Origin of the sequence: Mycobacterium sp. (genome assembly GCF_004298145.1) — a bacterium.
GTDB lineage: Bacteria > Actinomycetota > Actinomycetes > Mycobacteriales > Mycobacteriaceae > Mycobacterium.
The window spans coordinates 56097-113767 of sequence record NZ_SCRH01000011.1; the positions used below are offsets into that span (position 1 = coordinate 56097).

The 57671-nt window shown below is 65.7% G+C and carries 48 protein-coding genes, 2 tRNA genes and 3 pseudogenes (2 of these 53 cut by a window edge); 25 read left to right on the forward strand and 28 right to left on the reverse strand.

Annotation, left to right across the window (positions count from 1 at the left end; translation table 11 throughout):
* Window positions 1–136: the 3' portion of a bifunctional aminoglycoside phosphotransferase/ATP-binding protein gene (locus tag EPN51_RS03770; RefSeq protein ID WP_293037334.1), read on the forward strand. Its footprint begins 1466 nt before the window's first position; the window shows 136 of its 1602 coding nt (coding positions 1467–1602); the start codon falls outside the window, past its left edge; its stop codon occupies window positions 134–136.
* Here the strand turns inward: EPN51_RS03770 and EPN51_RS03775 are convergent.
* Complete coding sequence (locus EPN51_RS03775) at window positions 127–1041, reverse strand: YgcG family protein (protein WP_293037336.1); 915 nt, start codon at window positions 1039–1041, stop codon at window positions 127–129. The genes EPN51_RS03770 and EPN51_RS03775 overlap by 10 nt on opposite strands.
* A gap of 209 nt (window positions 1042–1250) precedes the next feature.
* Between EPN51_RS03775 and EPN51_RS03780 the strand changes: the two genes are divergently transcribed.
* Window positions 1251–2657, forward strand: coding sequence for an aldehyde dehydrogenase family protein (locus tag EPN51_RS03780; protein WP_293037338.1), 1407 nt, complete (start codon window positions 1251–1253; stop codon window positions 2655–2657).
* 268 nt (window positions 2658–2925) lie between these two features.
* The gene (locus tag EPN51_RS03785; RefSeq protein ID WP_293037340.1) at window positions 2926–4077 is read left to right on the forward strand and encodes an alpha/beta hydrolase; all 1152 of its coding nucleotides are present in this window, start codon (window positions 2926–2928) and stop codon (window positions 4075–4077) included.
* Window positions 4078–4240: 163 nt separating this feature from the next.
* Here EPN51_RS03785 and EPN51_RS03790 read toward each other — a convergent pair whose 3' ends face one another.
* Genes EPN51_RS03790 through EPN51_RS03805 form a run of 4 tightly spaced genes read right to left on the reverse strand, consistent with a single transcriptional unit; the run spans window position 4241 to window position 9473 of the window.
* Window positions 4241–5413: a CaiB/BaiF CoA-transferase family protein gene (locus EPN51_RS03790; protein WP_293037343.1), complete on the reverse strand. Its 1173-nt coding sequence runs from the start codon at window positions 5411–5413 to the stop codon at window positions 4241–4243.
* Between the two features lie 38 nt (window positions 5414–5451).
* On the reverse strand, window positions 5452–6975 hold the full coding sequence (locus tag EPN51_RS03795) for an aldehyde dehydrogenase family protein (RefSeq protein WP_293037344.1): 1524 nt from the start codon (window positions 6973–6975) through the stop codon (window positions 5452–5454).
* Between the two features lie 22 nt (window positions 6976–6997).
* On the reverse strand, window positions 6998–8203 hold the full coding sequence (locus tag EPN51_RS03800; RefSeq protein WP_293037346.1) for an amidohydrolase family protein: 1206 nt from the start codon (window positions 8201–8203) through the stop codon (window positions 6998–7000).
* A gap of 43 nt (window positions 8204–8246) precedes the next feature.
* Window positions 8247–9473, reverse strand: a complete 1227-nt coding sequence (locus EPN51_RS03805) for a cytochrome P450 (protein ID WP_293037347.1) — start codon at window positions 9471–9473, stop codon at window positions 8247–8249.
* A gap of 367 nt (window positions 9474–9840) precedes the next feature.
* Here EPN51_RS03805 and EPN51_RS03810 point away from each other — a divergent pair, with 367 nt between their 5' ends.
* From EPN51_RS03810 to EPN51_RS03835, 6 genes are all read left to right on the forward strand, one after another.
* A complete protein-coding gene (locus EPN51_RS03810; RefSeq protein ID WP_293037350.1) occupies window positions 9841–10530 on the forward strand; it encodes a TetR/AcrR family transcriptional regulator in 690 nt (229 codons plus the stop codon).
* Between the two features lie 215 nt (window positions 10531–10745).
* Window positions 10746–13094 (forward strand): CoA transferase, encoded by a 2349-nt coding sequence (locus EPN51_RS03815; protein ID WP_293037353.1) that lies wholly within the window; start codon window positions 10746–10748, stop codon window positions 13092–13094.
* A gap of 52 nt (window positions 13095–13146) precedes the next feature.
* Window positions 13147–13347 (forward strand): ferredoxin, encoded by a 201-nt coding sequence (locus EPN51_RS03820; RefSeq protein ID WP_293037355.1) that lies wholly within the window; start codon window positions 13147–13149, stop codon window positions 13345–13347.
* A complete protein-coding gene (locus tag EPN51_RS03825; RefSeq protein WP_293037358.1) occupies window positions 13344–14459 on the forward strand; it encodes an NDMA-dependent alcohol dehydrogenase in 1116 nt (371 codons plus the stop codon). The genes EPN51_RS03820 and EPN51_RS03825 overlap by 4 nt, the downstream gene beginning before the upstream one ends.
* 81 nt (window positions 14460–14540) lie before the next feature.
* Entirely contained in the window at window positions 14541–14954 is a 414-nt protein-coding gene (locus tag EPN51_RS03830; protein WP_293037360.1) for a limonene-1,2-epoxide hydrolase family protein, read from the forward strand.
* Window positions 14951–15868 carry an SAM-dependent methyltransferase gene (locus EPN51_RS03835; protein WP_293037363.1) on the forward strand — a complete coding sequence of 306 codons (918 nt, stop codon included), beginning with the start codon at window positions 14951–14953 and terminating at the stop codon, window positions 15866–15868. The genes EPN51_RS03830 and EPN51_RS03835 overlap by 4 nt, the downstream gene beginning before the upstream one ends.
* 432 nt (window positions 15869–16300) lie before the next feature.
* On the opposite strand, the gene EPN51_RS03840 is transcribed toward EPN51_RS03835, so the two are convergent.
* The gene (locus tag EPN51_RS03840; protein ID WP_366509373.1) at window positions 16301–17323 is read right to left on the reverse strand and encodes an ABC transporter substrate-binding protein; all 1023 of its coding nucleotides are present in this window, start codon (window positions 17321–17323) and stop codon (window positions 16301–16303) included.
* Between the two features lie 206 nt (window positions 17324–17529).
* On the opposite strand from EPN51_RS03840, the gene EPN51_RS03845 reads away from it, so the two are divergent.
* Window positions 17530–17778 (forward strand): DUF1918 domain-containing protein, encoded by a 249-nt coding sequence (locus EPN51_RS03845; RefSeq protein WP_293037368.1) that lies wholly within the window; start codon window positions 17530–17532, stop codon window positions 17776–17778.
* 429 nt (window positions 17779–18207) lie between these two features.
* Window positions 18208–18891, forward strand: a pseudogene (locus tag EPN51_RS03850) (hypothetical protein).
* A gap of 37 nt (window positions 18892–18928) precedes the next feature.
* Here EPN51_RS03850 and EPN51_RS03855 read toward each other — a convergent pair.
* From EPN51_RS03855 to EPN51_RS03875, 5 genes and pseudogenes are all read right to left on the reverse strand, one after another.
* Window positions 18929–19129 carry a hypothetical protein gene (locus EPN51_RS03855; protein WP_293037370.1) on the reverse strand — a complete coding sequence of 67 codons (201 nt, stop codon included), beginning with the start codon at window positions 19127–19129 and terminating at the stop codon, window positions 18929–18931.
* 253 nt (window positions 19130–19382) lie between these two features.
* Window positions 19383–19570: pseudogene (locus tag EPN51_RS03860) on the reverse strand (IS481 family transposase); the annotation flags it as partial.
* A 311-nt stretch (window positions 19571–19881) separates the two neighbouring features.
* Entirely contained in the window at window positions 19882–20124 is a 243-nt protein-coding gene (locus tag EPN51_RS03865) for a hypothetical protein (protein WP_293037373.1), read from the reverse strand.
* Between the two features lie 610 nt (window positions 20125–20734).
* Window positions 20735–20808 (reverse strand) — tRNA-Ile (locus EPN51_RS03870).
* 139 nt (window positions 20809–20947) lie between these two features.
* On the reverse strand, window positions 20948–21160 hold the full coding sequence (locus EPN51_RS03875; RefSeq protein WP_293037375.1) for a hypothetical protein: 213 nt from the start codon (window positions 21158–21160) through the stop codon (window positions 20948–20950).
* On the opposite strand from EPN51_RS03875, the gene EPN51_RS03880 reads away from it, so the two are divergent.
* Window positions 21159–21431, forward strand: a complete 273-nt coding sequence (locus tag EPN51_RS03880) for a hypothetical protein (protein ID WP_293037378.1) — start codon at window positions 21159–21161, stop codon at window positions 21429–21431. The genes EPN51_RS03875 and EPN51_RS03880 overlap by 2 nt on opposite strands.
* 114 nt (window positions 21432–21545) lie before the next feature.
* Here EPN51_RS03880 and EPN51_RS03885 read toward each other — a convergent pair whose 3' ends face one another.
* The 4 genes from EPN51_RS03885 to EPN51_RS03900 all read right to left on the reverse strand — a co-directional run bounded on the left by EPN51_RS03885 (window position 21546) and on the right by EPN51_RS03900 (window position 26279).
* Window positions 21546–21941 (reverse strand): hypothetical protein, encoded by a 396-nt coding sequence (locus tag EPN51_RS03885; RefSeq protein WP_293037690.1) that lies wholly within the window; start codon window positions 21939–21941, stop codon window positions 21546–21548.
* A gap of 436 nt (window positions 21942–22377) precedes the next feature.
* Complete coding sequence (locus tag EPN51_RS03890) at window positions 22378–23244, reverse strand: carboxymuconolactone decarboxylase family protein (protein WP_293037381.1); 867 nt, start codon at window positions 23242–23244, stop codon at window positions 22378–22380.
* 41 nt (window positions 23245–23285) lie between these two features.
* Entirely contained in the window at window positions 23286–24659 is a 1374-nt protein-coding gene (locus EPN51_RS03895) for a TldD/PmbA family protein (protein WP_293037384.1), read from the reverse strand.
* Between the two features lie 102 nt (window positions 24660–24761).
* Complete coding sequence (locus EPN51_RS03900; protein ID WP_293037387.1) at window positions 24762–26279, reverse strand: TldD/PmbA family protein; 1518 nt, start codon at window positions 26277–26279, stop codon at window positions 24762–24764.
* Window positions 26280–26337: 58 nt separating this feature from the next.
* Between EPN51_RS03900 and EPN51_RS03905 the strand changes: the two genes are divergently transcribed.
* From EPN51_RS03905 to EPN51_RS03915, 3 genes are read left to right on the forward strand one after another with little or no spacing between them, the layout of a single operon-like run.
* Window positions 26338–27222, forward strand: coding sequence for a sugar ABC transporter permease (locus tag EPN51_RS03905; RefSeq protein ID WP_293037390.1), 885 nt, complete (start codon window positions 26338–26340; stop codon window positions 27220–27222).
* Window positions 27209–28030 (forward strand): carbohydrate ABC transporter permease, encoded by an 822-nt coding sequence (locus tag EPN51_RS03910; protein ID WP_293037393.1) that lies wholly within the window; start codon window positions 27209–27211, stop codon window positions 28028–28030. The genes EPN51_RS03905 and EPN51_RS03910 overlap by 14 nt, the downstream gene beginning before the upstream one ends.
* Entirely contained in the window at window positions 28027–29367 is a 1341-nt protein-coding gene (locus tag EPN51_RS03915; protein ID WP_293037396.1) for an extracellular solute-binding protein, read from the forward strand. The genes EPN51_RS03910 and EPN51_RS03915 overlap by 4 nt, the downstream gene beginning before the upstream one ends.
* Window positions 29368–29375: 8 nt before the next feature.
* Here EPN51_RS03915 and EPN51_RS03920 read toward each other — a convergent pair whose 3' ends face one another.
* The 5 genes from EPN51_RS03920 to EPN51_RS03940 are packed head-to-tail and all read right to left on the reverse strand — an operon-like array spanning window position 29376 to window position 35957.
* Entirely contained in the window at window positions 29376–30830 is a 1455-nt protein-coding gene (locus EPN51_RS03920; protein WP_293037399.1) for an amino acid permease, read from the reverse strand.
* Between the two features lie 27 nt (window positions 30831–30857).
* Window positions 30858–32645: a sulfatase-like hydrolase/transferase gene (locus EPN51_RS03925; RefSeq protein ID WP_293037402.1), complete on the reverse strand. Its 1788-nt coding sequence runs from the start codon at window positions 32643–32645 to the stop codon at window positions 30858–30860.
* Entirely contained in the window at window positions 32638–33099 is a 462-nt protein-coding gene (locus EPN51_RS03930) for an SRPBCC family protein (protein ID WP_293037405.1), read from the reverse strand. The genes EPN51_RS03925 and EPN51_RS03930 overlap by 8 nt, the downstream gene beginning before the upstream one ends.
* Window positions 33100–33135: 36 nt before the next feature.
* The gene (locus EPN51_RS03935; protein WP_293037408.1) at window positions 33136–33990 is read right to left on the reverse strand and encodes an energy-coupling factor transporter transmembrane protein EcfT; all 855 of its coding nucleotides are present in this window, start codon (window positions 33988–33990) and stop codon (window positions 33136–33138) included.
* Window positions 33987–35957: an ABC transporter ATP-binding protein gene (locus EPN51_RS03940; RefSeq protein ID WP_293037411.1), complete on the reverse strand. Its 1971-nt coding sequence runs from the start codon at window positions 35955–35957 to the stop codon at window positions 33987–33989. The genes EPN51_RS03935 and EPN51_RS03940 overlap by 4 nt, the downstream gene beginning before the upstream one ends.
* Before the next feature lie 181 nt (window positions 35958–36138).
* On the opposite strand from EPN51_RS03940, the gene EPN51_RS03945 reads away from it, so the two are divergent.
* The 3 genes from EPN51_RS03945 to EPN51_RS03955 all read left to right on the forward strand — a co-directional run bounded on the left by EPN51_RS03945 (window position 36139) and on the right by EPN51_RS03955 (window position 41096).
* Complete coding sequence (locus EPN51_RS03945; RefSeq protein ID WP_293037414.1) at window positions 36139–36627, forward strand: MarR family transcriptional regulator; 489 nt, start codon at window positions 36139–36141, stop codon at window positions 36625–36627.
* Window positions 36628–36741: 114 nt separating this feature from the next.
* Complete coding sequence (locus EPN51_RS03950) at window positions 36742–39093, forward strand: ATP-binding cassette domain-containing protein (protein WP_293037417.1); 2352 nt, start codon at window positions 36742–36744, stop codon at window positions 39091–39093.
* Window positions 39094–39143: 50 nt separating this feature from the next.
* Window positions 39144–41096 carry an acyl-CoA dehydrogenase gene (locus EPN51_RS03955; RefSeq protein ID WP_293037420.1) on the forward strand — a complete coding sequence of 651 codons (1953 nt, stop codon included), beginning with the start codon at window positions 39144–39146 and terminating at the stop codon, window positions 41094–41096.
* Window positions 41097–41135: 39 nt separating this feature from the next.
* Here EPN51_RS03955 and EPN51_RS03960 read toward each other — a convergent pair whose 3' ends face one another.
* On the reverse strand, window positions 41136–41603 hold the full coding sequence (locus tag EPN51_RS03960) for an LppP/LprE family lipoprotein (protein ID WP_293037693.1): 468 nt from the start codon (window positions 41601–41603) through the stop codon (window positions 41136–41138).
* Between the two features lie 329 nt (window positions 41604–41932).
* Between EPN51_RS03960 and EPN51_RS03965 the strand changes: the two genes are divergently transcribed.
* From EPN51_RS03965 to cysE, 5 genes are all read left to right on the forward strand, one after another.
* Complete coding sequence (locus EPN51_RS03965; protein ID WP_293037696.1) at window positions 41933–46168, forward strand: bifunctional nitrate reductase/sulfite reductase flavoprotein subunit alpha; 4236 nt, start codon at window positions 41933–41935, stop codon at window positions 46166–46168.
* Between the two features lie 150 nt (window positions 46169–46318).
* A complete protein-coding gene (locus tag EPN51_RS03970; RefSeq protein ID WP_366509375.1) occupies window positions 46319–46585 on the forward strand; it encodes a hypothetical protein in 267 nt (88 codons plus the stop codon).
* A 212-nt stretch (window positions 46586–46797) separates the two neighbouring features.
* A complete protein-coding gene (locus tag EPN51_RS03975) occupies window positions 46798–47601 on the forward strand; it encodes a Stf0 sulfotransferase family protein (protein ID WP_293037426.1) in 804 nt (267 codons plus the stop codon).
* A 587-nt stretch (window positions 47602–48188) separates the two neighbouring features.
* Window positions 48189–49121 carry a cysteine synthase A gene (gene cysK / locus EPN51_RS03980; protein ID WP_293037429.1) on the forward strand — a complete coding sequence of 311 codons (933 nt, stop codon included), beginning with the start codon at window positions 48189–48191 and terminating at the stop codon, window positions 49119–49121.
* Window positions 49122–49123: 2 nt separating this feature from the next.
* The gene (cysE, locus tag EPN51_RS03985) at window positions 49124–49807 is read left to right on the forward strand and encodes a serine O-acetyltransferase (protein ID WP_293037431.1); all 684 of its coding nucleotides are present in this window, start codon (window positions 49124–49126) and stop codon (window positions 49805–49807) included.
* A gap of 135 nt (window positions 49808–49942) precedes the next feature.
* Here cysE and EPN51_RS03990 read toward each other — a convergent pair whose 3' ends face one another.
* Both EPN51_RS03990 and EPN51_RS03995 read right to left on the reverse strand, forming a co-directional pair.
* Window positions 49943–50089, reverse strand: a complete 147-nt coding sequence (locus EPN51_RS03990; protein WP_293037433.1) for a muconolactone Delta-isomerase family protein — start codon at window positions 50087–50089, stop codon at window positions 49943–49945.
* 87 nt (window positions 50090–50176) lie between these two features.
* Window positions 50177–50249 (reverse strand) — tRNA-Asn (locus EPN51_RS03995).
* A gap of 228 nt (window positions 50250–50477) precedes the next feature.
* Between EPN51_RS03995 and EPN51_RS04000 the strand changes: the two genes are divergently transcribed.
* Window positions 50478–50756 (forward strand): hypothetical protein, encoded by a 279-nt coding sequence (locus EPN51_RS04000; RefSeq protein WP_293037699.1) that lies wholly within the window; start codon window positions 50478–50480, stop codon window positions 50754–50756.
* Here the strand turns inward: EPN51_RS04000 and dnaG are convergent.
* From dnaG to EPN51_RS04015, 3 genes are all read right to left on the reverse strand, one after another.
* Window positions 50740–52692 (reverse strand): DNA primase, encoded by a 1953-nt coding sequence (gene dnaG / locus EPN51_RS04005; RefSeq protein WP_293037435.1) that lies wholly within the window; start codon window positions 52690–52692, stop codon window positions 50740–50742. The two genes, EPN51_RS04000 and dnaG, sit on opposite strands and share 17 nt — an antisense overlap.
* A 29-nt stretch (window positions 52693–52721) precedes the next feature.
* Window positions 52722–53339: a superoxide dismutase family protein gene (locus EPN51_RS04010; protein WP_293037438.1), complete on the reverse strand. Its 618-nt coding sequence runs from the start codon at window positions 53337–53339 to the stop codon at window positions 52722–52724.
* 67 nt (window positions 53340–53406) lie between these two features.
* On the reverse strand, window positions 53407–54684 hold the full coding sequence (locus tag EPN51_RS04015) for a deoxyguanosinetriphosphate triphosphohydrolase (RefSeq protein ID WP_293037440.1): 1278 nt from the start codon (window positions 54682–54684) through the stop codon (window positions 53407–53409).
* 89 nt (window positions 54685–54773) lie between these two features.
* Here EPN51_RS04015 and EPN51_RS04020 point away from each other — a divergent pair, with 89 nt between their 5' ends.
* Window positions 54774–56750 (forward strand): TPM domain-containing protein, encoded by a 1977-nt coding sequence (locus tag EPN51_RS04020; protein ID WP_293037443.1) that lies wholly within the window; start codon window positions 54774–54776, stop codon window positions 56748–56750.
* Between the two features lie 195 nt (window positions 56751–56945).
* On the opposite strand, the pseudogene EPN51_RS04025 reads toward EPN51_RS04020, so the two are convergent.
* Window positions 56946–57086, reverse strand: a pseudogene (locus EPN51_RS04025) (hypothetical protein); the annotation flags it as partial.
* Between the two features lie 494 nt (window positions 57087–57580).
* On the reverse strand, window positions 57581–57671 hold the end of the coding sequence (locus EPN51_RS04030) for a PPE family protein (protein ID WP_293037446.1). 1139 nt of this gene lie beyond the right edge of the window; 91 of the gene's 1230 nt are visible here — the last part of the coding sequence; the start codon falls outside the window, past its right edge; the stop codon is at window positions 57581–57583.

Below are 57671 nucleotides of genomic sequence, written 5' to 3' on the forward strand. Positions count from 1 at the left end.
CGAGCTGTGGCCCGAGCTGCGAGCCGCGTTCACGCCACCCGACGAGCTCCCGTCGGTCCTGCGGGTGGACGCGACGCGTCGGATGGAGGAGACAATCGAGCAGGCGCTGGCGCTGCTGCGCGCGTCCTACCGCTGACGGCCTCGACCTCGTCGCGTGCGGTGCGCCGCCAGCACGTTGTCGTTGGCCAACGTTTGCGCCTGAGCGGCCAGCGTCGATGCCCTGTTGGCATGGGCGATCGCATCGGCGGCGTTGGTTGCTTGCTTGCCGTGCGCCGCCGCCAAATGCCGTTTCGCCTCGTCGAGCCGGGCCTGGGACTCGGTGCCGACGCTGTCGCGATGCCTGCCGACGTAGTCGGAAATCTGGCGCAATCGGGCGTCCGCGGTGGACAGCGCCTGCGGCAACGAATCTTCGCGGCCGTCAATGCCTGCCGGCCCATCGCTGCGGGCGACGCGCCGGCGGCGGCGCGCGCGATAGAGCACCAGAAACAGCGCGATCAGCACCACGACCACGAGGACGCCGACCGCGATCAGCAGCCACATCGGTTTCGACGAGCTGGCCGGCTGTGACGTGCTTGCCAATTTGTTCAACCCGTCGGCCGCGGCGACCGCGACACCGCTCCAGTCCTTGGCGCCCAGCACGGGTTCAATCTGGTTGCGCCGCAGGCTGTTTAACTCGGCCTCGGTCGGGCCTTGCGCCTGCGGCGGCACGGTGAACGTGTACCGCTTGGTGTTGACGGCCACCGCCAGCAGCGCGTCGTGGTCGCCCATTCCGCTGGCGCTGCGGGTTTTGTCGGCCCAGTTGTCGGGCTTGTACTGGGAGAAGTTGTCGACATAGACGACCCACAGTTGAATGTGCCGATCGCGATACAGCCGGTCGATCGCCGAGCTGACCGTCGCGCGACCCGGATCGGTCAAGACCCCGGCGGTGTCAGTGATGTGATCGGTGAGCGTGGGGGGCGGCTGCGCGCCGGCGGGGCTTGCCAGCGGCAACCCCGCTGTGAGGATCGTCAGGACGGCACCGAACAGGCGAACAACCCGCATAGAGGTAACTTAGCCGCCAATTCGCGGTGGGCGCGCGGGGTTCGAGCCCGCGATCCCACCGCATGCGGAGCCACTTTTCGGCACGGCGGCGACCAGCAGAACCCACCTGCGTCCTGCGGCCGCCATGACTTCTCGCGTACTAGACACCCAATGGTTACGCGCGTAACCTCTCGCGCGACGGCAGGATCCGCTGACGAAGGGCCACGAAATTGAGTACCACCATCCCCGTCTTCAACCCCTCCACCGAGGAGCAGATCACGGAGGTCCCCGATTCCGACCAGGCGGCCGTTGACGCCGCGGTGGCCCGCGCGCGTGAGACCTTCGAGTCGGGCGTGTGGCGCAAGGCGCCCGCGTCGCACCGGGCGAACGTGTTGTTCCGCGCCGCGCGGATCATCGAGGAACGCGCCGACGAGCTCGCCGCCCTCGAGGGCCAAGACAACGGCATGAACCTGACGGCCGCGCGGCACATCATCCCGGTGTCGGTCGACATGCTGAAGTACTACGCCGGCTGGGTCGGCAAGATCCACGGCGAGTCGGCCAATCTGGTGTCCGACGGCCTGCTCGGCACCTGGGAGACCTACCACACGTTCACCCAGCTCGAGCCGGTCGGCGTCGTCGGCCTCATCATCCCGTGGAACGGACCGTTTTTCGTCGCGATGCTCAAGGTCGCACCCGCGCTCGCGGCGGGGTGCAGCGCCGTGCTCAAGCCCGCCGAGGAGACGCCGCTGACCGCGCTGAAGCTCGAGGAGATCTTCCGCGAGGCCGGCCTGCCCGACGGCGTCCTGAACGTCATCACCGGCTACGGCAAGACCACAGGTGCCGCGCTCACCGCACATCCCGACGTCGACAAGATCTCGTTCACCGGGTCCACGGAGGTCGGACGGCTGATCGTCAAGGCGGCCGCGGGCAACCTCAAGCGGCTGACGCTCGAACTCGGTGGCAAGTCACCGCTGATCATGTTCGACGACGCCAACCTCGACAAGGCGATCATGGGGGCGGGCATGGGCCTGCTCGCCGGTTCGGGGCAGAACTGCTCGTGCACGTCGCGGATCTATGTCCAGCGCGGCATCTACGACCAGGTGGTCGAAGGCCTGGCCGGGTTCGCCCAGATGCTGCCGATGGGCGGCAGCGAAGATCCCGACTCGGTGCTCGGGCCGCTGATCAGCGACAAGCAGCGCAAACGCGTAGAAGGCATCGTCAACGACGGCGTGGCCGGCGGCGCGCAGGTGATCACCGGTGGCAGGCCGATGGACCGCAAGGGTTACTTCTACGAGGCGACGATCGTCACCGACACCACGCCCGACATGCGGCTCATCAAAGAGGAGATCTTCGGGCCGGTCGGCTGTGTGATCCCGTTCGACGACGAGGACGAGGTACTCGCCGCCGCGAACGACACGCACTACGGGCTCGCCGGATCCATCTGGACCGAGAACCTGTCCCGCGCCCACCGCGTCGTGAACGAGCTTCGCGCAGGCCAGGTTTGGGTGAACTCCTCACTCGCGGCGGACCCCTCGATGCCGATCAGCGGCCACAAGCAGTCGGGTTGGGGCGGCGAGCGCGGCCGCAAGGGCATCGAGGCCTACTTCAACACCAAGGCGGTCTACATCGGCCTGTGATCGGGACCTTGATCCGGCCTGTGAGCGCGCCTTGAGCGCCGCGGGCGTAACGGCACGGTGAAATTCGAGTGGATTTTTCGCCGTGGCGTTACGCCCGCGCATTTGGTTGCGTTGTTGACGCTTGCCGCGCTGCCTGTCCGAAATGATCTGGCCGAGCGAAAGACTGGGCAATAGCTATGCGCGCTGGCATGGTTGCGATCTGTGCGGGGCGGGATTTGGTCGGCAATCCCGTTTTAACGGCCCGCCGGCCGGGAATTCCGCCGTGGCCATGACGGAGACATCACCAAGCCGCATCCGCCTGAGTCATCACATCGTGGAACTCGATGACGGGCGCCGGATCGGACTTTCAGTCGGCGGTCGCGGAGTGCCGTTGTTATTCATGCACGGGCTCCTGCTGAGTCGTAAGGCATATCTACGGATGCTCAGCCGGATCGCCGGTATGGGATTTCTGGTCGTCGCCGTCGATGCCGCCGGTCACGGCGACACCGGGCGACTGCCCAGCGGCGCGTGCGGCTTCACCGATCGTGCCGATTCGGTGTTGCGCACGTTGGATGCTCTCGGTATCGGGCAAGCGTTGTTCGTCGGCCATTCGATGGGTGGGCGAATGACCATCCAGCTGGCCGCACGCGCGCCCGAGCGGGTACTCGCAGCCGTGCTGTTCGACCCGGCGGCCGGAGCCCGGTTCGACACGACCATCCCAGAACTGGTGAAGTCACCCACCAAGGCGTTGGGCGCGGCCTACACCGCGGTCCGCGACACACTGGGCGACCCGACGCAGCTCAGCGCCGCAGAACAACTCGGATATTTCCGCGTGCTGGCCGCGGTGGCGGTGCCCAACCTGCGGTATCCACTCGGGGCCGTCCGGACGATCAAGGCCATCGTCGAGTCCGGTGATTACACGCCGATGCTGCACACCATGCGCGACGAGGGGATGCCCACGATGGTGGTGCACGCCGAAAAAGACATGATCGTGCCGTTCCCGCACGCACGCGAAATCGCCAACGAGTCCGACGCCACGCTGTACAAGGTGCCGGCCGCGTACCACTCGTGGATGATCGCCAATCCGCGGCAGGGCGCGGACGCGTTTCGTCAATTGCTCGATGGCGAACTGGGTGAGGTGCTTCGCAACGCCGCCGACACGATGGGCATCACCGACCTCGATAACCACGAGGCATGGGAGCGCGAATTGCTGGACCCCGATGCGCTGGTGTTGCAGTTCATCCACGGTCGCGACCGAGTCGAAATCGGGGCGGAGGAACTCGACCATGTCGACCTCGAACTGGTGCGCCATACGGAGCGCTCGCAGGACCGAATGTCGTGGGCACAACGCACGTATCGCAGGTGGGCGGCCAAGCATTTGCATCAGGCGCGATCGATAATCCGGCAAAATACCCGGATTGAGCCAGAGCACCGCGAATAGCTACCGGTGAATAGGGTGTGGTGGGCTGACGTGGGGCGGGCGGGGCTCGAACCCGCGACCAACGGATTGTGAGTCCCTAGACAGCGCTCCGCGACCAGGCCGAGCGATTGTCTGATTCGGTACGGGTCCAGTACGAACTCTGCGGTGGGGCATGCGTCGGTGTTCAGATCGCGCCCGACGAACGAAGGCGCTCAATTCCGGCCGCGTCGTAGCCCGCCAGGGCGCCGAGTAATTCTTCCGTATGCTGCCCAACGTGCGGCGCTGCTGGCGGTGCAAAACCTGCGTCGGGTTTGGTCTTGATGCACGTCCCAATCAATCGCTGTGACGTTCCGTCCGGCTGAGCTTGCTCGTAGACGAGTCGGCGAGCCTTCGCGTGGTCGTCGTCGAAGAGGTCTGCGCCCAAAAATGCTGGGGCTCCTGCGATATCGGTCGCAATGAAGAAGTCGGTCCATTCCCTGCGTGTCCGGGACTTGAATATTGCCGTCAAATCCTCGCGCAGCCGGGCCTCTCCCTCGACGTCCTCCCCCGGCTTCTGGCGCCCCGCCTCGTAGAGATCCATCCTGTCGAGCGACTCGCAGAATCTCAGCCAGAATTTGTCCTCCAGGGCGTTGAACACCACGTAGTTGCCGTCGCTCGTTTCGTAGTACTGGTAGCGAAGCGAAGCGCGGATTCCCTCACCGTAGGCTTGTTGACCGTTCGCCAACGCGGTGAGGTGCTGAAAGTTCCAGTTAATCGCCGCATCGACTTGCGCTACTTCGATGTACTGCGCCTTGCCGTCGCGCCCGGCGGCGTGCAACGCGGCGAGCACACCCATCGCTGCGTACAGCGGTCCCGCCAGTACCCCCGTCGTCCCTGTGGCCGCGCCCGAAAGGCGTGGCGTTCCATCCGCTTCGATGATCGGCGGACTCAAGCCGGCGAAACAGTCGAAGGACAGCCCGTGTGTGGCTAACCGGGTGTAGGGCCCATGGCTGCCCATGCCATTGAGCACGCAATAGACAACTGTCGGGTTGACTGCGACGACGTCGTCGTAGCTGAACCCGAGCCGCTGCGCCGTTCCGTAACGTAGACCGTCGATCACCACCGCCGACGTCGCGGCCAGGCGGCGAAACGCATCTTGCCCCTCGGTCGTTTTCAGGTTTATCGCCACACTCTTCTTGCCGCGGTTCCAGTGCGAGTCCTGCAACTCGCCGCCCGAAACCGCCGACCCGCGAAACCCACCGCCGCCGAGTGGTTCGACCTTGATCACCTCTGCGCCGAGGTCAGCCAGATGCCCGCCCAATGCGTCCGCGGAGAAGAGTGACACCTCGAGGACCCGGACATCCTTGAGAAGTTCCATAACGCGACCTTTCCAGTCCCAAGCCCCGACGCAGACCGCTACATCATGGTGATCGATTTCAGCTCGGTGTATTCCTCGAAGCCCCAGCGACCCTGCTCTCGGCCGAGTCCGCTTTGCTTGAAGCCACCAAAGGGGCCCCCGCCGTTGAACATGCCGCGCGCCGGCAAAGACCAGCCGGGACCCTGCCCGCCCCCCGGATCGGCTCCCAAGTCGGCACCGGGTGCGAGAGTCTGCACCATGATGGCGCCGGTTCTGACCTGCCTGGCGACGTTGAAACCCCTTGCGGCGTTGCGGGTTACCACCAACCCTGCCAGACCATAGATGGAGTCGTTCGCGATGTGGATGGCTTCGTCTTCGGAGCGATAAGTCATCACCGCCAGAACGGGCCCGAAAACCTCTTCCTGGCATAGGCGCATCTCACTGCGGCAATCGACCAGTGCCGTCGGTTCATAGTAGAAACCGCGTTCGAGGTGTTCGGGACGCTTACCGCCGACCACCAGCTGCGCGCCTTCCTGCAGGCCCGACTGAACGAAGGTCTCGACTTTCTGACGCTGCTGATCCCTGATCAGCGGACCCACGACAGTAGCGGGATCACGCGGGTCCCCGACCGTGATCATCGGAGCCATGGCTTTGAGGCCTTCGACATACGCTTCGAGCAGGTGCTCGGGCAACAGAAGTCGCGATGTGACGGTGCACGCCTGTCCGGCATGCATCAAAACTTGCCCGAATCCTATTCCAGCAACGTCACTTTCGGTGACATCGTCGAGGATGATGTGCGCACTCTTGCCGCCTAGTTCGAGTTGTGCGCGTTTCATCGTCGCCGCCGATAGTTCGCGGATGCGCCGACCGGTGGCGGTCGAACCGGTGAACCCGATCATGTCCACGCCCGGATGGGTACACAGCTCCTCGCCGACACCAGCACCTCCCACGACCACGTTGAACACTCCGGGCGGGAGGCCGGCTTCCTCGCCGACCTTGGCCAGCTCCAAAGCGTTCATCGGGGTCCACGGGTGGGGTTTGAGTATCACGGTGCAACCGACGGCCAATGCGGCCAAGCACTTCTGAATGTTGATCGAAAAAGGGAAGTTGAACGGCGTGATGACTCCGACTACCCCGACCGGCTCGCGGACCACCGTCACGCCGCCCAGGCCGGTCGACGAAACCACGGGCCCGCCCGGTGTTTCCACCCATGTCACATCGTGTTCGACGAACTCGCCGTAGTAGTGGGCCGCCTCGATGGCGCCACCAACCTGAATCAGGTCGGTGATGAAGCCGGTCGAGCCGATCTCAGCGACGACTAGCTCACGAAGTTCCGCTTTGCGCTCATCGAGGATCTCAGCGAACCGCTTGATGATCTTTGCCCGTTCCCGGACGGACATCCACGGCCACGGACCTTCGTCGAAAGCCCGCCGGGCGGCTTCGATCGCCATGGTCGCCTGCTTAGGTCCACCATCGACGACTCGCCCGATCAGTTCCTCGGTGGCCGGATCAATGACGTCGATGGTGCCGAGGGCGTTGTCGCTCGACCACCGACCGTCGATGAAGCTCTGATACTCCCGCATCACATGAATCCGTACGCGTCGACTAGGTCAGCGTCGGATACGGGGCCGGCTCGAAGTCGAAGACCCGGCGGGCGTTACCCTGCAGCACTTTGTACTTGTCGAGGTCGGACCGGCCGTCGAGTGCCTTCTGAGCGGCCTGGAGGGAATGGGGCCAGAGGCTGTCGGTGTGCGGATAATCCGTCTCGATCATCACGTTGTCGATACCGATGGAGTCGAGATTCGCTGCGCCGAAGTCGTCTTCGATGAAGCAGCCGTACATGTGGTCGCGGAAGAGCTGGCGCGGCGATTCTGGGAAAATCGCGGGATCGGTGGGTACCGGGTTCAGGCGCATCGTGGCCGCGTCAACCGCCCAGTTATTGGCGCGCAGGTAGTGGTAATCGGCGGCGACATGTTCAGCACGCTCGATGAGGTAGGGAATCCAGCCGATGCCGCCCTCAGCCAGCACGATCTTCAGATCGGGGTACTTCTGCAGCTTGCCCGAGAACAGCCAATCGGTAGTCGAGTTGGCCAGGTTGAGGTTGATGTTCACGGCCTGAACCCCAAAGGGTGCGTCGGGCGAGGTGGTGGGGCTAACCGAGGAAGATCCGATGTGCGTGCACAGCGGCATCTTCGTCTCGTTCGCCACCGCGAAGAGATCGTCCCATGCCCCCGAGTGGATGGACGGAAATCCTAGCGGGTGCAGGTTCTCCGAGAAGGCAATGGCTTTGGCGCCCTTGCCGGCGCACCGTAGCGTCTCCTCGACGGCCAGTCGGGTGTCCCACAACGGAATGATGATCAACGGGATGTAGCGGCCGGGCGCCGCCGCGCACCACTCATCGATGACAAAGTCGTTGTAGGCGCGCACGCACTTGAGACCTAGGTCGCGGTCACCGAGGTGGGCGAACATCTGACCACAGAACCGGGGGAAGAACGGAAAGTTCAATCCCGCGATCACATGATCCTCGTCCATATCCGGGATACGGGCCACCGGGTCGAAGTAGGCACGAGGCATCTCGTCGTAATTCACTGGCAGCGGGGAGTACTCGGCCGGCCGTTGGTGAGCCGCGACCACGATGCCCATCACCGACGCGCGCGCTTGATCGTAGATCCACGTATCAACGCCGTCGATGCGCTCGACGTGTGGCACTCGATCGCGGTCGGCGGCCGAGGCGCGGTCGACCCACAGGTTCGGCGGCTCGATGATGTGGTCATCGACGGAGATCATCCATTGAAGATCTTGTTTGTCCACGAGTTCCTCCCTGATTTCTGATAGGACGATTGCCCGTCACCCCTCACTGGCCGACGCGGGCACCCGGCGTGAAGACGACGGGCAGGGCGCGGTAGCCCCGAGTGACCGAGTTCCCGTGAAAATCAACCTTTGCCCCAGGGGGGATGGTGTAGTCGGGTATCCGATTCAGGGTCTGTTCGACGCCCACCCGAAACTCGAGTCTGGCGAGATTGGAGCCCAGGCAGCGATGGACGCCGGCGCCGAACCCGAGGTGGCGGTTTGTATCTCGGTCGAGAATGCACTTGTTCGGCTCGTCGAACTCGCTCGCGTCGCGGTTGGCGGCCGCATAGTTCACCACGACCGTCTCACCGGGGCAAAACCTCTGGCCGCTTAGTTCGATCTCTTCCGCGACTGAGCGATGCAGCCCGTGGACCGAGCCGGCGAACCGGATGAATTCTTCTATGGCTGTGGGCATCAACTCGGCTTCGCGTACGAGTCGGTCGCGCTCCGAAGCATGGGTGCCCAGGTAGAAGAGGGCGAATGACATTGCACTAGAAGTTGTTTCGAGTCCTGCTTGCACCAGCAGCATCACATTCGCGACGACGTCGTCGAAGCTCAGTTTCTCGCCGTCGATCTCGGCGGAGAGTAAGACATCGATGAGATCGTCACGTGGCGGTTCACCACGACGCTTGTCGATCTCCTCGCGTACGCGGAGGTAGAGATTCGTCATCGAACCGTTTCGGATCTCTTCGCTCTCACCATTGATCGCGAGGTCGGCTGTCTCGATGTAGAGCGGCACATCCTCAACGGGCATGCCGAGTAGATACCTGAAGAACACGATCCCAGGTTGCTGCCATGCGACGTCGGCGAGATCACCGCGGCCCAATTCGATGAAGTTGTCGATCAACCCGTCGGTGACCGCTCGCACCTGGGGCTCCAACTGCTTCATCCGACCCGGGGAAAAATATGGGTTGAGAACTTTGCGAAGCTGCTGCTGCCGTGGAGGATCCAAGGTGATCACGATGTCGCCTAACGACATCGGGTTGCCCTCCAGCCCAAGGGGTTTGCTGGAGAAGCTGCGCCAATCGCGCAGGATTTCGTAGCACTCGTCGTAGCGGGTGGCGACCCACGCGCCCCCCGGCGTGGCACCCAGGAAAGGGACGTCCTGGTGACTGAACGGTCCGCTCTCCCGCATCACCGCGTAGACCTCGTAGAGGAATTCCTGGTCGTTGAAATCGTCGTGACGAAGATCGAGGTTCTGGGCGTGTTCCTCCGGCGACTTGCTCACCATGGATAGTCCTTTCCGCACCCGCGCGCGAGGATGCCGAGATCGGGACAACGCCGGCGGTCAGCCTTGACAGACAGGCCCGACAGAGGGGCCGTCCAGATTCCAGCTACACCGCAATCGTGCCACTGTCCACGTGCCATCTGCGCCGGCCCTCGGATTTCTCGCACACGCCGAAATTTGCTTTGGCAGCACAGTAAGTCGTCGCCCGCATGGAGTCAAGTCGCACTCGATAACTACCTGAGCCCACCAATGGACCCGCGCGCCGCACTGCGCGCGGAGAACAAGGACGAGGCCGAAGAAGCCTGGGGGCGTGGGGCGCCACGTGTGCGAGCTTCCCCTCAGAGGACGGGTGCTCGCTAAAGTATGTGTGATGACTACAGGCGCGCGTCGGCGAGTTCGCGACAAGGACGGCAAACAACGAGCCCTCCTTGAAGCCGCTGCGGAGGTCTTTGCCGAAACAGGATACGCGGCCGCGGCGACGAAGGAGATCGCTCGTCGCGCCGACTGCTCGGAGGCAATGCTGTTCCACTACTTCGGGGACAAGCGAGGCATCTTCGAGCAAGTTGTTTCTCGACAGATCGCGGACCTCGTCAGCGAGGCCGAAGAGCAAGTCGTGGCGGCCCTGCCTGCGCACTTCGAGGACTATATCGAGAAGCTTTTCCTTGCGAGACTGAGGATCGATGACCGGAACAGCGGCGTCCCCGGCTGGGACATTTCCGGTCGGGCGTTATCAGATCCGGACTTCTCGCTGCGCGTGCTGCAACCCAATCACGCACGCCGTACGGCCGTTATTGCCGAGGGCGTCCGCCACTATCAAGCCGCGGGGCAGATCAAGGCCGACGTCGACGCCGACCTGTTCGCCGAGCTGCTGGCTAATTTCATCATCTTCACAACGAGCCTCGGACCGCGCTGGTTTGGTACCGGCGAGCCAGATATCCGCGCACAGATCGAACTGGGTTCGCAGATCCTCGCGAAAGGCGTCAGCACATCGACTAGGACGCCGCCCGCCAAGCGAGGCGCGCGGGCGCAACGGGCCACGAAGGCGCGTGCGGCCGACTAAAAGCTCCGCCGAATCGACCACGGCCGTCGTTATCGAGTCGCACTTGACACGCTGGCTTTTCCGTCGCTAGCGTCGTTGCCAGCCAGGCTGCAGCCATGCGGATGCAGAACACCCTGCTCGATCAGCACGAGCGTGAGGACAGGAAATGGCGTGTGTGCACTCATCGGCGCGAGTAACTCACTTCCGAAAACGTTGACGCGGAAAGCCTTAAGGCGATGAACGCTTTGCGTGGGGTTCGCGTTGTCGAGTGGGCGACGGAAATCACCGGGCCGTACTGCACCAAGTTGTTCGTCGACCTCGGAGCAGAGGTCATCAAGATCGAAGCCCCAGACGGGGATCCGTTCCGCCGCAGAATGTCTGGCGATCGAAGCGACGCCGACGCGCTGTTCAAATTCTTGAACGCCGGCAAGCGTTCAGTCGTTGGCACTTCGCCGCCCGATCTGGAGGCGCTGATCGTTTCTGCCGATGTGTTCGTCGATTCTCTCGGCCCTGGCGCACTCGACCGCGAGGCCCTCCTACGGCGTGCGCCACACCTGGTGATCGTGGCGTTGTCTCCGTACGGATTGACCGGGCCGTACCGGGACCGACCCTCAACGGAGTTCACGATCCAGGCCGAGAGCGGAACCCCAGCGTTGCGAGGTCGTCCGGACCAACCGCCCATTCAAGCGGGTGGTCGAGTCTTCGAATGGGTCATGGCCAGTTATGCCGCCGTCGGGGCGCTCGGCGCATTGCGCCGGGCTCAACTCGGCGGACCAGGTGAAATCGTTGACTGCTCATTGTTGGAGACGTGTCACATCAGCGCCAGCGGATTCGCTGACCTCTACTACGAGCTGGCCGGTCGTCCCCCTTTGACCGTGCCGGCCCGACAGGTTGAAATCCCTTCCATCGAACCGACCGCAGATGGATGGGTGGGCTTCAATACCAATACCCGCCAGCAATTCGAGTCCTTCCTGGCGATGATCGGCCGACTGGAGCTGCTCGACGATGACCCGGCGTGGGCGCTCGCAACGACTCGCTGGGAACGCCGGGACGAATGGAATCAGATGGTGCGGGAATGGACGACGCAACGTTCCACGGACGAGATCGTCGCGTTGGCTTCCGATCTGCGGATCCCCGTCTCACCAGTCAACAATGGCCAGACCGTGTTGGACCACCCCCAGTTCGCGGCGCGCGGCGTGTGGGGCACGTTTGCCGACGGCGGCTTTACCCACCCATTGGCGCCCTACCAGATCAATGGCCGACGACCCTCCCCAACCACCGGTGCCCCTCCGCTCGGCGAAATGGCAAAAGTCCCCGCCCACAGCAGGATTGCGAACCCTGCCGACCGTGCACCGGGACTTCCGCTGGAGGGCGTACGAATTCTCGACGCGACAGCGTGGTGGGCGGGCCCCTCCTCCACCCACATTCTCGCCGCGCTGGGCGCTGAGGTCATTCACCTAGAGTCGACGAACCACCCTGACGGCGCACGGATGGCGGTCGCAGCGTTCGCCGATCAGTCCCAGTGGTGGGAGCGGTCGGGGATGTACCTGGCGACCAACACCAATAAGCGAGGGCTCACCCTGGACCTGTCCACGCCCGAAGGGCGGGAGTTGTTTTTCGGCCTCGTCGAATGCTCGGACGTTCTGGTCGAGAACTTCTCGCCCCGCGTCTTCGACAATTTCACCATCACGTGGGAGGCCGTCAGCGAGCGGAACCCTCGAATCGTGATGGTCCGTATGCCCGCATTCGGGCTCGACGGACCCTGGCGCAACAATGTGGGTTTCGCGCAAACGATGGAACAGATGACCGGAATGGCGTGGGTGACCGGCCACGAGTACGACCAGCCGCGAATCCCCCGCGGCCCGTGTGACCCACTGGCAGGAATGCACTCCGCATTCGCCATGCTCGCAGGACTCCGGCAACGCGACGAGACCGGCCGAGGTTCCCTCATCGAGGTATCGATGGTTGAGTCCGCCCTCAACGCGGCCGCCGAGCAGGTGGTCGAATTCAGCGCCTACGGGAACCTGATCTCCCGACTGGGAAATCGCAGCCGTGACGCGGCACCACAAGGGCTCTACCCATGCGCGGGGACCGAGCGGTGGCTGGCGATTTCGGTCGCCACGGACGAGCAGTGGCGCCTACTGAAGTCGGCTCTGCGTGAACCGGATTGGGCGAACGACCCCGCGCTGGATACTCACGACGGGCGGGTGCGGGCACATGATGTGATCGACAAGCATCTCGAGCAATGGGCTAGCCAGCACAATTCCTCGGCCGCTGCAGAGTTACTCGTCAAATATGGTGTCCCGGCCGCGGATTTGGCAGACGCCCGGGTCGGCTCGATGCACCCTCAGCTCGCCGCACGAGGCTTTTTCGAGAGCCTCGACCATCCCATCGTGGGACGGCATCACGTGCCGGCGATTCCTTTCAAGTACCGCAGCGTTGACAAGTGGTATCGATCAACGGCGCCGACGTTGGGACAGCACAACGCGAGCATCCTCGGCGAGCTACTCGGCCTCGACGCCGCATCGCTTGCAGCGCTCACAGAAAAAGGAGTCATCGGGACCAGACCGGGCGGATTGGACTAGAACAGATCTGCTGTAGGTGCGGCCAGCGGATGTGTTGGGAAGAAGAGACAGCGTGAAACTCCATGTCGACAGGGAAATGTGCCAGGGCCACAGCCGGTGTCACGCAACGTATCCCGAATTGTTCGACATCGACGACGAAGGGACCGCATTCGTCACCATGGAAAATGTTCCTCCCGAATGGGAAGACCGGGCGCACAACGCAATCGCGAACTGTCCCGAGCGTGCCATACATATCGTCAAGGAGTCGCCATGAAGACCAATGGAGCAGTTCTATGGGGGCTGAACGAGAAGTGGTCGGTGGAAGAGATCGAACTCGATCCGCCGCAGGAAGGCGAGCTACTCGTCGAGTTCGCAGCCACCGGTCTATGCCATTCCGACCATCACATCCGCACCGGCGACATGTTCGGGGTGAGTTTCCCCTTGATAGGTGGACACGAAGGGGCGGGCATCGTTCGAGAGGTCGGTCCGGGAGTGCGCGATATCGCGGTGGGAGACCACGTGGTCACCTCTTTCCTGCCGGCGTGCGGTCGCTGCCGCTGGTGCGCCACCGGGCATCAGAACCTCTGTGACTACGGCGCGACCATCCTCGCGGGAGTCCAGGCCGATGGCACCTTCCGGCGCCGAGCCAGAGGACAGGGCATCGGAGCCCTCTCAGGCGTCGGCAGTTTCGCGCAATGGGGCGTGTTGTCGGAAGCCTCGGTGGTCAAGATCGACAACGATGTGCCGCTATCGCGCGCATGTCTTCTCGGCTGCGGTGTAACCACCGGCTGGGGTTCGGCCGTCAACACCGCGAACGTCGGTCCCGGCGACGTGGTGCTCGTGGTTGGCTGCGGAGGGATCGGCAGCGGTGCCATTCAGGGCGCGCGGTTGGCGGGAGCGGAGCAAATCGTCGTGGTCGATATTGCGCCGAGCAAGCGCGACAAAGCGTTTCAGTTCGGAGCCACCCACTTTGCCACCTCGATCGAGGAAGCAACCCAGTTGGTTGGCGAGATTACGCGCGGAGTCATGGCCGACTCGGCCATCCTGACGCCAGGCGTGCTCGAAGGCGCGATGATCAACGACGCGCTCAATGCGGTGCGGAAGGGCGGTGCCGTGGTGGTCACCGCCCTGGCATCGATGTCCGACGTGACGCCGACGCTGCCGCTGACGTTGTTCACGCTGTTCCAAAAACGCCTCCTGGGCAGCCTGTACGGCGAAGCGAACCCGCGGGCCGATATCCCTCGACTGATAAGCCTGTATCGAAGCGGCAAGCTGTTGCTCGACGAAACCGTCACCACCGAGTACAAACTCAACGACATCAATGAGGCCTACGACGACATGCTCGCCGGGCGCAACATCCGTGGGGTGATCATCCACGAGCATTGAGTCTTTGGGGAACGGCGGATCCGCATCATTTTCCTGCCCGCTCAAGTTAATTCACTCACTCACCATGAAGGGATTTCACTAATGTCTTCGCCAGCCGATGTCGTCCGCCACTTCTGCGCCTTGATGGAGCAGCGGGACGCCGAAGCGTTGCGTCCCCTGCTCGCCGAAGGGGCTATTTATCAGAACGTGGGAATGCCCGCCTTCACCGGACCAGACGCCATCGTGGAGAACATGGCCGCCCAGTTCGCGATGTTCCCCGACGCCTACGCCTTCGAAATCATCAACCTCGTCAGCGAGGGTTCCGTGGTGCTCACCGAACGCCTGGACTACATCCAGGCTCCGGACGGAAGCAAGCCGGCCATCCCGGTAATGGGGACTTTCGTCGTCGACGACGACGGAAGGATCACTCGCTGGACCGACTATTTCGACCTGACCCTGATCATGAAGCTCCTTCAAGGCGAAGACATTAGCGCCCTGGTGCCCGCGACCGCATGAGTTGGGACATCACCACCGATCTGGGATCAACGGCACTAGCTGTCGCCGCTCAACGGGCCGCGGAAACAGCACAAGACGACCCGTTGATCCACGACGAGTTCGCGGCGGTGCTGGTGGCGGCGGCCAATGAACCGGGTTGGCAACGGATAGCGGGTGGCGACCTTTCGTGGATGGGCCCAGAGGACGACGTCGGGCGGCGGGTTGCGCGTGCGGGCCGCGAATACGTCGCCACACGAACGGTCTTCTTCGACGAGTTCTGTGCTGACGCAGCGAGTTTAGGAATCAGCCAATTCGTCATCCCCGCAGCCGGCCTCGACGCCCGTGCCTATCGGTTAGTCCCTCTCACCGGCAAGCGGGTGTACGAAATCGACCAGCCCGCAGTCCAGGCGTTCAAGGACGCCGCCCTAACAGCGCACGGCGCTACTCCGCTAGCCGACCTGTGCGCGATTCCTGTTGATCTACGCGATGAGCGTTGGCCGCTGATGTTGATGGAAGCGGGATGGGACAAGTCGCTGCCGACCGCCTGGCTCGTCGAGGGACTACTGCCCTACCTGTCGTCAACCGAGCACAACGCACTCTTCGACACGCTCACTGCGCTAAGCGCACCGGGTAGCCGGCTGGCCGCCGAGGTCTACCACCACTCGACAATGCATTTCGGCGACGAACGGCTGAGCGCTTGGCGCGACGGAGCAGCCGAGATCGACGAGGCGCTAGGCGTAGACGTGGATGTCACGGCCTTCATCAAGAGCCACGATGCCACCGATACGGCATCGTGGCTGTGCCAGCACGGATGGAGGGTGGATTCCCTAGACAGCGGGGAAATGATGTCGCATCTCGGCAGGCCGATCCCACCGGACCTCCGCGACATTGCGCCAGCCAGCTCGCTAGTAACAGCGATCCGCTACGGGCCCTAGCGTTCCACGGCCATCACGCCCCGCTACCTTTGGTCGGCCACGGTCACCTTCTTCATCGAAGGAGTGTCAGGGATCAGCCGAAGTAACTGTCACCAATCAGCCGACGAAGAACTGTCACGCATCAGCCGAGGTCATACACGATATCGAGTGGGGCGGGCGGGGCTCGAACCCGCGACCAACGGATTATGAGTCCCTATCCAGCGCCGCGCTGACCAGGCAAAGCAGCTAGCTGGGATGGCTTAAATCGCCCGTAACACAGTGAAATTGACCATTGCCGGTACGTCTTCGGTACGGACTCAGTACGGGCCAGATTCGCCCCTGGACGCCGCGTTGCCGCCGCGACGGGACGAGCTGACAGATGTTAGCTGGTTAGCTAGGGACGGACCGCCGCCAACACGCCGACCCATGCACGAGGTGATGTGACTTTGACGTTCACTTCCGACGAGGTGGCCGATCGACCAGCACCCGCTGTCCGTCTCGCCACTGAACGACGCGAATCTGATGGCCGGTTTGCACGCCGGTGACCGGGTCGACACGAAATCGACCGAACAAGGTGGTGGTGTCGAGTTGTTGTGACGCGGCCATCACCGGCAAGGATTCAATAGTGTCGGCTTCCTTCACGCAGCGCTGCCAAACGACACCCGCGGCAAAGGCCGCAGCAGCCGGATAGGGCGGCTCAGTACCGTTCGCGTCCCGGTAACAATGGCTGAACCACTCGCTGTTGGGTCCGTCCGCGGGATCATCTGTCCCGTCGTCGAACCACTGGCACGGTCCGTAAAGCCCCTCCACGCGATCACCGATGGTATGCCGGAGCTCATCAACCCCCGCGGCAACCAATCCAACTGCGCGCCAACGGTGTTCGCTGGCCCACTGCGCGATGGCGACGTCGTCGTCGAAGGAACCGGCCGATAACAGCACATCGCCCGCCGGGACCTGCGCCAGGATGTCTCTGGCCCGGCCTGGCCGAAAAGTGACCGACCGCGGCAGGAGACCGAGTCTCCGGGCCACCACAGCCGCCTCTTCGGCCACCTCGCGACCAAACCCCGTGTCGACGTGCACTATTACCACCTCTGACCCCTTCCCAAGACCGTCGGCGACAAGGGTTTCGAGCACTGCGGCGAGATAGCGGTAAGCGGGAGACTCCACGTTGACGACACGCGGATACGCCGGCCGCGCCAGCCGGGCGGTCGCGCCACCGTGGTTCCAGACGACCCCTGTGCTGGCGGCCGCGGCCGCCAGCACAGGCCCCGAACCGTAGGGCCCGAACACCACGTTGGGCCGGCTAGCCTCGGCGGCCCGTATCGCGGACGCCGCGGAGGGGTAAGCGTCGATGACCTCCAGACTTACTCCGGAACTGTCAGCCCAGAGAGCAACGGCGCTCGCCCCTGCTATCCCGAATCTGGCCAGCGGGCCTGACAGTGGGGTTACCAGGACGGCGCGCGCTGCCACGCGCACAATTTAAACAGTGTGGCGAAACCGAGCGCGAGCTTCGCGTGGCTGCCGCGTCGGAATTCAGCCACGGGCGTGGGGCTACGCGCCGACCTACAAGCGCGGACTTCGTCGCCGGAAAGCTGCAGTAGTTACTCACGCTTCCGTTATGGGACGAACGCGCGCACGATGGAGGGGTCCGCAGTCTCACCAGGACGAGAAGGGGGCGGGCGATGAAGGCAAATGTCGGCGACTACCTCGTGGTAAAGGGCACAACCACGGAACGCCATGATCAACATGCTGAGATCATCGAGGTGCGCTCGCAAGACGGCTCGCCGCCATACGTGGTGCGTTGGCTGGTGACTGGGCACGAGGCGACGGTGTACCCCGGGTCTGACGCGGTGGTCGTCACCGCCGCCGAGCATACGGAGGCCGCACGACGTACTGCCGCGCGCGCCACCACCCGCACAGCGGTTCCGTGAGATTTGCTGGGCCAAGAGTAATTCGACGAGAGTCGCCTTGTTCAAATTGCTTGACGATTCGAACGTTTGCGCCCAGCCAGAGCACACCAAGGCCGAACGCTGCGGCCAATGCGTAAAGGATGATCATTATGTCCACCTCCACCCGGGCAAGACCTGTCGGTACTTCTCGGCGAGTGCGGGCGACTTACAGCCGATGAAACGTCGAGACCCCTCCAGTATGGGCCGATCACTGCAGACGTGCCGGGGCCTCCGATCGAGGTCACGGCTGTGGGCCCCGGTGCAGAGTCAGGCTAGATCGCCAGTACCGTGCCCCCGGCCGTCGGGCAGAATGCCGATGTCGCCGATTCGCCTGCACGGCAAGATGTTTGCGGTTGTTGAGGGGACCGCGAGTACAGTAGTTCGATGGTCATCGCCCCGTCCAATGAGCGGATGATCGCTGGGGTCGCCGCCGCGACCGTCTCGCTCGGGGTAGCCCAGCTGGTGGGCATCCCGTTCGGTGCGCGGGCCGATGCGCGTGCTGCGATCGGCTCAGTGGCCGTCGACCTGACACCGGGACCCATCAAAGAGTGGGCCATTCAGACCCTGGGCTCTCTGGACAAACTCTTCCTGGCCGTCGTCGTGCTCGTGGTGATCGCTACGATCGCTGCAATCGCCGGGACCCTCGAGACTCACCGCCGCCCGCTCGATAGCGCCATGGTCGGCGGGGCCGGCGTCCTCGGATACATTGCAGTGCTGTCGCGGCAGGGTGCGACCGCATTCGACACCACTGGACGCGCCAGGGCTGGGCACCGCGTGGGCCCATCAAGACCGAGTCGCGGATCGACGTGCCGAAAGGTGATCAGAAAGTGCCGATGGGGCCCGTCGTTTTTGGCGGTGTCGCGTGGGCACAGAATCGCGGCGTACGGGCCGTAGAGGTCCTCATCGACGATGGCGTGTGGGCAGCCCGCTGAACAGAGCGCGAGCTATTCCAACGAGACGTGGCGGTTGTGGAGGTTCCCCTGGCAGGCGAAAAGCCCAGGGAAACAAACCATCACCGTGCGCGCCGCCGACAACACCGGAGGCACCCAAACGGCAGATCAGGTTGGTACCGTCCCCGACGGCGCCACCGGCTAGCACACGGTGCACTTCACGGTGGTGGAGACATGAAGCGCTATTTCGACGAGAGTTTCCGCCAACTGAATACCGCAATCACGATGCCGATCAGCACCGTGATCGGACCAATGATGGACCAGGTCGTGGTGTTGCTCATCGGGCTCCCACCAAGCACTCCAAATCCCTGGAGCGCCCAGATCAGACCGAACACTGCGACAATGAACCCAACCGCGAATGTAACGACGAAAGCCCTTCGCATATAGGGATCTTACGCGCCGGAGAGGGGATATCGCGCCCTTGACTCAGCAGACCGCGCAGGTGGGTAGCGATCACTTCCGTGGTCAGCGCCAGATGGGGGCACCGCTCCCGACCGCATGAAATGCGCTTCCGGCGAAAGCCGTTGCGCCGCAACAGAGTGGTGTAGGTCGTGCGGCCGGACGCCTTCACGGGCTGGCACGCGGGTGCCATGCCTCAGGCTTCGGCCGACCTCTGGGGCGCGGGCGGCTCCGCGTGGAAAACCGGCCGGTGAACACCTTGGCGTTATCGGTTCAGAAGCTGCTCAGGCGCGCTAATAGACGGCCAGGGCTGCGCGGGTGCGCTCCGCGGCCATCAGCCGGGCACGAACGCACATCCGGGAGTAATCGTCGACCCTGGTCAGCGCCTTGGCGCTGGTGCCATCGGCCAGCGCGAACCCGCCGACACGGCCTGATACCTCTGCTCAGCCACGCTCATCTCCCTCATCCAGGGAGTGTCACGCATCAACCGAGGTCATACACCAACACTTGGTGGTGCGGGCGGGGCTCGAACCCGCGACCAACGGATTTGCGAGCGATGGATCGCGTAAGTATTTTTAATGCCAATTCAATTGGCCCGCAGTAGCATTAGGAATCTAGCGATGATACCTGGCAACCGTTGTTAGGTAGCTAACCCGGTCATACTCGGCGATTAAACGCCGACCGCCACGTGTTTGCCATAGTCGCCGCCGATGTTCTTGCCTCAATCAGGGCCTGGCTAGCCGCCGCGCTGCTTTTCCGATGCCAAGTACTTCACCATCTGGCAGAGGTTGACGACAGCAGCGCTCAGCTTGTGGATGGTGACGTCCCGATCTTCAACACACGACTGCCAGTCTGGAAACTCCTGCGGCAACTTCTGGTTGTCCGCGTTGACGTGGATCTTCTGCTCGATTTGGTCGCACAAATCCGCGAGGGTTAACTTTCCTGGCGCAGAGATGTCGGAGAACCATTTATCGGACATGTGCGACCGTCTCCTCTCCAAAGAAACAAAGCTCCCGAATCTCGCAGGCTAGCGGGTCCCCGTCACTAGGTTTTCTGTGGGGCCGGATCACACCCGGCTGCCGTGGCACCAGTCAAACCGCCCCGGCCTCGGGTGCCGGAGGTAACCACACCAGCGTTTTCGCAAGACGGCGGCCGAACTGATTGAAGCCGAAGGGCTCTCGGCCCACGTCGCGGATCGGCCGGGGCACGGCGATGTATCGATTGACACAGGACAAGTACCTAAGTCGGGGCCGGATCCACTCCGAGGTTGCTGAACTGCAAGATCGTGCGGTACCAAACACCGACTCGACCACTAATGCTCATCAAAATAGCTTCTGACGTGGGGGCGGGCGGGGGCTCGAACCCGCGACCAACGGATTAGCGAGCGACGGATCGCGCGGCCAGGCGAAACAGTTATCTGAAATCAGCCAATCACCTGTAAGACCGCACTTTTGGCCGTTGCCGGTACGGTTCCGGTAGGTCGTGAGTACGACTACAGATCGCCCCCAGACGCCGGGGTGAAGCCGGGGTGAGCGCCTCAACCGCGCCTCCGATCCATTCACAAACGCCTCTGACCAGGTCTTTTACAGTGGGGCGGGCGGGGCTCGAACCCGCGACCAACGGATTATGAGTCCGCGGCTCTAACCAACTGAGCTACCGCCCCGACGGGGTTGTTCCGTAGGAAACCGTAGCCGAAGACCGACGTCAGTGTCCGCCGGGCGGCACGTCGCCCACATCAGAGGTCACACTCGATGGGCGCCGCGTCGTGGCAGCCCCCACCGGCGGCCAAAGACCGTTTGCGGTCAGTCATGGGAGGGGCCCTGCGCGGTTTGACCCTTGATCGCGGCGATCATTTCCGGCGCGTGCACGAAAATGGCGGACTCGACCGCCCGACCAGCCTGATCGTGTTTCATCGACGTCGTGTTGGCCACCATGTTCACCAGGTTCTTCCCGGTGGCCAACGGATCGGTCGAGGTGCGGGCCTGATCGGCGAACCAACGACCCTCGGCGGTCATGTTGCGATCGTTGACATCGGCGGTGTGGATCACCTTTGTTCCGCACCAGTGGCTTGATGTGCCGATCGTCTTGCAGGCGGCCGACGCTTGCGACGCCGATAGCGGCGCCGCCCCCAGCACCTGCCAGCACCTGCCCGCGCGAGCGTGTACGTCTGATTGGCGCAAGAGGCTATTCGAGCAGCAAGAGACGCTCGCGAATCGACCAGTCCTCAACCCAAACGACTACTGCCGTCACCGTATTTCGGCGGTTTATGCCCTGCAATTACGTTAGCCGAGAACGCTATAGCAGCCCCACCGAGAAGCGCCCGCGACCAAAGTTCTTATCGCCGTTGAGTATTGGTTGGCGCGCACAATCCGTTGGACGCGCCCAACGAAGCTCGCTTACTTAGGCGGTCGGCCAATTGGCTTTCGCTGCTTGATCCTTGATCTTGGGGATCATGTCTGGTGCGTAGACGTAGATCGCCGACTCGACTTCCCACTCCGCCTGACTTTGGTTCATCGACGTGGTGTTGGTGATCATGTTGATCAGCTCTTGGGCCTCTCCGAACGGATTGGCGTTGGCCCGAACCTGATCGGCGAACCATCGCCCTTCGGCGGCCTCATGGCAGTCAGTGAAATCGGCGTTGTGAACCATCTTGTTCTGCGCCAGCAGGTTGATGTATTGGTCATCGGTAGGACTCAAGTTGCAAGTAGCCGACGCTTGCGGTGCTGCCAGGACAGCTCCGCCGATCATCGAGGCCCCCAGCGCGAGGCCGGCAGCCCAGACCGATGACACCCGCATGCGCGAGCGTGTACGGGTGTTTGTCATTTCGAACCTCCCTCTGCGCGGGAACACAGTTGGCTCCCCCGCAAACCCAAGCCACGAATGCTGCAAACTACGAACCGGACAATCCATCAGGACGGCGGCTAATGATGTGCGTCCCGTGGCCACCCGGCTGAGGCCACGCTGCCATGTCGCTACCGTCACGTCTCAGTGTCATATCAGTGTCGGCGAACGGGCTTAAAGTAGCGAATGACCCCCGCATACAGCGGAAACGCACGCTTGCGCCGCAGTGTACGAATGGTTAACATTTCGTGCCCTCGCGCCCGGATGGGCACGCCGCTCACCCGCTTGCCACGCCGCGGCGCAAACACCGCGGGCGCCGTCCGCCCAACGTCACCGCGGCAACAGCTAAGAATCGTCCGGCCGGCGGCTGGTGGGCCCGCATCGGCCACCGTCAGCTAAATACTGTCTCGCCTTCGGCGTTGATCAGGTACCGCTCGGTACCGCTCTCGACGCGCGGGGCGTCGGCGCCCAGTGACACGGCAACCTTATTGCTGGCATTGCGCATGATGTCGAAGGTGAGCTCGACCAACCCCGCTTCGGAGAACCGGGAGCGCACCTCGGCGACGTCGTCGGCGACGAGGTGCGCAGGCGTCCAAATTAACGCATCTGCATAGCGAAGCGCTGCTTTTGCGCGGCCGTCGAGCAAACCCGACGATTCGAAGCGCTCGATCTCCTCGTACAGCGTTTCCGAACCGCCGGCATCGAGCGCGCCGCCCTCGCGTAGCGAGTTGCACAGCCGGCAATTGTGTTGCGCCGCACCCCGCAACCGCACCAGTTCGGAGGTGACCGGGTCCAGCGCGCGCATTCGCGCCACGGCGATTAAAAAGTCGTTGAACACCGAATCCGACGGGTCGGTGGCGTGATCCCACGCGATCGGTCCGGCCGCCCAGCCCAGGTAGCGCGAGCCGACGCCGAGCGCCTCCAGCCCGGCGCGCACGCGAGGGATGAAGTCGGCGATGTACATCTGCACGACCACCCCAAAGGTGCGGTCCCCGAGTTGCTTCCACAGCCGGGAGCGTTGCTCGGGGGTGATCGACGAGACGTCGGCACTGAACTGTTCGGCGAATTCGACGACGGCGGCCTCGGCTTCCGATTCCGGCTCGCCCACCTCGACGGGTGCGGGCAACGGCGGCAGTGACAACGTCTGCGCGCACACCCGCCGGATGATCGCCGCGATGCGACCGTCGCCGGGTGTCCCGGGAAACAGCGCCACCAAGCGCGTGAGCTGGTCTTCTCGAACCGAAACCGGAGCCGCCATCCGTCCCACGCTAGAGCGCGCCGTGCCCGGCGGCAATCAAACTATTGGGCCTGGCTGACCGAGGACATATGAAAGTCGGGTATCCGCAGCGACGGCATCGCGGCACGGGTCGCCCAGTCCCCCATTTCGCGCGGCAGCGTCTTCTCGCTGACGCCGGCCTCGGTGGCCCGCCGCAGCAGGTCCAACGGGCTTTCGTTGAACCGGAAGTTGTTGACGGCCGCCCTCACGCGTCCGTCCTCGATGAGATAGACACCGTCGCGGGTCAGCCCGGTGAACAACAGCGTGGTGGGGTCGACGACCCGGATGTACCACAGGGTGGTCAGCAGCAGGCCACGCTCGGTGGCCGCGATCATGTCGTCCTGGGTGGCCGTCCCCCCGGTCATCACCAGGTTGTCGGCGGCGACCGCGACGGGGGCGCCGTATTTGGCGGCGGTGGCCCGCGGATAGGCCAACGCATTGATCACCCCGTCGCGGATCCAGTCCACCTGGTTGATCTCCATGCCGTTGTCGAACACCGACAGCGTCTCCGAGGAGCTGCTCGCCGCGACGAACGGCGTGCAGACAAGGCCGGGCGCCATCGGATCGGAGAAGAGCGTCAGCGGCAAGTCGGTGAGCCGCTCCCCCACCCTGGTCCCACCGCCGGGCGCCGAGAACGCGGTCCGGCCCTCCTGCGCGCCGCGGCCGGCCATCGACCACGCCATGTAGATCATCATGTCGGCCACCGTCGACGGCGGCATGATCGTCTCGTAGCGTCCCGCCGGCAACTCGACGCTGCGCTGCGCCCACCCCAGCCGCGTCGACAGCTGCTCGAGCAGCGAATCCGTTGGCACATCGACGAAGTCGGGTGTCCCGATGCCCGCCCACGCGCTGGCATCACCGCGTTTGGCGTTGATCTCCACCGCCCCGGTGGGCTGGCTGAAACGTCGGCGCAATCCGGTCGACGACGCCAAGAATGTCGTCGAAACACTATGGTGCGCAAAGCCGTAGAGCCGATCCGCGCCCCGGAAGCCCCGGCTCAGGGAGTCGGCCACGTCGGCGAAGACCAGGGGCCCGGTGCCCGGCACCGGCGCGTCCCAATCGGCGGGTACCCCGGTATCGCCGAGCAGCGGCGCGGCATCGCCGGCCTCCGGCGCCGAGCCGGCGGCCTCCTGCGACGCCGCCACCAGCCCGGGGAGCACCCGCGGGTCCGCCTCGGCGGACACCACCGTGCCGATGCGCGCGCTGGACCCGCGGCGCACCACGGAGATCACGGTCACGCTGCGGCTCACCGAAACCCCGTTGGTGGTCATCGAATTGCCCGCCCAGCGCAGGGTCGCCTCGACCTTGTCGGTGACCAGCACCATGGTCTCATCGGCGCCGCCAAGCTTGGCCGCCTCCTCGAGCACGATGTTGACGACGTGCTGCGCTTTAATCATCGGCGCCGCTCCTCAGCATCGCTGCGCTCTGCATCGTCGCCGACGGTGATCATCGGCGCCGCTCCTCAGCATCGCTGCGCTCTGCATCGTCGCCGACGCGGATCATCGGCCGCCCTCGGTGCGGGTGTTGAGCACGTTGACGCCGCGGAACAGCGCCGACGGACAGCCGTGGCTGACCGCCGCGATCTGCCCGGGCTGCGCCTTACCGCAGTTGAACGCCCCACCCAGTCGCCACGTGGACGGGCCGCCCACGGCCTCCATCGAATTCCAGAAATCGGTCGTGGTGGCCTGATAGGCGACGTCGCGCAGCTGACCGTCCAGGCGGCCGTCGCGAATCCGGAAGAAGCGCTGGCCGGTGAACTGGAAGTTGTAGCGCTGCATGTCAATCGACCACGATTTGTCGCCGACGATGTAGATGCCGTCCTCGACCCGGCCGATCAAGTCGTCGGTGCTGATGTCCTCGGGGGCGGGCCGCAGCGACACGTTGGCCATGCGCTGGATCGGCACGTGATGCGGCGAGTCGGCATACGAGCACCCGTTGGAGCGCGGTTGCCCCAGGCGCCGGGCGAACACCCGGTCGAGCTGATAGCCGGTGAAGATCCCGTCGCGCACCAGATCCCAGCTCTGCGCGGCCACCCCTTCGTCGTCGTAACCGATGGTGGCCAAACCGAATTCGACGGTCCGGTCGGCGGTCACGTTCATCACCGGTGACCCGTACCGCATGGTGCCCAGCTTGTCCGGTGTGGCGAACGACGTTCCCGCGTAGGCGGCCTCGTAACCGATCGCGCGGTCGTATTCGGTTGCGTGCCCGATTGATTCATGAATCGTCAGCCACAGGTTGGTCGGGTCGATCACCAGGTCTTTGTGTCCCGGAACAACGGTGGGCGCCTTGACCTTCTCGGCCAGCAGTGACGGCAGCTGGGCCAGCTCGTCGGTCCAGTTCCACACCTCGTCACCGGCCAGGACCTCCCAGCCCCGGCCCGTCGGCGGCAAAAGCGTGCGCATCGAGTCGAAGCTGCCCGCCGCGGGGTCGACGGTGACCGCTTCCAGCGTGGGCTGGATCCGCACGCGCTGCTGGGTGATCGAGGATCCGAAGGTGTCGGCGTAGAACGTCTGCTCCTTGACGGCGGTCAGCACCGCCGACACGTGATCGACGCCGTCGGCGCTCAGCAGCCGCCCCGAGTACTCGACGAGTACGGCGATCTTGTCGGCGGTGGAGACCTCGAACGGGTCGATGCGGTAGTTCGACACCCACGTCGCGTCGTTGTAGACGGGTTCGGGCGCCAGCTCGACGCGCTCGGTGCTCAGCGTCGCCAGGGTGGTGGCGACGTGCACCGCGCGCCGGGCGGTTTCGGCGGCCACCGACGGCACCAACTCCGCGTGCGAGGCGAATCCCCAGGTGCCGTCGACGATCACTCGCACCGCCAGACCGACCTCGCGGTCGATCACCGCGGTCTCGAGCGCGCCGTCGCGCAGCTGGACGATCTCGGTGGTGATGCGATGAACCCGCAGGTCGGCGTGCGTGGCCCCGGCCGCGGTAGCCGCCGACAGCGCGGCTTCGGCCAGTTCGTGGCGCGGCACGTCGAGGAAGTCGGCATCGATCCCCCGGTCCGGTGTCACGGCTCCACCGTAACGGTCGGTCACCCCAAACCGCCGCGGCGCCCGCTTTAATTACCCCATGGCCAGCGCGCAACGCAGGATCCATCCTCGATCGACCGCGCTCGGCTACGCGCTGCTGGCGCCCAGCTTGTTCGGCGTCCTCACCTTCCTGCTGTTGCCCATCCTGGTGGTGATCTGGCTGAGCCTGTGTCGATGGGATCTGCTGGGACCGCTGCGCTTTGTCGGCCTGTCCAATTGGCGATCGGTGCTGGCCGACACCGGGTTCGCCAACTCGCTGATCGTCACGGCGATCTTCGTGGCGATCGTGGTGCCGGCGCAGACGGCACTGGGACTGCTGGCCGCGTCCATGCTGGCCCGCCAGCTTCGCGGCACCGGTCTGTTTCGCACCGTGTTTGTGCTGCCGTGGATTTGCGCGCCGCTGGCGATCGCGGTGTTGTGGCGGTGGATCCTGGCACCCACCGACGGCGCCGTGAGCACCGTATTGGGACACAGCATCGAATGGCTTTCCGATCCCAGCTCCGCGCTGCCGCTGGTTTCGGCCGTCGTGGTGTGGACCAACGTCGGATACGTCTCGCTGTCATTCCTGGCGGGCCTGCTGGCCATCCCCGACGAGGTGCACGCCGCCGCACGCACCGATGGCGCCACCGCGTGGCAGCGGTTCTGGCGCATCACGATGCCCATGCTGCGGCCGACGACCTTCTTCGTGCTGGTGACCGGGATCGTCAGCACCGCACAGGTTTTCGACACGGTGTACGCGCTGACCGGCGGCGGGCCGGCGGGCAGCACCGACCTGGTGGCCCACCGCATCTACGCCGAGGCCTTCGGCTCCGCCGCCATCGGCCGGGCGTCGGTCATGGCGGTGGTGCTGTTCGTGATCCTGATCGGCGTCACCCTGGTTCAGCACCTGTATTTCCGGCGACGGATCAGCTATGACCTCACCTAGTCGCGCCAATACGGCGATTTACGCCGGCCTGACGCTGGGCGCGTTGATCACGTTGGCGCCGTTCGCGCTTGGGCTGATGACCGCGTTCACTTCGGCACATCAATTCGTGACGGGCACGCCGTTGCAACTGCCGCGACCACCCACACTCGCCAACTTCACCAACCTGGCCGGAGCCGGGTTCGGCCGCGCGGCGGCGGTCACCGCGTTGGTGACGGCGGTGATCCTGGTGGGCCAGTTGACCTTTTCCGTGTTGGCCGGATACGCCTTTGCGCGCTTGCAGTTTCGTGGGCGTGACGCGCTGTTCTGGGTCTACATCGCGACGCTGATGGTGCCGGGAACGGTCACGATTGTGCCGATGTATCTCATGATGGCCCAGCTCGGCCTGCGCAACACGTTCTGGGCGTTGGTGCTGCCGTTCATGTTCGGCTCGCCCTACGCGATCTTCCTGCTACGCGAGCACTTTCGCATGATTCCTAACGACTTGATCAACGCTGCCCGCCTGGACGGGGCCAACACCCTGGACGTGATCGTGCATGTGGTGATCCCGTCCAGCCGCCCGGTCCTGGCCGCCCTGGCGCTGATCACCGTGGTATCGCAGTGGAACAACTTCATGTGGCCGTTAGTGATCACCAGCGGCCACAAGTGGCGCGTGCTCACCGTCGCGACCGCCGACCTGCAGTCACGGTTCAACTCCCAATGGACCTTGGTGATGGCGGCCACCACCGTCGCGATCGCCCCGCTGATCGCGCTTTTCGTGGTGTTCCAGCGGCACATCGTCGCGTCGATCGTCGTCTCGGGGCTCAAGTGAGCCGGCCTCGGTTCTCCACGCTGGTCGCCGGGGCGGTTGCGTTGGTCGCGGCGCTATTGGCGGCGACGGCGGTGCTGCTGGATTACTCCGGCCAGCCCCACGGCGCCAAGACCATTGTGACGGTGCGAGTCTGGGGCGATCAGATCGGTGCGGCGTACCGGCAATCGTTCCAGATGTTCACCCGCGCCCATCCCGATATCGAAGTGCACGTCAACATGGTGGCGTACTCGACCTACTTCAACACCCTGCGCACCGACGTGGCCGGCGGCAGCGCCGACGACATTTTCTGGCTGTCCAACGCCTACCTCGCGGCCTACGCTGACAGCGGCCGGATACTGAATATCGGTGCGGCGCTGGGGCCCACAGCGGCCGCCGACTGGGAGCGGCCGGTCGTCGAGCAGTTCACCCGCCACGGCGCGCTCTGGGGCGTGCCGCAACTGACCGATGCCGGGATCGCCTTGTACTACAACGCGGACCTACTGGGCGCGGCCGGTATCGAACCCGCCCAGCTGAGCGCCTTGCGGTGGAGCCCCGGCAGTGGCGACACGCTGCGTCCCATCCTCGCCCGGCTCACCGTCGATGCCGGCGGAAACCGCGGAGATACCAACGGCTTCGACGCCGGACGGGTGCGGCAGTGGGCATACAACGCGGCCAATGACCCCCAGGGGATCTATCTGAACTACATCGGTTCGGCCGGCGGCGTGTTCCAGCGCGGCGACGAGTTTGCGTTCGACAATCCCGCGGCCGTGACCGCCTTTCGATATCTGGTCGACCTGATCAACCGCGACCACGTCGCGCCGCCCGCCGCGGACACCAACGGCAACGGCGACTTTTCCCGCAACCAATTCCTGGCCGGCCGGATGGCGCTGTTCCAGTCAGGCACCTACAACCTGGCGCCGGTGGCCCGCGACGCACGCTTCCATTGGGGTGTGGCGATGATGCCATCTGGCCCGGTGGGTCGGGTCAGTGTCACCAACGGCATTGCCGCGGCGGGCAATGCGGCGACACGGCATCCCGACGCGGTGCGTCACGTCCTGGCCTGGATGGGCAGCAGGCAGGGCAATGAATACCTGGGCCGCAACGGTGCGGCCATCCCCGCGGTGTTGTCGGCCCAACCGGTCTACTTCCGCTATTGGGCCAGCCGGGGTGTCGACGTCACACCCTTCTTTACCGTGCTGAACGGCCCGCGCATCGCGGCGCCCGGGGGCGCCGGCTTCGCCCCCGGCAATGACGCCCTCCAGCCGTATTTCGACGAAATGTTCTTGGGCCGCGGCGACGTCGCCTCGACATTGAAGCGGGCCCAGGCGGCGGCCAACGACGCCGCGGCGCGCGAATGAGCGTCCCGTCACTGCGCGTCGCTCGCTGTGCCGCCGACCGTCTGGTCGTTGAGCGCGCTGTGGTGGCGGCCCCAGACGAAATAGAAAACCAGGGCCAGCGAGACCCAGCCGCTGAGCGCGATCCAGGTGGACCAGTGCAGGCTGGCGAGGATGTAGCCGCAGGCCGCCACCGAAAGGATCGGCGTGACAGGGTAACCCGGGACCTTGAAACCCCGCGGCAGGTCGGGCTCGCGCACCCGTAAGACGATCACACCGACGGAGACGACGACGAACGCGGTCAGCGTGCCGATCGACACCATGTCCGCCAGCCTTTGCAACGGTATGAAGGCGGCCAGAATCGAGGCCGCCGTCGCGACGATCACCGTGTTGTTCACCGGGGTCATCGTGCGCGCGTTCACCGTCGCGAACCGTGCGGGCAACAGCCCGTCCCGACCCATGGCGAACAGGATGCGCGTCAGGCCGTACATGGTGACCAGCGTGACGCTGAAGATCGAAATGACCGCGCCCGCAGCCAGAATCGAGCTCGCCCAGCTACTGCGCGTGACGTTCTGGAGGATCGTTGCCAGCCCGGCCTCCTGCTGGCCGGCGAAGTCTTGCCAGGGCTGGGCGCCCAGCGCGGCCAGCGCAACGAACACGTAGACGGTGGTGACGGTCAGCAGCGCGGCGATCAGCGCGCGCGGCATGGTCTTCTGCGGGTCCTTCACCTCGTCGCCCGCGGTGGACACGGCGTCGAGACCGATGTAGGAGAAGAAGATGGTGCCGGCGGCCGACCCGATGCCCGCGGCGCCGAATGGCGCGAAGTCCTGTAGATGGCGCGCATCGAACGCGGTGAAGGCGACGATCACGAACACGACGAGCACACCCAGCTTGATCATCACCATGATCGCGTTGACCTTCGCCGATTCGCTGGCGCCGCGGATGAGCAGCAGCGCGCACATCGCGATCAGCGCGATCGCCGGCAGATTGAAATAGCCGGGTTGTGCATCCCACGGCGCCGCCGACACGGCGTGCGGCAATTGGAATCCCACGAGATTGCTCAGCAGCTTGTTCAGATAGCCGCTCCAGCTGACCGCCACCGCGGCGGTCGCCACCCCGTATTCCAGCAGCAGGCAGGCCGCCACACCCATCGCCACCAGCTCGCCGAGCGTGGTGTACGCGTACGAATACGACGAACCCGAAACCGGTACCGCCGAGGCTAATTCGGCGTAGCAGACGGCCGCAAGACCGGCCGCGAGGCCCGCGAGAAGGAACGAGACGATGACTCCCGGGCCGGCTTCAGGGACGGCCACAGACATGACGAAGAAGATGCCCGTACCGATCGTCGAGCCGACCCCGAACATGGTCAACTGAAAGGTGCCGATGCCGCGCTTGAGGTGGTCAGCGGCCCCGGGTGCGACATGTGCGCCCACCACCGGGCGCCGCCGCAGCAGCTGCTGTTTCAGGCTGATCGACGTGGCTGGCAATTGCCCCTCCTGTCGCCGGTTCGGCGGTCAGCGTCGCCGAAGCAGCCGCGCCGGCCGTGAGCGGCGAGAGGCGTACGGCCAGGGATTGTTTCGCTCGGGAACCGATTGGGCCCGGACGTGTTTGAGTTGGGCACGCAGGTGCTGGCGCAGGTCGTGCAGATGCGGATCCGTCCAACGGTTGGTTGCTTCGATCGGGTCCGCGGTCAGGTCATACAGCTCCCACTGGTCGTCGAGCGGCGACGTGCGGTACATCTCTCCCCCGAGCCCGTTGGCCGCCAGGTGGCGCACCCCGGGTTCGGTCCAGGCGCCGGGATCGTCGAAGGTGCGCACCAGCTTCCACAGGTGCCCGCCGCCGCCGGCTGCGTCGTCGACGCGGACGACCAGTCCCTCGAAATTGGATGCGGTGTGCGCCGGGACCCGAATGCGCAGTGGTGCAGGAGGATTGGCCGTCTGCTTCAGTTGCCGTCCCAGACCGGACGCCCCGCTGTCTCCCTCGAGCACGTTGTCGCGGGTCATCAGGTAGACGGCCCGGGTGTCGTCGGCGGACGCGCCGTGCTCCTCGTCAATGATCGGCATGAGGTTGCGGCCGGGAAGCTCGTGCACTTCGGAAAACGATTCCGCCAGCGTGGCCGCGGCCGCCGCCACGTCGACTCCGGCGGCCGCCAGCAACGTCGGGACAAGGTCCACATGCGATGTCGGCGCCGTGACCGACCGGCGCCGCGTCGAGCGCTCGCCGGTGCGCGCGACGACGAAGGGAACGCGGGTGGCTTCGTCATAGAGGTTGAACCATTTTTGATGCAGCCCGCCGTGCGCTCCGAGAAGATCGCCGTGATCGGCCGTGCGCACCAGCACCGCGTTCTGCGACCCGGATTCGGTGACGGACCGCCGGACTCGGTCGATCGGCCCGTCCACCTCGGCATGCAATCGGTAGTACAGGTCGCGGTAGCGTTGCGCGTTGCGTTCATACGTCCAGTTGATTGCCGGCGCCGGGCCGTATCCGGAGTAATACGCCTCGCGGAAGGCGATTTGGGCGGCCGGCTTGGTGGACAGATCTTCATCGGCGGTCGGGGCCGGCGGGATCGGCGGTGGGTCTAGTGGCGACGGCTTCACGGGGCCCCGCCGTGACCATGCCGGAAAGAGCACGATGTCATGGGGATTCACGAAGCTGGCCACCAGGAGAAACGGGCGCAGCGCGGCGGGATCGCCGGCGCGACGGCGGGCGTAGCGGTCGGTGAGCCAGGCGACGACGCGATCGGCGATCAGCGGGTCGCGGCGAATGCCGGCGTTGGCCAGCGCCGCCCCGTGCGGTTCCGGGCCGACCCAGCCGGAGAAGCCGAACGGCCCGAGCGGGTCGGCTTGCAGGTAGCGTCGCACCGCCACGGGGTCGACGTTCCCGTCATCGTCGTTGGTGGCCAACGGATGCTCGGTCGCCGGGTCGGTGAGGTCGGCATGCGAAATGTGCCACTTGCCGTCGTAGTGAGTGTCGTATCCCGCCGCGCGGAACCAGTTGCCCAGCGTCGGCACTTCGCCCTGGCGCAGCCACCGCATACGGGAATCATCGGCGGCTTTTCCGATGCCGTCGGTCTGGGTGACCCCGTGCAGGTCAGGGTACTGCCCGGTGAAAATCGTCGGACGACTGGGCACGCAGGCCAGCGACCCGGTGTAGTGGCGGAAGAAACTGACGCCGTGATCCTCAAACCATTTGCGTCCGGCCAGTATTCGATCACGCCACGCCAGCACTTCGGGCGCCTCGTATGGCGGCACCGCGCGTTCTTCATCTGTCATGATGACGATGACATCGGGGCGATCAGACACGGCCGTTCTCCAATCGATTCGCGAGCCCGGCGAGCAGCGCGTCGGACTGTCGCGCGAGGAAGCGACACACGACGCGTTCGGCCAGCGCGTGGGTTGCACGGGAACCGATTTCGACGGTGCTGGTCAGGGTCACCGGGGTGGTGTGGGCGGATTCGGCACCTGCCGGTGGCAGCGTCCAGCGGTTGGTCACGCGACGCAGGCGGCGCGGCAGGCCCTCGATGTCGTAGGCCAGGGTGCGGCCCGGGTCGAATTCGGTGATGCGCTCGACCAGCGCGTCACGCTTGACCTGGACCCGTCGCGCGGTACCGACGGGGCCTCCACCGGGACCGGAATGCAGGACACACGAGTGGTCGACGTTGCCGGACCACGAGCTGATGGAGCCGAAGTCCGCCAAGACATTCCAGATGTCGTCGGCGGAAGCCGCGATGATGCGGGTGCGACAGATGTCGGTCATCTGCTCACGCTGCGCGAAGGGCTCACACCGACTCGCCTAATGAAGCTGGACCAGCGAGTCGATGACCACTCCGGTGGCGCCGGCGGCGGCGGTGATGGCCAGTGTCACCCAGTCCGCGAGTTTCGGCCGCGCGGGCGCGGCCGACAGCTGACCGATGCCGCCGCGGGCGGTGATCGCATCGCCCATTTCGTCGGCGCGCCGCAACGTCACAACGATTGCCGCGGTGAGTAAGTCGATCATGTCCCGGGCCTGCTGGCGGCGGCGGGCCCTGCGGTTGCGCGGTGTCTCGTTGGGACGCAGGCGCCGGGCGGCGTAAAGCACCTGGAATTCTTCGATCAACATCGGGAAGGCGCGCAGCGCGAGCGCCAGGGCCACGGCCCATTCGTCGCTCGGGACCCGCAACAACCGCAAGGGCCGTCCCAAAGTCGCCAGTGCCGGCCCCATTTCGGCGACGTTGGTGGTCCAGGACAGCATCGCCCCCAGCCCGATCATCACGATCGACAGCGCGGTGACCCGTAGGAAGTGCAACGTTCCGCCCAGCCCGATGTGCACCCCGGCGATCGAGACCACCGGGTGACCGGCGCCGAGCGCGGCGGTGATGCCGCCCACCGCGAGGGCGATCCATATCCAGCGCCGCGGCGAGGGCAGTGCCCCGCGGGGAATGTGCGCGAGCCGGGCCGCCGTCACCAGTAAGACCAACATCAACCCGACGGTCGCCCAACCCGGGTAGAAGGTCAGGAGCACCGAAACACCCAGCACCACCAGCAGTTTGGTGCCGGCCCACAGTTCGTGGATTTTCGATGTTCCGGGCACCGGGACCAACAAGACAACCGGACGGGGAGGGCGCCGAGTCCTCTCCGCCGCCGACGTGGCGTCCGAGGGCGCGGTCACGGCATTCCCCCCGCCGCGGTCGATGCCGTTTCCAGCACCCCGTTGCGCAGATACAGGGATCGCGGGCAAAGCTCCTCGAGCCCGACGATGTCATGGGAGATCACCACCACCGTCAGACCTCGTTCCCTGCGTAGGTTTTCCAGCAGCCGCAGCAGACCGCGCTGACTGCCGACGTCCAATCCTGCCAGCGGTTCATCAAGAACCAACGCCCGCGGCGAACGGGCCAGCAGCCCGGCCAGCACCACACGGCGCATCTGGCCGCCGCTAAGCTGATCGATGCGCCGCTTGCCCATCGCCGGACCCAGACCGACGGAGCTCAGCGCCTCGGCCACACGGTCTTCGTCGAGATGCGAAAAGCCCGCCGCGGACGCGACTTCGGCGTCGACGTGGTCGCGCATCAGCTGCAACCGCGCCGACTGGAACGAAAGCGCGACCTCCCCGACGTGCTCGTGGGCGGGCCCGCCGTCAATCAGGCAGGCACCGCTGGTGGGAGTCGTCAACCCGGCCATGATCCACGCCAGCGTCGACTTACCCGAGCCGTTGCCACCGTGGATCAACACCCCGTCGCCCTGCTCCACCACAAAGCTGATATCGCGCAGGGCGACCTTGGCCCACGGTGTGCCGCTGGCGTATTCGTGGCTGACGTCGACGAGCTCGAGCACCGGCGTCGAGGAGGACGGCGCGACGGGAGCGCTGCGCGCGGAAGCGGTCGGTGTTTCGGCCGTGACGGTGTTATCCGGTGAGTCGCTGAGTCGGATGATGCGGTCGGCGGACGCGGCCTCGTTGTCGTAGTGGGTGATGTGCACCAACGCGCTCCGGTGGCGTTTCGCGAGACCAGATAGCACGCCCAGCAACGCATCTCGCCCCTGCTGGTCGACCATGGTGGTGACCTCGTCGGCGATGAGCAGTGCGGGGTCCCGCGCCAGCGCCGCCGCGAGCGCAAGGCGCTGCAGTTCTCCGCCGGACAGGCTTCCGGTGTCGCGTTCGGCAAGTCCCTCGAGGCCGACCTCGCGCAGTAATGCGCTGACATCGGTCTCCGCGCCCGCGGGCAAACCCCACACCACGTCGTCGGCGACTCGCGTGCCCAGGACTTGACTCTTCGGGTGCTGCAAGACAATTGCGGTGCCGCCCATCTCACCCAGCCCGACCGCCCCGGGGCGATCGACGGTTCCCGACGTCGGTTCCCGGCCGGCCAGCATCAGCATCAACGTGGTCTTCCCCGAACCGTTGGCGCCGGTCACGGCGATGTGTTCGCCGGCCCGGACATCGAGGCTGACCTCGCGCAGCGCGTCTCGGTCGGCACCGGGATAGCGGAATGACACTTTGTCCAACCGCACCGGCACCGGCCCGACCGCAGCGTCGTGCGCGTGCGCAGCATGGGAAACGTCCAACTTGTGCACGTCGGGGATCTTGCGCATTCGCTCCAAGAGGCGAGACAGTGCCGACCAGCTGATGAACGAAACGACGACGACCAACAAGATCATGTACGGAAAAATCAGCAGCGGCCAGTGGTGTATCCCGTTGGCGACGTATCGCTTCAGCGCCTCGCCGACGCCCTGCAGGTGGACCCAATTCAGGAATGCCGCGACCCCGTTGGCGTTGGCCGTGATGACGTCGAAGAACAGCTGCCGCAGCCGGGTCAGCACCGCCAACACCGCGACCCAGCCGGCGCCCCAGAGGACTCCGGCGACCAGCGACAAGAAGGCGACCGTCGGCACGCCCCGGCCCTTGCGTTTGACGATTCCGCACAGTCCGCCGACCCAGGCGCAGTCGACGAGCATGAACAGGCTGCCCAGTCCGGCGATCAAAAATGCGATCACCCCGCCAGCTACCGTCGCGGCCATCAGTGCCCGGGGACGGTAGCGGTAGGCGAGCAACCCCATGGGTACGGTGCCCAACACGCCCAATCCCTGAGCGAATGGGATTACCGCGGCGAGGATCTCGATCGCCGCGCACAGGGCCCCCATGACCGCCGCCTGTGCCAACTCATTCGGCCGCAGGGACCCTTCCCTAGGTTGCCGAAGACGGAGCAAGGTCACTTTTGCAATTCTGCCAGCCCACGGAGGGAGTGTCCGCTGAAGAAGGGTTTTCGCGCGGCGCGCGTCGTCATTTCGGTCTCGCTTAGCAAAGCTATGCAACCATGGATACATGGACAATGTCGTCGACACCGCAAAGCTCGATGGAGCGCAGCGACTGGGGGCCGATCTGCTCGCCGTGGTCGCGCGGCTCAACCGCCTGGCCACCCAGCGCATCCGGATGCCGTTACCGGCAGCGCAGGCGAGGCTGCTGGCCACCATCGAAGTTCACGGCGAAGCCCGAATCGGTGACCTCGCCGCCGTCGATCACTGTTCGCAACCGACGATGACCACACAGGTGCGCCGCCTCGAGGAAGCGGGCCTGGTCACCCGCACGGTCGACCCGGGCGACGCCCGCGCGGTCCGGATCCGCATCACGGCTGACGGCCGGCGCACGCTCAACGCGGTCCGGGCCGACCGGGCCGCCGCGATCGAACCCCAACTGGCGCTGCTCGACCCCGGCGACCATCAGGTGCTGATGCAAGCGGTCGACGTGTTGCGCCGGCTGCTCGACGATGCCTCCCTTGCGACCTCGTTCGCGGGCCGTCGTAACCCGCTGTGAACGTCGCAATCCTGGTGAACGGACCGCGGGCAGGGGTAGACACGTAATCGAACGGGCGACCCGCGCCTGAGTGCGAGACCAAACCGAGCTGACCGGTGACGAAAGGTGGCGGCCATGCCGATCGAGGCTGCGGCCGTTCCGGCCCCCCCGCTGACCGTATGGGCCGGACCGAACAGGTACGTCTTCGCCCCGGGACGCGACGTGATCGTCGGCTACGGTCCCGGCTGCGACATCCCGCTGGCGGGTCTCGGGGGTCCCTCGCCGCGACCGCCGGCACCCCACCCGGATGTGGTGCTGCGGTTCACCGGAGCCCAGTGGGTGGCCATCGATCTGAGCCATCGCGGCGTCTTCGTCGACGGATTCCGGGTGCCGACGGTCCAGATCCGCGACGGCCTGGGGATCACCATCGGAGATCCCCAGCACGGTCCGCGCCTGATTTTCCAGGTCGCACCCGCGCCCGCCCCGCCGGGAACCCCCCCGTCCGGCGGCCCCGACCCGCGGGTCCCCACCCAAAGCGCCACCCAGCGCATGCCTGTCGTTGCGCCGCCACCACCGACCGACCAGCGACCTATCCCGCCGAATCCGCCGGCACCGCCGCCCCCCGGTGCGGCGGTGCCTCCCGTTCAGCCACCCGTTGGACCGATGGTCCCGCCCGTCGCACCGGCCGAGCAACCAAAGGGTCCGGGCCTGATCGAGCGGATGATCACCTCGAAGCTGCGCGCCCAGCGCCCCTCCTTCCGCACCGACGAAGGCAACACGACCTTTCGCCTGCCGCTGCGAACCGCGGCGCGCACCACCGGGGTGACGGCCTACCAGCTGGGCCTTGCCGTCGACGGGCAGCAGACACTGTCGGGTATCTCGTTCACGGCGCGTCCCGGCACCATGACCGCGGTGATCGGACCGTCCGCCGCACGCAATTCCGCGCTGCTGGGCCTGCTGGCCGGGACCAGGGCACCCAGCTCCGGGCGCGCCACCGTCGATGGACACGACGTGCACGCCGAGCCGCAGTCCATGCGCACCCGCATCGGGATAGTCGCGCGTGACGACCGGTTGCACCGGCAGCTCACCGTCGAACAGGCCTTGACGTACGCCGCCGAATTGCGGCTGCCGGAGGCCTCGTCCGAGCAGCGCGACCGTGTGGTCGACCAAGTTCTCGACGAGCTCGACCTGACGCCGCACCGTGCCACCCGAATCCGCAAGCTCCCACCTGAGGTGCGCCGGTGCGCCGCCATGGCGATCGAGCTGATCACCCGGCCGAGCCTGCTCGTGGTTGACGAACCGACCGCCGGGCTGGATGAGGCGCAAAAACGCCACGTCATGGCGATCCTGCGACGCCAGGCCAACATCGGCTGTGTCGTGGTGGCGGCGATCTCGGCACCCGCGTCGCTCACCGACGTCAACACGTGCGATCAGGTATTGGTGCTCACGGGCATGGGCGAGGTCGCGTACCTGGGCACACCCCTTCAGGTCGAGTCCGCGATGGGCACCGCCGACTGGTCGGGAGTCCTCGCCCAGGTCAGCGCCGATCCCGAGGGAACCCACCGCGCGTTCCGGGCGCGGCCCCAACCGTCGACCGCCCCGCCAGAAGCCGCGGCACCGTGGACGCCGCCGGCCGGGCTCCCCCGCCACCGCCAGATCCGGTTCCTGGCCCGCCGCGAGGTTCGCCTGCTCCTCGCCCATCGCAGCTATTTCGCATTCCTGGCGATCCTGCCGTTCGCGTTGGCGGGGCTGACGCTACTGATCCCGGGCGATGCGGGCCTGACGCGGCCCGGGCCGAGCAGCGCCAACGGGCACGAAGCCATCGAGATCCTGGCCGCCCTCAACGTCGGCGCGGTGCTGCTGGGCGCGGCGCTGACCGTGCGCGCCATAGTCGCCGAGCACCGGATCTTCCGGCGGGAACAGCAGGTCGGGCTGTCCGCGCCGACCTACCTGGCCGCCAAGCTCACGGTGTACAGCCTGGCCGCGGCCCTCTGGACGGCCGTCATGTTCGCGATCGTCGTCGCCGTCAAAGGCGGGCCGGCGGGAGACGCCGTTTTGCTGCACAACGCCACGATCGAGCTCTACGTCACCGTGGCGGCCACCGCGATCGTGTCCGCGGTGATCGGCCTCACCCTCTCGGCGCTGGGCAACGCGCTCCGGGAAGTCCTGCCGCTGCTGGTGCCGGTGATCCTGGCATCCGTGCTCTTCAACGGGAGCCTGGTGCAGCTGGTGAGTCGGTGGGGCTTGCAGCAGATCAGCTGGTTCGTCCCCGCCCAGTGGGGCTTCGCGGCCTCGGCGTCCACGGTGGATCTGCGCAGGATCGACCCGCTGGCCGCCAACACGGTGACGTGGGCCCACTACAGCGGCTGGTGGGTGTTCGACATGATGATGCTCGGCCTGTTCGGTGCCGTCGCGGCCGGGTTCACGCTCTACCGCCTGCGCTCGCCGCTCCCCGGCAACCACGACACGCCGGCCCGTAGGAGCTGAACCGTCGTTCTTGGTTCCCCGCGGCGCGAGCCGGACATTACTGTCGGCTGATGGCGCCAGAAATGACAAGCACCGCAGAACATCTCCGCAACGCATTGGACGGGCGTTGGCGTGATGTCAAGAACCGGATGCGGACGACGCTGACCGAGGACCTGTTCCGCCCGCACCACACGCCGAACACCGTGATCGCCCGCACCAAGGTGGCGGAGCAGATGAGGATCATGGCGGCGTTCGGTGCGGCCACCGACAGTTTCCGGAAAGGACACGGCGGCACCGGCGACGTCGGCGCGGCGATCACCATGATCGAGATGCTGGCGATGTCGGACCTGTCGCTGATGGTGAAGGCCGGAGTGCAGTGGGGGCTGTTCGGGGGTGCCGTGGAGAACCTGGGCACCGAGCGCCACCACGAGACCTTCGTGCCCAAGATCATCAGCCTGGAGTTGCGCGGCTGTTTCGCGATGACAGAGACCGGACACGGTAGCGACGTGCAGTCGCTGGAGACCACCGCGACCTACGACCCCCAGACACAGGAGTTCGTCGTCCACTCCCCCACCCCGTCGGCCCGCAAGGACTACATCGGCGGCGCAGCCGAAACAGCTACCATGGCAGCGGTTTTCGCACAACTGACCACCACCGAGGACGGCAAGCCGGTCAATCACGGCGTGCACTGCGTGCTGGTCCCGATCCGCGACGAGGAAGGCAACGACCTGCCCGGTGTCACCACGTCCGACTGCGAATACAAGGGCGGACTGCCCGGAGTGGACAACGGCCGCATCGTGTTCGACCACGTCCGCGTCCCGCGGGTCAACCTGTTGAACAAGTACGGCGACGTCGCCCCCGACGGCACGTACAGTTCGCCGATCGAGAACCCGAACCGCCGGTTCTTCACCATGCTGGGCACCCTGGTCCGCGGGCGGATCACGGTGGGTGGCAGCGCCGGCGCCGCCGGCCGGGTGGCGCTGGATATCGCCACCCGATATGCCTTGCAGCGCAGGCAATTCAACGCACCCGACGATGACTCCGAGGTGCTGGTCCTGGACTACCTGGTGCACCAGCGGCGGCTGTTTCCGTTGATCGCGAAGTCCTACGCACTGCAGTTCGCGCAGAACGAGCTGGTCAGCAAGTGCCATGACGTTCAGAGCGCGGACGCACCCGACGCCGACGAGCAACGCGAGCTGGAAGCGCGTGCGGCCGGGCTGAAGGCCGCCAACACCTGGCATGCGAGCCACGCGATCCAGGAGTCCCGCGAGGCTTGCGGCGGGGCGGGCTATATGGCCGAGAACAGGTTGATCGGGCTGCGGGGTGACACCGACGTCTTCACCACATTCGAGGGCGACAACCATGTGCTGACCCAGCTGGTGGCCAAGGAGCTGTTGACGGCGTACGCCGACGACATCCGCAGCATGAGCCCGGTCGAATGGGTGCGCTTCGCCGCCAACACCGTCGGTGAACGCGTCATCAAACGCACTGCGGCAGAAGCGATCATCCAAACGATCGTGGACACCCGCCAAGACAGCGAGGAAGAGGGCAGCCTGTTCAACCGCGGCACGCAGATCAAGATGTTCGAAGACCGCGAAGAATATCTGCTGGCTTCGGTGGCGCGCCGGCTGCAGGCGAAATCCAAAGAGATGTCCGAATTCGACGCGTTCAACTCGGTGCAGGATCATGTGTTGCACGCGGCGAGCGCCCACATCGACCGAGTGGTGCTCGAAGCATTCGTCGCCGGGATCGACTCCTGTGAGAACGAGGAGGCCCGCGAACTGCTGGGGATCCTATGCGACCTGTACGCGCTGTCGGTGATCGAGGACGACAAGGCGTGGTACATCGAGCACCGATACCTGTCCACGGATCGCGCCAAGGCGGTCACCCGCGGAATCAACGACCGCTGCCGCGCACTGCGCCCGCATGCCACCACACTGGTCGACGGTTTCGGGGTTCCCGAGCCGCTGCGCTACGCCGAGATGCTGCACCCGGAGAACTTGTCGGACGCCGTCACGAGCTGACGGGCCGGCGGGCGCCGTCGAAGTCATTGGCCCGAAGGGTTATTGATCCGGAACCTTGCCAAGGGTTTGCAGCTTGCCATCCGAGCCGATCCGGAACTTCACCGTCCCGATCCCGGTGGGACAACACAGCTGGTCATTTCCCTTCTGCCACCGGTACTGAACGGTCACCGTGTCATCCGAGGGCGGTAGCACGGTGATATACGGCTTTGCGTCCGGGGTGGCGGTTCCGAGCGGCCTGTTGTGGTCGAAGAAGAGCAGTTGCTGGGGGGTTGACTCGCTGGCGATCGTCGGGATGATCTGCACCCAAGACAGACGGCAATTTCGGGTATGACCGCGGCCGATCTCAACCCAGATGGTGCCCGGGATCGCGATGGGAACCGCGGTGATCGCCTGCCGCACGGTATCGGCCGTCGGCCCATCCGAGGCTGTGCAGGTGTCGGGTTTGGCCTGCGGCGGCGCCGCCGGCTTCCACCCGCAACCGGAGGCCAGCAAAACCAGCAAGATCACAATGAGCCGACGCACGCGGTGAGCTTAGCGAAGACTGTGAATGTTCCGTCGGTTTGGTCGGAAAGCCCGTTCTGAGTTCCGACCTGCGCGGCGCACGACGTAACCTCGAGCGGGGCGGATGGTCAATGGTGACCTGCGGTAACGCGATCCGCAACGATGAATTTCCCGGCGATTTCACACCGGCGGGTCGGCCGGTGAGAGAAGAAAGTAAACCTGGGGAAATTTCGGACAGCAGCGCCGAAACATGCCTGCTCCACAATGAACTCACTCGATACGGGGGCTAACCCGTACGCACTCGGCGAAGGGACGTAAGCGTGGCCAGGGAGTCCATGGCGCAGGACAACGCCGTGAACACCATGTGCGCGTATTGCGGCGTCGGTTGCGGCATGGTGTTGCAGATCACAACCGATCCGGAAACCGGCCGCTGTCGCGTCACGAAGTCGGTTGGCAACAAAGAACATCCGGCCAACTTCGGTCGGCTGTGCACCAAGGGCGCGACCACCGCGGACCTGCTTGGCGCACCGGGCCGGGTGGACTCGGCACACGCGCGGACCGATCGCGGTGAACCGCTGGAGCCCGTCGAGATGGATCAGGCGATCACCCGGTGCGCGAGACGGTTACGCGCGATCATCGACGAACACGGCCCGGATTCGTTCGCGATGTATGTGTCCGGCCAGATGTCCATCGAGGCGCAGTATCTGGCGAACAAGCTGACCAAGGGCTTCATCGGCACCAACCAGATCGAGTCGAACTCGCGACTGTGCATGGCCAGCGCGGGTTCCGGCTACAAGCTCTCACTGGGTGCGGACGGGCCGCCCGGCTCCTATCAGGACTTCGAACACGCCGACGTCTTTTTCGTCATCGGCGCCAACATGGCCGACTGCCACCCGATCCTGTTCCTGCGCATGATGGATCGCGTCAAGGCCGGTGCGAAACTGATCGTCGTCGACCCACGCCGCACCGCGACCGCCGACAAGGCGGACCTTTTCCTCCAGATCGCCCCGGGATCGGATCTTGCGCTACTCAACGGCCTGCTGCACCTGATCATCGAAAATGGGCGAACGGACCCGCATTTCATCGCAGAGTTCACCGAGGGTTGGGAGGTGATGCCCAGCTTCCTTGAGCAGTACACTCCCGGCAAGGTCAGCGAAATCACCGGCATCCCCGAAGAAGACATCCGCGCGGCGGCTCAGATGATCGGCGAGGCCGGTAATTTCGTGAGCTGCTGGACGATGGGCCTCAACCAGAGCACCCACGGCACCTGGAACACCAACGCCATCTGCAACCTGCATCTGGCGACCGGGGCCATCTGCAAGCCCGGCAGCGGGCCCTTCTCCCTCACCGGGCAGCCCAACGCGATGGGCGGCCGCGAGATGGGTTACATGGGGCCGGGTTTGCCGGGTCAGCGGTCGGTGGCCTCGGCCGAGGACCGCGACGTCGTCGAAGACCTGTGGGGCATCCCCCGCGGAACGCTGCGAACCGAGGTCGGCGGCGGCACCATCGACATGTTCTCCCGGATGGCCGACGGACAGATCAAGGCGTGCTGGATCATCTGCACCAATCCCGTTGCCTCCGTCGCCAACCGCAAGACGGTGCTGGCCGGACTGGAGCGCACCGAATTGGTGATGGTCCAGGACGCGTTCCTCGAGACCGAGACCAACGAATACGCCGACGTGTTGTTGCCGGCCGCCCTGTGGGCGGAGTCCGAGGGGGTGATGGTCAATTCCGAGCGCAACATGACGCTGTTCCAGCCGGCGGTCCCCGCACCGGGCCACGCGATGCCGGACTGGCAGATCATCGCCCGGATCGCCTGCGAGATGGGATTTCCGGAGGCGTTCAGCTACAACTCCGCCGAGGACGTCTTCGAGGAAATCAAGCGGTTCTCGAACCCGAAGACCGGTTATGACCTGCGCGGGGTCAGCTATGAGCGGCTGCGTCAGAGCCCGGTGCAGTGGCCGTGCGCACCGGAGAGCGACGGTGACCGCAGTCCGATCCGCTATCTCAATGACGGTGTCAGCCAAGCACAGTTGATCCGCGCAGACGGTAGTGCGCCGCGGCTGGCTTTTCCGACGCCCAACGGGCGTGCGGCGTTCTTCGCCCGCCCGCACCTGCCGCCCGAGGAAATGCCCGACGACGACTACCCGTTCCTGCTGAACACCGGGCGCCTGCCGCACCAATGGCACACGATGACCAAGACCGGTAAGGTCGCCAAGCTCAACAAGCTCAACCCCGGTCCGTTCGTCGAGATCCATCCCGACGACGCCGCCCGCCTTCACATTGCCGACGGCGATCCGATCGAAATCGCCTCTCGCCGCGGCCGTGCCGTCTTGCCCGCGTCCATCAGCGACCGGGTACGTCCCGGCAACTGCTTCGCGCCGTTCCACTGGAACGACGCCTTCGGCGAATACCTGTCGATCAATGCCGTCACCAACGACGCCGTCGATCCGATATCGAACCAACCGGAGTTCAAGGCATGCGCCGTCACCTTGACGAAGATCTCCGTCTCTCAACCCGATTCGGGAACCAGAACGCCGGCGGCCGGCGATGCAGCGGAATCGGCACCCACGGAGGTACGAGAAATCAGCGTGTCACAAGTCGACTCCCTCGGTGAATTACTCGGTGTGACAACGATACCCAAGCCGGAGTTCAATGAGCTCGGCCGCGCCTATCTCGCCGGGATGCTATCCGGACTTCGGTCGGACGCGGGTCGGCGCTCCGCCGGGGTGCCCACCCTGCCGCTGAGCGCACCGTTCGATTCCAGCACCCGGCTCTGGGTCGACGGTCTACTCGCGGGGCTGTTCTCGCGCACCGACGGACCCCAGCCGGTGGCACTGCCCGTGGCACCGGACTGGGCTCCGATGGGGGCCGCCCAGCGACCGCCCGCCACACCGGCCGATCCCCACCCCGCGCCCGAGCGCGCTCCCGTCGTGGTGCTGTGGGCGTCGCAGACCGGGAACGCGGAGGAACTCGCCTCCGACATCGCGGCACGATTGGGCGATGCCAAGCTGCCGGTCACCCTGCACGGCATGGACGACTTCCCGCTGGCCGAGCTGACGGCGACCCGGGACCTGTTGCTCATCACCAGCACCACCGGTGACGGCGAAGCGCCCGACAACGGCGCCGGCCTGTGGCGGGCGCTGACTTCCGAGACGGCACCGCAATTCACCGACACCCGCTACGCAGTGCTGGCTCTGGGTGACTCCAATTACGACGACTTCTGCGGCCACGGACGCAATCTCGACGCGCGTCTCGCCGAGCTGGGAGCGACCCGCCTCGCCGGCCGGGTCGACTGCGAGCCCGACTACGACGACTCCGCGGCGAAGTGGCTGGGCGACATCATCGACGTCTTGAGCCGGACACGCACGTCCGTCGGCGGCGATGGAAGGGGGCCGGCCCACGCTTCCGCGGTGACGGTGCCGTCGCGCCCGAGTCCGTCGCCGACAGGCACCTTCAGCAAAAAGCATCCGCTGATCACCGGCATGGTCCGCAACACCATGCTGAGTCAGCCGAAATCGGCAAAAGACGTGCGGCACTTGGTTTTCAGACTGCCGGAAGAAACCGTGACCTACGAAGCCGGTGACGCGCTCGGGGTGTGGCCGCGCAACAGCGACCAGCTGGTCGACGAATGGCTGTCCGTCACCGGACTGGACGCACAGACCCCCGTCGAGGTCGGTGAGCACGGCCTGATGTCGTTGCGCTCCGCGCTCACCGAACGCATCGAAATCGCCCACATCAGCCGCGACCTGGTGCGGTTCGTGCAGGAGCGCACGGGCGACCCGAAACTCGGGGAGCTGTTGAAGCCGGACAACAAACGCGCACTGTCGGATTGGACGTGGGGGCGCCAATCCATCGACCTGCTGGCGCGGCTTCCGGTCGTCGCATCCGCCCACGAGTGGCTGCGGGTCCTCAAGCGCCTTCAGCCGCGGCTGTACTCGATATCGTCGAGCCCCAAAGAGTGTCCGGGCGAAGTTCACCTGACGGTCTCACCGGTGCGCTACAACTTCCAGGGCGTCCCACGCCGCGGGGTGTGTTCGACCTACCTTGCCGACCGCTCCCCCGGCGATCGCGTCGCCGTCTATCTGCAGGCGTCAAGCAATTTCCGGCCGCCGAGCGACCCGGGCACTCCGATGATCATGATCGGTCCGGGCACCGGAATCGCGCCCTTCCGTGGCTTTCTACAGGAGCGGCGTGCGCTCGGTCACACCGGACCCAACTGGTTGTTCTTCGGCGAGCAGCACGCCGCCACCGACTACTACTACCGCGACGAACTCGAGCAGATGCGTGACGACGGCTTTCTCACCGAGTTGGACCTCGCGTTCTCCCGGGACCAGCAGCAGAAGGTCTACGTGCAGCACCTGATGCGCGACCGCGGGGCGCAACTGTGGAGCTGGTTGCAGGACGGCGCCCAACTGTACGTCTGCGGCACCGCCGACCCCATGGCCAAGGACGTCGACCGCGCGCTCTGCGACATCGCCGCCGAATTCGGCAACCTCGACCCGGACGCGGCGACGGCCTATGTCCAATCGTTGAGCGCCGACAAGCGCTACCACCGCGACGTCTACTAGCGCCGATGTGCCGCTGACGCCGAACGCGTAATACGACCGAAACATCGCGCATCCGCCGATGAAACATCCGAGTCGCACGATGCCCTCAAAGATCGCGCAGCTGAAGGAGTCGTCATCGTGGCTCGGGACTGTGCTGGACCCGATCGGGTCATCAAGAACGGCTGCCCGCTGCAATGCCACCTGCGGCGCGGTGGCGTGGGCGAGAGCCCGGTCGATGAGCAGGTGGATTGGGCGGGGCTGACCGTCAACCTGGACTTCGCGTTCTCGCGCGATCAACGCGACAAGGTGTACGCGCAGCACCTGATGCGCAGGCGCGGCACCCCGTTCGGGCCATGGCGGCGCGGTGCCTACGTGTGCGTCTGCGACATCGCCACCGACGGCGCGGAAGCGCTGCAGATCGCCTCGGATGCTGTCTGATGAAGAGTCGGAGTCATTGTTCGCCGACCGCAAACACCGGCAAAACCTCGAATATCGCTGAACCCCTTGAACATACAGCGGCCATGGCGATCCCACGCGCGTCGCGCGTCGCCGTCATGCGGGCAAATCCATTTCAACGCAAGATTTTCGTTCATCCTGACCCTAATCGTGCTTGACGAACTGGGATTTCAAATTCTGGGTAGACTCTGGCGGTGACAAACAGCCCGTCGTCATATCTGGTGTTGGCGTCGCAGCGCAGTGGCAGCACACTGCTGGTCGAATCGCTGCGCGCCACCGGGGTGGCCGGGGAGCCCCAGGAGTTCTTTCAGTACTTACCGTCCACCAGCCAGTCGCCGCAGCCACGCGAGTGGTTCGCCGGCGTCGAGGACGAGTCGATCCTCTCCCTGCTCGATCCGCTGGACGTCGGGACTCCAGATCTCGCGACGCCCGAGATCTGGCGCGCCTACATCCGCACGATCGGGAGAACGCCGAACGGGGTGTGGGGCGGCAAGCTGATGTGGAACCAAACACCGCTGCTGCTCAACCGCGCCAAGAACCTGCCCGACCGTAGTGGCGATGGCCTGCTGGCGGCCATCCGCGACGTGGTGGGCGAAGAGCCACTGCTGATTCACGTCTACCGGCCCGACGTGATTTCGCAGGCGGTGTCCTTCTGGCGGGCGGTGCAGACCCGTGTTTGGCGGGGTAGGCCCGATCCGGCACGCGATGCGCGCGCCACCTATCACGCCGGAGCGATCGCCCACGTGGTCACCATGCTGCGCGCGCAAGAAGAGGGCTGGCGCAATTGGTTCGCCGAGGAAAACATCAAGCCGATGGAGATCCCGTATCCGGTGTTGTGGCGCAACCTGACTCAGGTGGTGGGATCCATCCTCGAGGCGCTAGGACTGGACCCACAACTTGCGCCCCGGCCGGTGCTGGAGCGCCAAGCGGACCACCGCTCCGACGAGTGGGTGGACCGCTACCGTGCCGATGCCGAAAAGCACGGCCTGCCAACCTGATCAAGGGCAAACTCATAGCGGGCGGCACGCCATGCCGTTCCAAGAGTTGAGCCACACACGTTGGATTCTCGCCCAACGCGACGCACGAAGGGCCGCGGCGCACTCCTGGGCGCCGCCTCTGCGGTGCCTTCGACCGCACGCCGACCCATTCCCCGCGTCCCCGCTCCGGCCCGCGGGGATTAACCACAGGCTTCACCCGGTTAACAGCTCAAATAGGCTTCCGCTTCGGAACGAGGTCACCGCGCAGATGAGCCAGATCGCCAAGCAGGACGAATGTCCTATAGTGGGGCTATGCAACAGGCCACACAGCCGCGCTTTGTCCTTACGCGCCGCCCCACCATGGGCCGTTGTTGTCGTTGATTTCCTGACGCCTTCCGACGCTCAACAACGTGTGGCGCCAGACGCGGACAGCATCACCAGTTCGCCGGTCGGAACCCAATCAGGCGCTGCTCACAAGCCATTCAGGAAGATCAACCAGCAATGACCTATATATCTACACCGAACCGGGTCCCATCCGAGTCCACAACCCACAGTGGCATCCGCTGGCAGGCCGAAACGTCCTGTTCTGACATCGTTGAGGAAAACAGATGAGCATCGCCGAAGACGTCACACAGGTAATCGGAAACACGCCGCTGGTGCGGCTGCGTCGCGTCAGCGAGGGTGCTGTCGCCGATGTCGTTGCCAAGCTGGAATTCTTCAACCCGGGGAACAGCGTCAAGGACCGCATCGGGGTAGCGATGATCGATGCGGCCGAGAAGGCTGGATTGATCAAGCCTGACACGATCATCCTCGAGCCGACGAGCGGGAACACCGGCATCGCGCTGGCGATGGTCTGCGCGGCGCGGGGCTACCGATGCGTGCTGACCATGCCCGACACAATGAGTGTCGAACGGCGGATGCTGCTGCGGGCCTACGGCGCCGAAATCGTCCTGACGCCGGGTGCTGACGGCATGCCGGGCGCGATCGCGAAGGCCGAGGAGTTGGCCAAGTCCGACCAGCGGTATTTCGTCCCGCAGCAATTCGAGAACCCGGCCAACCCCGCGATCCACCGAACAACCACCGCCGAAGAAGTTTGGCGCGACACCGACGGGCAGGTCGACATCTTCGTGGCCGGGGTGGGCACCGGCGGCACCATCACCGGCGTCGCTCAGGTCATCAAGCAGCGCAAGCCGGCGGCGCAAATCATCGCGGTCGAACCGGCCGCCTCACCGGTCCTGTCCGGTGGACAGAAGGGGCCACACCCGATCCAAGGCCTCGGTGCCGGGTTCATCCCGTCGGTGCTCGACGAGGATCTGGTCGACGAAGTCATCACCGTCGGCAACGAGGAATCGCTCACCCTGGCGCGGCGGCTCGCCACAGAAGAAGGGCTGCTGGCCGGGATCTCCTCCGGAGCGGCCGTGGTAGCTGCCCTGCAGGTGGCCCGCCGACCCGAAAACGCCGGCAAGCTCGTCGTCGTGGTGCTGCCCGACTTCGGCGAGCGTTATCTGAGCACAGCGCTCTACGCCGACCTGGCGGACTAGCCATGCTCGCAGCCATACGGCGTGATATCCAGGCTGCCAAGCAGCGCGATCCGGCGGCCCCCACCACGCTGGAAGTGATACTCGCCTATCCCGGCGTGCACGCCATCTGGGGCCACCGCATCACCCACTGGCTGTGGAACCGTGGCGCGCGGGTGGTGGCGCGGACGTTGGCCGAATTCACTCGTATCGTGACGGGGGTCGACATCCACCCGGGTGCCGTCCTGGGCGGTGGTCTGTTTATCGACCACGCGACCGGCGTCGTGATCGGGGAGACGGCGGAGGTTGGTGACGACGTCACGCTGTATCACGGCGTCACCCTTGGTGGTAGCGGCTCGGACACCGGAAAGCGTCACCCCACCGTCGGGGACCGGGTGATCATCGGTGCCGGCGCGAAAGTCCTGGGCGCGATCAAAATTGGTGACGATAGCCGGATTGGCGCCAATGCTGTTGTGGTCAAACCGGTTCCATCCAGCGCCGTTGTCATTGGAGTCCCCGGACAGGTCATCAGCCGCCACGGGCGCAGCAGTCCGGACGATTCGATGATGCCGGACCTCGTGGGCGTCAGTCTGCAGTCGTTGTTGACCAGGGTCGACAAGCTGGAGGCATTAAGCGACGGGCAGCAATCTGGCCAGGTCATCCGCCCGCCCGAGGCTGGCGTCTGGCACGGTGAGGACTTCTCCATCTGACGACGGCCACTGCCGTCCCGGGCGAAAGCCGCTGGGCAACAAGCTGGTTCGCCGACGCGGCGGCGGGGTCATTGGGATGTGGGCGCAGCGGCGTCACCTCATCGGCACGCCAGACGCGCAGCGGCATCGACGCGATTATCTCCTCGAGCGCCGCGGGTAGCCCCGGGGCGCCAGTTCGCGGGAAGGCGCGGCCTCTCGGGCCCGGACGTCGCCGACGGCTTCCGGCGGCGTGCCGTCGGGAATGCGCGTGGTCATCGTCACCCAGAACGCCGTGAATTCCATCGCCGACATCATCGAGGGGGTTCGATACCTGGGGGCGGCGACATTTGCGACCGGCGGTGGCCGGGGCCGCGGAACCTGGAAAAATTGCTCCCCCGCCTGGACTCGAACCAGGAACCCTTCGGTTAACAGCCGAATGCTCTGCCAATTGAGCTACAGGGGACTAACCCGATCGCGGGACGACTCTAGCGTACCGGCACGACCACGCCCAACTGGCGCGGGCCACCCCACCTGCCGAGTACAGCAAGCGGGTCGCCACCATCGGACCCGTGGCGATCGCCAGCGCGGCGCAGCCGGGCACAGCGGGTCGCCACCATCGAGCCCGTGGCGACCGCGCGCGCACCCCACCCGGTGAGGCAGGATGGAGCCATCGATCGTCGGGAGGAACGCTTTGATCCGGTATGTCGTGGTGCTGGGACTGGGTTACGTGCTGGGCTCGAAGGCCGGTCGTCGGCGATACGAGCAGATCGTCGGCACCTATCGCGCGCTGACCAGTAGCCCCGTGGCCAGGTCGATGATCGAGGGGGGACGCCGCAAGGTCGCGAATCGGATCTCCCCCGACGCCGGCTTTGTGACGCTGGCGGAGATCGACGACCAAACCGCAATCATGGACCGCGACGTCGAGCCGTCGGCCGACGACGCGCTCGAGGCCTCTAGTCGTCGCCGCTAGCCTGCTCCAACAGGCTTCGCCGGTAGGCCTCCATCGCCACCAGGTCGCCGAACAGCGCGTGGTACTCGTCGCCCTGCTCTATCGGCGACATGCGCTGTAACTTCGACTTCACCTCGGCGATCTGCCGGCCCATCCACACCTCTTGCAGCCGGGCCAGCACACCGGCGATATAGCGCGGCATTTTCTCCTCGTCGACCTGGATGGCCTCGACACCCAGTTCGCTGATCAGGCCCGCCGTCAGCGGCGAGGGGGCCTGATCGCGCACCGCCTCGATCCACTGCCCTCCGGTGACCCCGCTCGACGTGCCACCGGCGGTCTCGATGGCCGCGTGGATGGCCGCGTACCCGGGATGGGTGAAGCTTTCGACGGTCAGCGTGTCGAATACCGGCCCGGCCAGCGCCGGGTACTGCAGGGCCGACTTGAGTGCCTCCCGTTGGGGCCACAGGGTCGGTTCCCGGGGATCGGGACGACTGGCGGCGGGCTGGGCCGCGGCGGGGGGCTGCTCCGCGCGGCGGGAGACCTTGGGTCCCGATCCGCCGCGGGCCGGGGCCTTGGCGTTCTTGGACTGGCTGCGCACCCGGTCGATGACCTGCGGGACATCGTCCCAGCCGACCCACCCGGCGAGCTGGCGGGCGTACTCGTCGCGCAGCGTGGGGTCCTTGATCTGGCCCACCATGGGCACGCAGCGGCGTAGCGCGGCAACCCGGCCCTCGGCGCTGTCCAGGTCCATCTCGGCGAGCGCCGAACGTATCGCGAACTCGAACAACGGCGTTCGCCGGGCCACCAGATCGCGCAGGGCGCCGTCGCCGGACTTCAGCCGCAAATCGCAGGGATCCATGCCGTCGGGCGCGACGGCCACAAAGGACTGCCCCGCCAGATTCTGTTCGCCGCCGAACGCCTTGAGGGCGGCGGCCCGCCCGGCGGCGTCGCCATCGAAAACGTAGATCAGTTCGCCGCGAAAGAAGCTGTCGTCCATCATCAGTCGGCGCAGCATCGCCAGATGCTCGTCACCGAAAGCGGTGCCGCACGAGGCCACGGCGGTGGTGACCCCGGCCAGGTGCATCGCCATCACGTCGGTGTAGCCCTCGACGACGACGGCCTGGTGCCCCTTGGCGATGTCGCGTTTGGCCAAGTCGATGCCGAACATCACGTTGGATTTCTTGTACAGCAGCGTCTCGGGCGTATTGATGTACTTGGCTTCCATCGGGTCGTCGTCGAACAACCGCCGGGCACCGAAACCGATCACCTCGCCGGCCGAGCTACGGATGGGCCACAACAGCCGGCGATGGAAGCGGTCCATCGGTCCGCGGCGCCCCTGCCGCGACAGGCCGGCCGTTTCCAGCTCTTTGAACTCGAAACCCTTGCGCACCAAGTGCTTTGTCAGCGAGTCCCAGCCTGACGGCGCGAAGCCGCAACCGAAATGGTGGGCCGCCTCGGCATCGAAGTTCCGTTCGGTCAGATATTTTCGGGCCGGTGCCGCCTCCTCGGATTCCAGCGCCGCCGCGTAAAACTCCGCCGCGGCCGCGTTGGCCGCGACGAGCCGGCTGCGGCTGCCACGGTCGCGCTGCACACTGGTCGCCGGGCCGGAGTAAGTGATGGTGTGACCGATCCGGTCGGCGAGCAGCTCGACCGCCTCGACAAAACTGACGTGCTCGATCTTCTGGATGAACGCATACACGTCACCGCCCTCGCCACAGCCGAAACAGTGAAAGTGGCCATGGTTGGGCCGGACGTGGAACGACGGCGACTTCTCGTCATGAAACGGACACAACCCCTTGAGCGAATCCGCGCCGGCGCGCCGCAACTGCACGTAATCGCCGACCACTTCGTCGATGCGCACCCGTTCGCGGATGGCGGCGATGTCGCGGTCGGGAATCCGGCCGCGGCCCCGGGCCCGCCCATCGCCCTCACGCCATGAACCTGCCGGGCTTGACATCGGCTCAGTCTAAGGCGCGACGGGGAAGGCTAGCCGGTTCCGATGACACCGCACGCGACCCGATCCATCGCGTTCTCGGTGTCCTGGGCGCCGTGCAGCATCAGTGCGGTCTTGTTACCGGCCAGCAGGTCGTCCCGGGTGAACGAGTCGGTGGTGGTGACCAGGTAGGCCGCGCCGTCCTGGCGCACCTCGAGCGTCGCCAAATCGCCACTCTCGGGCTTACCGGTGTGTCCGGGGGCCTGGTAGTGACCGCCGGCGGACAAGAAGTTGCCGGGCGCACCGCCGGTGGGGGCCACCGAGTTCGGCTCGCACTTGCCGATCTCGTGGACGTGCATGCCGTGCAGGCCGGGGGTCAGGATGCCGGTCGCCACCGTCTTGACGGTGACGGTCACATAGTTGCCGGTGAAGTCGAAGGTCGCGGTGGCCGCCGTCCGACCGTCGGGCGCCTTCAATTCCGCGGTGAGCGAGCCGCCGCCGGGTGCCGGGGTCGTCGTCTCACCGGAGGCCGTCGGCGCGGCGGTCTTCACCGGAGGGGTGGTGCCCGGCCGGCTGCTCGCATGCTGCGGTGAACTGCAGGCAGTCATGGCGAGGACGGGAAGCCCCACCACGAGGGAGGCCATCAAAGGCGAGCCGCTGAATTTCTTCATGTCGGGCAGCCTAACTCGCGGCGGCCGCGCCGATTCCCGCACCGGACGACTTGTGGCCGACGACGCACTACGAACCGGCCTGGCGGGAGTCGATCCGTTCCAGCCGACCCTCGGTGTAGGAGGCGATCTGATCGACGATGGCCCGCCACCGGGCGCCGTCGTCGGCCGCGGTGTTGAAGGCCGCAGCAAAGACCGGATCGAGGGTTCGGGGCGCTCCGGCATGCAGCCAGTGCGCCACCCGGTGGATGCGCTCACGCTGCCGGGCCTGGGTTTCCTGGTGCCGCGGATCGGACATGATGAATTGCAACGCCAGGATTTTCAGCAATGCGACCTCGGCGCGCACCAGGTCGGGAACCTGCAACTCGGCCCGGTAGCGCACCAGCGGTCCGGGCCCGGCCGCCGCGCGGGTGGTGGCGATGGCGGCCGAGGCGAACCTGCCGACCAGCTCGCTGGTCAACCGCTTGAGTGCGACCGACGCCGCGAGCGTGGCGTCGTACTTGCCCACGGCGGCGACCACCGGCAGCGCGGACAGCCGTCGCGCGGCCGCCATGAAATCGTCGGCGCGCACGCGGGAAAGTTCGGTCTCGCCCAGTTTGGCCAGCGCCGCGGCCTCGTCATCGTCGGCGAGCACCCGCAGGTCGATGCGTTGGGAAACGACGCCGTCCTCCACGTCGTGCACCGAGTAGGCCACGTCGTCGGCCCAGTCCATCACCTGCGCCTCCAGACACATCCGGCCCTCCGGTGCGCCCGCCCGCACCCAGGCCGCCGGCTCGCGGTCGGCGTCGTAGAACCCGAACTTGCGTGTCCCCTCTTCAGGTCCTTCGCCGCGGTGCCACGGATACTTGGTGACCGCGTCCAGCGACGCGCGAGTCAAGTTCAACCCCGCGCTATTACCTTGTGCATCAACTACTTTGGGCTCAATACTGGTCAGGATGCGGAAATTCTGGGCGTTGCCCTCGAAGCCGTTATAGCTCGCCGCGACCTCGTCGAGCGCGTGTTCGCCATTGTGGCCGTAGGGCGGGTGACCGATGTCGTGGGCCAGGCCCGCCAGCTCGACCAGGTCGAGGTCGCAGCCCAGCCCGACGGCCATTCCCCGCCCGATCTGGGCGACCTCGAGGGAGTGCGTCAGCCGGGTGCGAGGCGTGTCACCTTCCCGCGGCCCGACGACCTGGGTCTTGTCGGCCAGCCGGCGCAGGGCGGCGCTGTGCAAGACGCGGGCGCGGTCGCGGGCGAAGTCGGTGCGGTGCTGACCTTCGGTGCCCGGCAGGCCCGCAGTCTTCGCCGCTTCGGCTACCCGCCGCTGACGGTCGAAGTCGTCGTAGGGGTCCTGCTGATTCCTGGTCACCGACGCACAGTCTGCCAGGGAATGCCCGCCGAAGTCCGGCTCGACTCAGGCCTGCCGGCCTGTGTCGTCCCCGAGGCTAGATTGGCCCTATGCGCACCGCTCGCCTGCTCGCCGCGCTCGCGACGCTCCTCACGGTCGGCCTCGGCGGCGGGCTGCTGCTGGCACCTTCTGTCAGCGCGCAACCACCATTCCGGTTGGCCGACTACATCACCGACAACGCGGGGGTCTTGTCGGATTCCGGTCGCACCGCGGTCACTGCCGCCGTCAACAAGCTCTACACCGATCGCCACATCCGGCTCTGGGTGGTCTACGTCGATGATTTCTCCGGCCAGACCGCGACCGGGTGGGCGCAGCGCACCCTGCGCGCCAGCGACCTGGGCGACTACGACGCGCTGCTGGCCGTCGCCACCACCAGCCGCGCATACGCCTTCCTGGTGTCGTCCACGATCAAGAGCGTCAACGCAAGTCAGGTCGACGACTTGCGGCGCAACAAGATCGAACCCGCCCTGCACCGCGGCGACTGGGGTGGTGCCGCGGTGGCGGCGGCCGACGGACTCGACGCATCACCCGGTTCGTCGGGCCGGATGATCCTGTTGGCCACGCTGGCGGGCATTCTCATCGCGCTGGCAGGCCTGCTGCTCATGATGCGTCATCGCGGGCGGCGCCGGCGGGCCGCGGCATTGGCCGCCGCACGCCGAGTCGACCCCACCGACGTCAACGCGCTGACCGCGGTGCCGGTGCAGGCGCTCGACGACCTGTCTCGCGCGCTGGTGGTGGACGTCGACAACGCGCTACGCACCAGCGCCAACGAACTAGAGCTGGCGGTTGCCGAATTCGGCGAACAGCGAACCCAGCCATTCACCCAGGCCGTGACCAACGCCAAAGCGGCTCTGTCCCAAGCGTTCACGGTGCGCCAACAGCTGGACGACGACACGCCGGAGACACCGGCGCAGCGCCGCGAGCTGCTCACCCGGGTGGTCGCCTTGGCGGCGCGAGCCGACCGCGAGCTCGAGTCACAAACCGAGGCGTTCGAGGGGTTGCGCGATTTGGTGATCAACGCTTCCTCGCGGCTGGATGCGCTGACGCAGCAGTACGTGGAACTGACCACCCGCATAGCCCCGGCGGAGCAACGGCTCGCAGCGCTGCACAACGACTTCAATGCTGCCGCACTGACTTCGGTGTCCGGCAATGTCACGACGGCCAAGGAGCGGCTGACGTTCGCCGACCGCAACATCGGCAAAGCCCGCGAGCTTGCGGCCCACGCCGTCACCGGTCAGCAAGCCGGTCTGGTCGATGCCGTCCGCGCCGCCGAGTCGGCCCTCGGGCAGGCGCGTGCGCTGCTCGACGCGGTGGACAACGCGGCCAGCGACATTCGGCACGCCATCGACCGACTGCCGTCGGCCATGGCCGAGATCCGCAAGGGCATCGAGCGGGCCGACGAACTGCTGCAGACAAAATCCGCGCACACAACCGAGTTGGTGGGGGCCCGCGACGCGGCCGCCAGGGCCGTCGAGAGCGCACGGGCCGGTGGTTCCGACGATCCGCTGGCCGCGTTCGGACAGCTGACCAAGGCCGAGGCGCGACTCAACGGGCTGCTGGCCACCATGGCTGAAGAGCAGGCCAGCGCCGAGCAACTCCGCCGATCGCTGGAGCAGGCGTTGTTCACCGCCCAATCGCGGGTGCGCGCGGTGTCCGACTACATCGACACGCGGCGGGGCAGCATCGGGCCCGAAGCCCGCACCCGGCTGGCCGAAGCCAAACGTCACCTGCAGGCCGCAGAGGACAAGGGAGCGACGAACCCGACCGAAGCGATCGCCCACGCCAATGCGGCGTCGACGCTGGCCGCCAATGCCCAGTCGCTGGCCAACGGCGACGTGCAAACGATGCAGCGCGCCTACACCCGTCGCGGCGGCAGTGATATGGGCGCGATGCTCGGCGGCATCATCATCGGCGACCTGCTCAGTGGCGGCAGGCGGGGGGGATTCGGCGGCTGGAGCCCGACGTCGTTCGGCGGCGCCCCGGGTTCTTCCGACGGCGGTTTCATGGGTGGCGGCGGCCGCTTCTGAGTCGCCGCACGCGGGCTACCGCAGCAAGTTTCGATTCTCTGCCCGATGTCAGCCGGCTGCCGGGGAATGCGGTATCACACCCACGGGCCGCGGCGGCGCTTCGCCTTCCCACCCGCTCCAGACGCCGTCCGCGACCGCCGTCGGGCCGGGCGCATCGACCGTCTCCTCGGCGGTTTCGGCGCTCGCGTCCGTCTTCGGTGCCCAGTGGTCGTAGTCGTCCGGTGGAACGACCACGCCCCACTTGAGTGGCACCGACAAACCACCGAGCACGCCGGACTCACCGCGTACTGCCGCCACCGTGTCATTCGGTAACGGTGAACCGAGAGGCAAAAGCACCCCTGCCCCCTTCCACAGCCGATCTAAGCGTTTCGGGCGCTGTGGCGAATCTATTTACACCAACCGGCTCATATCGTAAGACAAACTGAAGAAAATATGCGGGAATTGCCAATTTTCCTTATTTCGAGCGTGTGTCGGACGACGCGGGCCGTTCGCGGCCCGGGTGATGAGGGCCGACGCGCGGGCAAGGCTCGCCGATGAAACCCGCCGGCTCATGCCCGTCCGGGACCACCGGCAGCTGATCCGCGACCGCAAGACCTTGGCGCGCAGCGCTTTAGGCCAGACGGCGGCGATCCAACTCCCTCCCGACCCGAATCGTTTCCTCCCGGGGAGCACGGGCGAGCGAGCGGGCCGGTTGTGGTTTCTACCGGACGTATTAGATGAAATCGCGCATTGCGACACGAGGCCGGTTCCCGGCTGGGCCAACACAACCAGAAATTCTGTTTCCTTACCGCCGGGCACTCCAGGCACATCCGCAACAGCGGCATCGTCGGCTATCGGTGCCGCGGCACCACCTTTGGCCGGGACCGCACCACCTCCGCCTTGGTGCCACGGTCCTCGCCCTTGGGGTTCTTCTCGCCCACG

Bases quoted from the DNA above. Each gene is read 5' to 3' on its own strand.
- EPN51_RS03875 (WP_293037375.1), bottom strand. From the start codon at position 21,160: ATGACCGCCGAGGGTCGTTGGTTCGCCGATCAGGCCCGCACCTCGACC.
- EPN51_RS03855 (WP_293037370.1), bottom strand. From the start codon at position 19,129: ATGCGAAGGGCTTTCGTCGTTACATTCGCGGTTGGGTTCATTGTCGCA.
- EPN51_RS03930 (WP_293037405.1), bottom strand. From the start codon at position 33,099: ATGACCGACATCTGTCGCACCCGCATCATCGCGGCTTCCGCCGACGAC.
- EPN51_RS03775 (WP_293037336.1), bottom strand. From the start codon at position 1,041: ATGCGGGTTGTTCGCCTGTTCGGTGCCGTCCTGACGATCCTCACAGCG.
- EPN51_RS03825 (WP_293037358.1), top strand. From the start codon at position 13,344: ATGAAGACCAATGGAGCAGTTCTATGGGGGCTGAACGAGAAGTGGTCG.
- EPN51_RS03940 (WP_293037411.1), bottom strand. From the start codon at position 35,957: ATGGGGGCCCTGTGCGCGGCGATCGAGATCCTCGCCGCGGTAATCCCA.
- EPN51_RS03795 (WP_293037344.1), bottom strand. From the start codon at position 6,975: ATGCGGGAGTATCAGAGCTTCATCGACGGTCGGTGGTCGAGCGACAAC.
- cysK (WP_293037429.1), top strand. From the start codon at position 48,189: ATGAGCATCGCCGAAGACGTCACACAGGTAATCGGAAACACGCCGCTG.
- EPN51_RS03890 (WP_293037381.1), bottom strand. From the start codon at position 23,244: ATGGCGGCTCCGGTTTCGGTTCGAGAAGACCAGCTCACGCGCTTGGTG.
- EPN51_RS03835 (WP_293037363.1), top strand. From the start codon at position 14,951: ATGAGTTGGGACATCACCACCGATCTGGGATCAACGGCACTAGCTGTC.
- EPN51_RS03790 (WP_293037343.1), bottom strand. From the start codon at position 5,413: ATGGAACTTCTCAAGGATGTCCGGGTCCTCGAGGTGTCACTCTTCTCC.
- dnaG (WP_293037435.1), bottom strand. From the start codon at position 52,692: ATGTCAAGCCCGGCAGGTTCATGGCGTGAGGGCGATGGGCGGGCCCGG.
- EPN51_RS03895 (WP_293037384.1), bottom strand. From the start codon at position 24,659: ATGATTAAAGCGCAGCACGTCGTCAACATCGTGCTCGAGGAGGCGGCC.
- EPN51_RS03945 (WP_293037414.1), top strand. From the start codon at position 36,139: ATGGACAATGTCGTCGACACCGCAAAGCTCGATGGAGCGCAGCGACTG.
- EPN51_RS03785 (WP_293037340.1), top strand. From the start codon at position 2,926: ATGACGGAGACATCACCAAGCCGCATCCGCCTGAGTCATCACATCGTG.
- EPN51_RS03845 (WP_293037368.1), top strand. From the start codon at position 17,530: ATGAAGGCAAATGTCGGCGACTACCTCGTGGTAAAGGGCACAACCACG.
- EPN51_RS04020 (WP_293037443.1), top strand. From the start codon at position 54,774: ATGCGCACCGCTCGCCTGCTCGCCGCGCTCGCGACGCTCCTCACGGTC.
- EPN51_RS03865 (WP_293037373.1), bottom strand. From the start codon at position 20,124: ATGTCCGATAAATGGTTCTCCGACATCTCTGCGCCAGGAAAGTTAACC.
- EPN51_RS03910 (WP_293037393.1), top strand. From the start codon at position 27,209: ATGACCTCACCTAGTCGCGCCAATACGGCGATTTACGCCGGCCTGACG.
- EPN51_RS03810 (WP_293037350.1), top strand. From the start codon at position 9,841: ATGACTACAGGCGCGCGTCGGCGAGTTCGCGACAAGGACGGCAAACAA.
- EPN51_RS03905 (WP_293037390.1), top strand. From the start codon at position 26,338: ATGGCCAGCGCGCAACGCAGGATCCATCCTCGATCGACCGCGCTCGGC.
- EPN51_RS03880 (WP_293037378.1), top strand. From the start codon at position 21,159: ATGTTGCGATCGTTGACATCGGCGGTGTGGATCACCTTTGTTCCGCAC.
- EPN51_RS03955 (WP_293037420.1), top strand. From the start codon at position 39,144: ATGGCGCCAGAAATGACAAGCACCGCAGAACATCTCCGCAACGCATTG.
- EPN51_RS03815 (WP_293037353.1), top strand. From the start codon at position 10,746: ATGAACGCTTTGCGTGGGGTTCGCGTTGTCGAGTGGGCGACGGAAATC.
- cysE (WP_293037431.1), top strand. From the start codon at position 49,124: ATGCTCGCAGCCATACGGCGTGATATCCAGGCTGCCAAGCAGCGCGAT.
- EPN51_RS03990 (WP_293037433.1), bottom strand. From the start codon at position 50,089: ATGGAATTCACGGCGTTCTGGGTGACGATGACCACGCGCATTCCCGAC.
- EPN51_RS03965 (WP_293037696.1), top strand. From the start codon at position 41,933: ATGGCGCAGGACAACGCCGTGAACACCATGTGCGCGTATTGCGGCGTC.
- EPN51_RS03805 (WP_293037347.1), bottom strand. From the start codon at position 9,473: ATGGTGAGCAAGTCGCCGGAGGAACACGCCCAGAACCTCGATCTTCGT.
- EPN51_RS03885 (WP_293037690.1), bottom strand. From the start codon at position 21,941: ATGCGGGTGTCATCGGTCTGGGCTGCCGGCCTCGCGCTGGGGGCCTCG.
- EPN51_RS03830 (WP_293037360.1), top strand. From the start codon at position 14,541: ATGTCTTCGCCAGCCGATGTCGTCCGCCACTTCTGCGCCTTGATGGAG.
- EPN51_RS04010 (WP_293037438.1), bottom strand. From the start codon at position 53,339: ATGAAGAAATTCAGCGGCTCGCCTTTGATGGCCTCCCTCGTGGTGGGG.
- EPN51_RS03950 (WP_293037417.1), top strand. From the start codon at position 36,742: ATGCCGATCGAGGCTGCGGCCGTTCCGGCCCCCCCGCTGACCGTATGG.